Annotated in this window: 42 protein-coding genes (1 of these 42 running past the window's edge); 19 read left to right on the top strand and 23 right to left on the bottom strand. The window is 65.9% G+C overall.

All coding sequences use genetic code 11. The features are described from left to right. From VRZ08_RS20880 to rpiA, 5 genes are all read right to left on the bottom strand, one after another. A protein-coding gene (locus tag VRZ08_RS20880) for a diacylglycerol kinase (RefSeq protein WP_107346536.1) crosses the window boundary here: on the bottom strand, positions 1-219 show its 5' portion. 135 nt of this gene lie to the left of the window's left edge; the window shows 219 of its 354 coding nt (coding positions 1-219); it begins with the start codon at positions 217-219; its stop codon lies off the left edge, out of view. 125 nt (positions 220-344) lie between these two features. Next, positions 345-1733, bottom strand: a complete 1389-nt coding sequence (locus VRZ08_RS20885) for a class II 3-deoxy-7-phosphoheptulonate synthase (protein WP_414533758.1) — start codon at positions 1731-1733, stop codon at positions 345-347. 187 nt (positions 1734-1920) lie between these two features. Then, positions 1921-3306: a glutathione-disulfide reductase gene (gor, locus tag VRZ08_RS20890; protein WP_414533759.1), complete on the bottom strand. Its 1386-nt coding sequence runs from the start codon at positions 3304-3306 to the stop codon at positions 1921-1923. A 17-nt stretch (positions 3307-3323) separates the two neighbouring features. Further along, positions 3324-3833, bottom strand: a complete 510-nt coding sequence (locus VRZ08_RS20895; RefSeq protein ID WP_107343944.1) for a DUF2059 domain-containing protein — start codon at positions 3831-3833, stop codon at positions 3324-3326. Between the two features lie 26 nt (positions 3834-3859). Next, on the bottom strand, positions 3860-4558 hold the full coding sequence (gene rpiA / locus VRZ08_RS20900; protein WP_164573586.1) for a ribose-5-phosphate isomerase RpiA: 699 nt from the start codon (positions 4556-4558) through the stop codon (positions 3860-3862). Positions 4559-4705: 147 nt separating this feature from the next. Between rpiA and VRZ08_RS20905 the strand changes: the two genes are divergently transcribed. From VRZ08_RS20905 to VRZ08_RS20925, 5 genes are all read left to right on the top strand, one after another. Continuing rightward, entirely contained in the window at positions 4706-5383 is a 678-nt protein-coding gene (locus VRZ08_RS20905; RefSeq protein ID WP_107343942.1) for an HAD-IA family hydrolase, read from the top strand. 163 nt (positions 5384-5546) lie between these two features. After that, positions 5547-5999: a hypothetical protein gene (locus VRZ08_RS20910; protein WP_107355163.1), complete on the top strand. Its 453-nt coding sequence runs from the start codon at positions 5547-5549 to the stop codon at positions 5997-5999. Positions 6000-6105: 106 nt separating this feature from the next. Next, the gene (gene moaA / locus VRZ08_RS20915; RefSeq protein WP_414533760.1) at positions 6106-7140 is read left to right on the top strand and encodes a GTP 3',8-cyclase MoaA; all 1035 of its coding nucleotides are present in this window, start codon (positions 6106-6108) and stop codon (positions 7138-7140) included. Between the two features lie 173 nt (positions 7141-7313). Next, the gene (locus VRZ08_RS20920; RefSeq protein WP_107355161.1) at positions 7314-7910 is read left to right on the top strand and encodes a TRAP transporter small permease subunit; all 597 of its coding nucleotides are present in this window, start codon (positions 7314-7316) and stop codon (positions 7908-7910) included. A 37-nt stretch (positions 7911-7947) separates the two neighbouring features. After that, positions 7948-9789, top strand: coding sequence for a TRAP transporter large permease (locus VRZ08_RS20925; protein WP_414533761.1), 1842 nt, complete (start codon positions 7948-7950; stop codon positions 9787-9789). A gap of 181 nt (positions 9790-9970) precedes the next feature. Here VRZ08_RS20925 and VRZ08_RS20930 read toward each other — a convergent pair whose 3' ends face one another. Beyond that, positions 9971-11062 (bottom strand): TRAP transporter substrate-binding protein, encoded by a 1092-nt coding sequence (locus tag VRZ08_RS20930; protein ID WP_107343937.1) that lies wholly within the window; start codon positions 11060-11062, stop codon positions 9971-9973. Between the two features lie 251 nt (positions 11063-11313). Further along, entirely contained in the window at positions 11314-12426 is a 1113-nt protein-coding gene (locus VRZ08_RS20935) for an Mrp/NBP35 family ATP-binding protein (protein ID WP_414533762.1), read from the bottom strand. 282 nt (positions 12427-12708) lie between these two features. Between VRZ08_RS20935 and VRZ08_RS20940 the strand changes: the two genes are divergently transcribed. The 4 genes from VRZ08_RS20940 (at position 12709) to VRZ08_RS20955 (ending at position 16170) form a co-directional block, all read left to right on the top strand. Beyond that, positions 12709-13578, top strand: a complete 870-nt coding sequence (locus tag VRZ08_RS20940; protein WP_414533763.1) for an NAD(P)-dependent oxidoreductase — start codon at positions 12709-12711, stop codon at positions 13576-13578. A 168-nt stretch (positions 13579-13746) separates the two neighbouring features. Beyond that, on the top strand, positions 13747-15342 hold the full coding sequence (locus VRZ08_RS20945; RefSeq protein ID WP_107355157.1) for a sensor histidine kinase: 1596 nt from the start codon (positions 13747-13749) through the stop codon (positions 15340-15342). A 44-nt stretch (positions 15343-15386) separates the two neighbouring features. Continuing rightward, complete coding sequence (locus tag VRZ08_RS20950) at positions 15387-15611, top strand: DUF1289 domain-containing protein (RefSeq protein ID WP_414533764.1); 225 nt, start codon at positions 15387-15389, stop codon at positions 15609-15611. Positions 15612-15633: 22 nt separating this feature from the next. Continuing rightward, the gene (locus VRZ08_RS20955; protein ID WP_107343932.1) at positions 15634-16170 is read left to right on the top strand and encodes a TIGR02281 family clan AA aspartic protease; all 537 of its coding nucleotides are present in this window, start codon (positions 15634-15636) and stop codon (positions 16168-16170) included. An 11-nt stretch (positions 16171-16181) separates the two neighbouring features. On the opposite strand, the gene dusA is transcribed toward VRZ08_RS20955, so the two are convergent. The 3 genes from dusA to VRZ08_RS20970 all read right to left on the bottom strand — a co-directional run bounded on the left by dusA (position 16182) and on the right by VRZ08_RS20970 (position 21561). Further along, positions 16182-17177: a tRNA dihydrouridine(20/20a) synthase DusA gene (gene dusA, locus VRZ08_RS20960; RefSeq protein ID WP_414533765.1), complete on the bottom strand. Its 996-nt coding sequence runs from the start codon at positions 17175-17177 to the stop codon at positions 16182-16184. A 110-nt stretch (positions 17178-17287) separates the two neighbouring features. Then, entirely contained in the window at positions 17288-20443 is a 3156-nt protein-coding gene (locus VRZ08_RS20965) for an efflux RND transporter permease subunit (protein ID WP_414533766.1), read from the bottom strand. Then, positions 20443-21561: an efflux RND transporter periplasmic adaptor subunit gene (locus VRZ08_RS20970; RefSeq protein ID WP_414533767.1), complete on the bottom strand. Its 1119-nt coding sequence runs from the start codon at positions 21559-21561 to the stop codon at positions 20443-20445. The genes VRZ08_RS20965 and VRZ08_RS20970 overlap by 1 nt, the downstream gene beginning before the upstream one ends. A gap of 159 nt (positions 21562-21720) precedes the next feature. On the opposite strand from VRZ08_RS20970, the gene VRZ08_RS20975 reads away from it, so the two are divergent. Continuing rightward, entirely contained in the window at positions 21721-22353 is a 633-nt protein-coding gene (locus tag VRZ08_RS20975; protein WP_414533768.1) for a TetR/AcrR family transcriptional regulator, read from the top strand. A gap of 280 nt (positions 22354-22633) precedes the next feature. Further along, positions 22634-24622 (top strand): adenylate/guanylate cyclase domain-containing protein, encoded by a 1989-nt coding sequence (locus VRZ08_RS20980; protein ID WP_414533769.1) that lies wholly within the window; start codon positions 22634-22636, stop codon positions 24620-24622. 25 nt (positions 24623-24647) lie between these two features. Here the strand turns inward: VRZ08_RS20980 and VRZ08_RS20985 are convergent, their stop codons facing one another. The 6 genes from VRZ08_RS20985 to VRZ08_RS21010 are packed head-to-tail and all read right to left on the bottom strand — an operon-like array spanning position 24648 to position 31978. After that, entirely contained in the window at positions 24648-25205 is a 558-nt protein-coding gene (locus VRZ08_RS20985; RefSeq protein WP_414533770.1) for a hypothetical protein, read from the bottom strand. Between the two features lie 59 nt (positions 25206-25264). Beyond that, a complete protein-coding gene (locus tag VRZ08_RS20990; RefSeq protein WP_408017188.1) occupies positions 25265-26458 on the bottom strand; it encodes a patatin-like phospholipase family protein in 1194 nt (397 codons plus the stop codon). A 31-nt stretch (positions 26459-26489) separates the two neighbouring features. After that, positions 26490-26771 (bottom strand): hypothetical protein, encoded by a 282-nt coding sequence (locus VRZ08_RS20995; RefSeq protein ID WP_107355149.1) that lies wholly within the window; start codon positions 26769-26771, stop codon positions 26490-26492. A gap of 1 nt (position 26772) precedes the next feature. After that, on the bottom strand, positions 26773-29823 hold the full coding sequence (locus tag VRZ08_RS21000) for an efflux RND transporter permease subunit (protein ID WP_107355148.1): 3051 nt from the start codon (positions 29821-29823) through the stop codon (positions 26773-26775). Next, entirely contained in the window at positions 29820-30893 is a 1074-nt protein-coding gene (locus tag VRZ08_RS21005) for an efflux RND transporter periplasmic adaptor subunit (protein WP_414533771.1), read from the bottom strand. The genes VRZ08_RS21000 and VRZ08_RS21005 overlap by 4 nt, the downstream gene beginning before the upstream one ends. Next, positions 30890-31978 (bottom strand): efflux RND transporter periplasmic adaptor subunit, encoded by a 1089-nt coding sequence (locus VRZ08_RS21010; RefSeq protein ID WP_414533772.1) that lies wholly within the window; start codon positions 31976-31978, stop codon positions 30890-30892. Before VRZ08_RS21010 ends, VRZ08_RS21005 begins: the two co-directional genes overlap by 4 nt. A gap of 79 nt (positions 31979-32057) precedes the next feature. Here VRZ08_RS21010 and VRZ08_RS21015 point away from each other — a divergent pair, with 79 nt between their 5' ends. The 4 genes from VRZ08_RS21015 (at position 32058) to VRZ08_RS21030 (ending at position 36667) form a co-directional block, all read left to right on the top strand. Continuing rightward, a complete protein-coding gene (locus VRZ08_RS21015) occupies positions 32058-32681 on the top strand; it encodes a TetR/AcrR family transcriptional regulator (protein WP_107355145.1) in 624 nt (207 codons plus the stop codon). Between the two features lie 112 nt (positions 32682-32793). Beyond that, positions 32794-33810 carry an LLM class flavin-dependent oxidoreductase gene (locus VRZ08_RS21020; protein WP_414533773.1) on the top strand — a complete coding sequence of 339 codons (1017 nt, stop codon included), beginning with the start codon at positions 32794-32796 and terminating at the stop codon, positions 33808-33810. A gap of 125 nt (positions 33811-33935) precedes the next feature. Beyond that, positions 33936-35459: an ATP-binding protein gene (locus VRZ08_RS21025; RefSeq protein ID WP_346297134.1), complete on the top strand. Its 1524-nt coding sequence runs from the start codon at positions 33936-33938 to the stop codon at positions 35457-35459. A 98-nt stretch (positions 35460-35557) separates the two neighbouring features. Then, complete coding sequence (locus VRZ08_RS21030) at positions 35558-36667, top strand: S-(hydroxymethyl)glutathione dehydrogenase/class III alcohol dehydrogenase (protein ID WP_414533774.1); 1110 nt, start codon at positions 35558-35560, stop codon at positions 36665-36667. Positions 36668-36891: 224 nt separating this feature from the next. Here the strand turns inward: VRZ08_RS21030 and VRZ08_RS21035 are convergent, their stop codons facing one another. Continuing rightward, positions 36892-37572, bottom strand: coding sequence for a TetR/AcrR family transcriptional regulator (locus VRZ08_RS21035; RefSeq protein WP_414533775.1), 681 nt, complete (start codon positions 37570-37572; stop codon positions 36892-36894). A 161-nt stretch (positions 37573-37733) separates the two neighbouring features. On the opposite strand from VRZ08_RS21035, the gene VRZ08_RS21040 reads away from it, so the two are divergent. Genes VRZ08_RS21040 through VRZ08_RS21050 form a run of 3 tightly spaced genes read left to right on the top strand, consistent with a single transcriptional unit; the run spans position 37734 to position 40842 of the window. Continuing rightward, positions 37734-39746 (top strand): FUSC family protein, encoded by a 2013-nt coding sequence (locus tag VRZ08_RS21040; protein WP_414533776.1) that lies wholly within the window; start codon positions 37734-37736, stop codon positions 39744-39746. Beyond that, positions 39746-39955: a DUF1656 domain-containing protein gene (locus VRZ08_RS21045; RefSeq protein ID WP_011157507.1), complete on the top strand. Its 210-nt coding sequence runs from the start codon at positions 39746-39748 to the stop codon at positions 39953-39955. The genes VRZ08_RS21040 and VRZ08_RS21045 overlap by 1 nt, the downstream gene beginning before the upstream one ends. Before the next feature lie 11 nt (positions 39956-39966). Continuing rightward, a complete protein-coding gene (locus VRZ08_RS21050; RefSeq protein WP_263991348.1) occupies positions 39967-40842 on the top strand; it encodes an HlyD family secretion protein in 876 nt (291 codons plus the stop codon). A 254-nt stretch (positions 40843-41096) separates the two neighbouring features. Here the strand turns inward: VRZ08_RS21050 and pqqE are convergent, their stop codons facing one another. From pqqE to pqqA, 5 genes are all read right to left on the bottom strand, one after another. Then, a complete protein-coding gene (pqqE, locus tag VRZ08_RS21055; protein ID WP_414533777.1) occupies positions 41097-42275 on the bottom strand; it encodes a pyrroloquinoline quinone biosynthesis protein PqqE in 1179 nt (392 codons plus the stop codon). Continuing rightward, positions 42272-42580, bottom strand: coding sequence for a pyrroloquinoline quinone biosynthesis peptide chaperone PqqD (gene pqqD / locus VRZ08_RS21060; RefSeq protein ID WP_414533778.1), 309 nt, complete (start codon positions 42578-42580; stop codon positions 42272-42274). The genes pqqE and pqqD overlap by 4 nt, the downstream gene beginning before the upstream one ends. Positions 42581-42584: 4 nt before the next feature. Then, positions 42585-43349, bottom strand: a complete 765-nt coding sequence (gene pqqC, locus VRZ08_RS21065; RefSeq protein WP_414533779.1) for a pyrroloquinoline-quinone synthase PqqC — start codon at positions 43347-43349, stop codon at positions 42585-42587. Continuing rightward, positions 43346-44272: a pyrroloquinoline quinone biosynthesis protein PqqB gene (gene pqqB, locus VRZ08_RS21070; RefSeq protein WP_414533780.1), complete on the bottom strand. Its 927-nt coding sequence runs from the start codon at positions 44270-44272 to the stop codon at positions 43346-43348. Before pqqB ends, pqqC begins: the two co-directional genes overlap by 4 nt. A 112-nt stretch (positions 44273-44384) precedes the next feature. Next, positions 44385-44465, bottom strand: a complete 81-nt coding sequence (gene pqqA / locus VRZ08_RS21075) for a pyrroloquinoline quinone precursor peptide PqqA (protein ID WP_013503240.1) — start codon at positions 44463-44465, stop codon at positions 44385-44387. A gap of 330 nt (positions 44466-44795) precedes the next feature. On the opposite strand from pqqA, the gene VRZ08_RS21080 reads away from it, so the two are divergent. After that, positions 44796-45527 (top strand): GntR family transcriptional regulator, encoded by a 732-nt coding sequence (locus tag VRZ08_RS21080; protein WP_414533781.1) that lies wholly within the window; start codon positions 44796-44798, stop codon positions 45525-45527. A 35-nt stretch (positions 45528-45562) separates the two neighbouring features. On the opposite strand, the gene VRZ08_RS21085 is transcribed toward VRZ08_RS21080, so the two are convergent. Then, positions 45563-45670, bottom strand: a complete 108-nt coding sequence (locus VRZ08_RS21085) for a hypothetical protein (RefSeq protein ID WP_414531824.1) — start codon at positions 45668-45670, stop codon at positions 45563-45565. Positions 45671-45677 lie beyond the last annotated feature (7 nt).

A 45677-nucleotide genomic window follows, 5' to 3' on the forward strand; every position in this document is an offset into this window, starting at 1 on the left:
GCTCAGCTTCTCGATCGCGGTATTGAGCAGTTCGACCACGATCACCAGCGCGACCACCGCAATGAGTTCGACGCGGCGCGCCGCCGTGGTGCCGATCAGCCACGCGGCCGGAACGGCGAGCACCAGCGCGACCAGCTCTTCGCGGATCGCCTGCTCGGAGCGGGTCGCGAATTTCAGTCCGCGCCACGAATTGATCGTCGCCCGCCAGAACCTCAGCACGTGATCCACAGCCCCGGTTTGCCCGTCATGCCCGCGCGTGCCGAAGGCATCAAGGTTTAGATGCTCAGAAACGTAGATGGCCGGGACGAGCCCGGCCATGACGAAGTGGGAACGATACGCCGTCCTTACAGCCCGGCCGCCGCCTGCAGCGGGCTGGCCTTGCCGGCGCGGCCCTGCTTGAGCAGATCCGCGATCAGGAACGCCATGTCGATCGACTGCTCGGCGTTGAGCCGCGGATCGCATGCGGTGTGATAGCGGTTGTTGAGGTCTTCGTCGGTGATGGCGCGGGCGCCGCCGAGGCACTCGGTGACGTTCTGGCCGGTCATCTCCAGATGCACGCCGCCGGCATGCGTCCCCTCCGCGGCGTGGACCGCGAAGAACGAACGGACTTCCGACAGGATGCGGTCGAACGGCCGGGTCTTGTAGCCGGAGTTCGACGTGATGGTGTTGCCGTGCATCGGATCGCACGACCACACCACGGTGCGGCCCTCGCGCTGCACCGCGCGGACCATCGCCGGCAGATGCTCGCCGATCTTCTCATGGCCGAAACGGCCGATCAGCGTCAGCCGTCCCGGCTCGTTCTCGGGATTGAGGATGTCGATCAGCTTGAGCAGTTCGTCGGTCTTCAGCGACGGACCGCACTTCAGGCCGATCGGATTCTTGATGCCGCGGAAGTACTCGACATGGGCGTGATCGAGCTGACGGGTGCGGTCGCCGATCCACAGCATGTGGCCGCTGGTCGCGTACCAGTCGCCGGTGGTCGAGTCGACGCGGGTCATCGCCTGCTCGTAGCCGAGCAGCAGCGCTTCATGGCTGGTGTAGAAATCGGTGGTGCCGAGCGAGGAGTCGACCGCGAAGGTCAGGCCGCAGGCGCGCATGAAGTCGAGCGCACCGGAGACGCGGTCGGCGAGGTCCGCATAGGCCTTCGACTGCGGACTATCGCTGACCGACTGCAGCATCCAGCGATGCACGTTCTCGACGCTGGCGTAACCGCCCTTGGCGAAGGCGCGCAGCAGGTTCAGCGTCGCGGCCGACTGCCGATACGCTTCGATCTGCCGGCGCGGATCGGGCACCCGGGCTTCTTCCGTGAAGGCCACGTCGTTGATGATGTCGCCGCGATAGCTCGGCAGCTCGACGCCGTCGCGCTTCTCGACCGGCGCCGAACGCGGCTTGGCGAACTGGCCGGCGATGCGGCCGACCTTTACCACCGGCGAGGCGCCGGCGTAGGTCAGGACGATCGCCATCTGCAGGAAGACGCGGAACAGGTCGCGGATGTTGTTGGCGCCGTGCTCGGCGAAGCTCTCGGCGCAGTCGCCGCCCTGGAGCAGGAAAGCGTCGCCGGCCGCGACGGTGGCCAGCGCCTTCTTCAGGTTGCGCGCCTCGCCCGCAAACACCAGCGGCGGAAAGCTCGCGAGCTGCGCCTCGACATCCGCGAGCGCTTTCACGTCGGGATATTGCGGCATCTGCTGCACCGGCTTGGCGCGCCAGCTATCGGGTGTCCAGCGTTCGGACATAGGCCACTCCTGAAGAAACAAGCCGCCAGTTAAAAATGGGTCGCGGCGGGCGCGTTATACACAGCAGCCCTGCCAACCGCTAGTTGGAAATCAGGGGACAGAATACAACCCCTTGCGGGAAAAGCCTATTTTGTTGGCGGCCCCGGCCAGCCTGAAATTTCGGCAAGGCCCGGGACGCCGGAGCCGGCTATTCGGCGGCTTCGCGCTGGTAGCGCGCGGTCCGGGTGCGCATCGTCACCAGCTCCTCGGCGGCGGTGGGGTGCAGCGCCATGGTGCCGTCGAAGTCGGCCTTGGTGGCCTTCATCTTCATCGCGACCGCCACCACCTGGACCAGTTCGGCGGCGTCCGGCCCGACGATATGGCAGCCAAGCAACCGATCGGTGGTGCCGTCGACGATCAGCTTCATCAGCACGCGCGACTGGCTGCCCGACATCGTCCCCTTCATCGGGCGGAAATCGGTCTTGTAGATGTCGACGACGCTGTACTGCGCCCGCGCCTGGGCCTCGGTCAGCCCGACAGTGCCGACCTGCGGCTGCGAGAACACCGCGGTCGGAACGCACGAATAGTCGACCTGGACCTGCTTGCCGCCGAACACAGTGTCGGCGAAGGCATGGCCCTCGCGGATGGCCACCGGGGTCAGGTTGGTGCGATGGGTGACGTCGCCGACCGCGTAGATGTGCGGCACCGAGGTGCGGCAATGGTCATCGACGGCGATGCCGCCATTGTCCGGATTGATGGCGACGCCGGCCTTCTCGAGGCCGAGATTGGCGACCGCCGGATGCCGGCCGATCGCGAACATCACCTGGTCGGATGCGATGCTGGAGCCGCTCGACAGATGCGAGGTGTATTCCTCGCCGAGCTTCTCGACAGCCGTCACGGTGCAGCCGGTGATGATGGTGATCCCTGCCCGCTCCATCTCGGTGCGGACATGGGCGCGCACGTCCTCGTCGAAGCCGCGCAGGATGTTGTCGCCGCGGTACACCACGGTGACGTCCGAGCCGAGGCCGGCGAAGATGCAGGCGAATTCGAGGGCGATGTAGCCGCCGCCCTGGATCAGGATGCGCTTCGGCTGCTCGCTGAGGTGAAACACCTCGTTGGACGAGATCACGTGCTCGATGCCGGGAATCGCCTTGCCGTGATTGGGCGCGCCGCCGGTCGCGATCAGGATCGTCTTGGCCTGCACCTTCTCGCCGGTCGACAGCAGCAGCGTGTGCGGATCCTCGAACACCGCGCGCCCCTTGATGGTGCGGGCGCCGGCCTTCTCGACGTTGGTCGCGTAGATCTGCTCCAGCCGCGCGATCTCCTTGTCCTTGTTGGCGATCAGCGTCGACCAGTTGAATTCCGCGGTCGGGATGCTCCAGCCGAAGCCGGCCGCATCCCGGATCTCCTCGTGCACCTGGGAGGCGTAGACCATCAGCTTCTTCGGCACGCAGCCGCGGATCACGCAGGTGCCGCCGAACCGATATTCTTCGGCGACGACGACGCGGGCGCCGTAGCCGGCGGCGATTCGTGCGGCTCTCACGCCACCAGAGCCACCGCCGATAACAAACAGGTCCGCGTCGAAGTCTGCCATTTCGCCTCTCTGGTCGATCAGATGTTCTTGCCGCGCTTACGCATCTCGGCGCGGAATTCGCCGTTCACTTCCTCGGCGAACTTCTGCGCCCACTGATTCATGAACTGCATGCTTTCGGCAATCGACTTCGGCTCCTGGGTCAGCAGCTTCTGGCCGAGCGGCGACTTGTAGAAGGTGACGAGGTCCTTGAGCTCCTGCTCGGTGAAATCGGTGGCGTAGATCTTCGCCATGCCGTCGCCGATTTCCTTCTCGCGGCCCGCCATCTTCTTGGCGATCACCACCGCGACTTCCTTGAGGTCCTGCTGATAGTTCAGGTTGCTCTGCATCAGCGTGTCCATGGTGCGCTGAATGATGTTCGGCACCGCCTGGGCGTAGATGCCGCCGGCCCGCTTCAGCTCCAGGATCTCCTTGGCGGACGCGATCGCGGCCGGCGACGGCTGCTTGGTCTGCGCCTGCGCCTGATGGCCGGCCAGAGCGACGCCGAACACCAGAGCGGCGGCCAGCAATGCCTTCGACAGATATTTCATTCCAATTCTCCTGAGATGATCGGCGCTCACGCGCGTTCGATGGTTCGAATTCCGTCGGCCCCTGCCAGCACGACGGTGCTCGCCATCCCGACAAACAACCCATGCTCGACTACGCCCGGAATCACGGACAGCAAATGGGCCAGACGAGGAGCATCGGGTATGCGCCCGAGCTGGGCGTCGAGGATCCAGTGGCCACCATCGGTGACGAAAGCATGGCCGTCTTTGCCGGGCCGGAGCTTTAATTCGCCGTCACAGCCGGCGGCCGTGAAGGCATTCTGCAGCGCCCGGCGGGTGGCGCCGAGGCCGAACGGGATCACCTCGATCGGCAGCGGGAAGCGGCCGAGCGTGCCGACCAGCTTGGATTCGTCCGCGATCACGATCATGCGATCCGAGGCCGCCGCGACGATCTTCTCGCGCAGCAGCGCGCCGCCGCCGCCCTTGATCAGGTCGAGATTGTGGTCGACCTCGTCGGCGCCGTCGATGGTGATGTCGAGGCGGTCGATTTCATCCAAAGTCGTCAGCCGGATACCGCAACGTTCCGCATCGGCGCGCGTCACTTCCGACGTCGGCACGCCGATCACGTCGAGCCCGACCCGCACTCTTTCGCCAAGTAGTTCAACGAAATGCTTCGCCGTCGAACCGGTCCCGAGGCCGAGCTTCATGCCGCCCCGCACCTCTTCCAGCGCCCGCGCCGCAGCCCGCCGCTTCAACTCTTCCTTGTCCATGACCCGGCCTACCCCGTTTCCGCCCCTGATGTCCCCGGCGCGGCGCGGCATATCTAGCGGCGTTTGGGCGCGGCGAACAGCACGGATTCTGGGGTTGAGCATCGCCAGACGGTTGCAGAAAGCCGCGGAGAAGGTTAGCGGTCGAACATGACCGCATCTCCCATTGTTGTCTTCGATCTGGACGGCACGCTGGTCGATACCGCGCCCGACCTGATCAACGCCCTGAATTTCATCCTCGTTCGCGAAGGCATGCCGGCCGTTCCGATGGCCGTCGCGCGCAATATGATCGGACAAGGCGCCCGCCGCCTGCTCGAACGTGGCCTCGAACTTGACGGCCGTGTGATCGCGCAGGACGACGTCAATCGCCTCACCGTCGATTTCATCGACTATTACGCCGCCCACATCGCCGACGAGTCGCGCCCGTTCGAAGGGCTGGAAGCGACGCTCGACGAGCTGTCGGACAGCGGCTACCGCTTTGCGGTCTGCACCAACAAGCTGGAATGGCTGTCGAAGCTGCTGCTCGACCGGCTCGGGCTCAGCCCGCGCTTTGCGGCGATCTGCGGCGCCGACACCTTCGGCGTCGCCAAACCCGACCCGGCGATCCTGCGCGAGACCGTGGCCAAGGCGGGCGGCGACCTGGCTGCCACCATCATGGTCGGCGACGCCGGACCGGATGTCGGCGTCGCACGGCGGGCCGGCGTGCCGGTGATCGGGGTCGAATTCGGCTACACCGAAGTGCCGATCGCCGAGCTCGAACCGGACCTTTTGGTCGGCCATATGCGCGAGCTGCCGAACGCCGTGGGACGGCTGCTGCCGCGGCGCTGACCTGAAGGCGATACCTTTGAAATTGTGGCGAAATTCAGTTCGCTAACAGGTCGCGTTAACTAACTCTTAAGTTTGTTGGACGCGCAGTTGCCAGCGTTACAGCAGGCTCCTATGGTCCGCGCGGGACTGTGGCCGTTGGCCGCACTGAACGGATGGGAGTATCATGCGTCATCTTGTTGTCATCGCCCTGGCAGGGCTCTCGCTGGGGGGCTGCGCGTCGATGTCCGACGCCTTCAAGTCGACCCCGCCCGACGTCACTGTTCAGCTCGATTCGGTGCCGCCGGGTGCGGACGCCGTCGCCTCCACCGGGCAGAGCTGTAAGACCCCGTGCTCGATCAAGGTGCCGCCGGCCGATTTCACCGTGACCTTCTCGCTGGACAAGTTCCAGACCACGACGGTTCCGGTGCAGGTCTCGGTCGCGCAAGGCGGCTTCATGTCGGAAGGCACCACGACGGTGACGCCGAACCCGGTGACCGCCGAGTTGCAGGCCGCCAAGCCGTCGCGCAAGGCGCGTCAGGTCCGCAAGCCGCGGAAGCCGAAGCCCGCCGCTGCGGCACCGGCCGCCGAAGCTCCGGCAGAATCGTCGTCGCCGTTCCCTGCCCCGGCAGCGCGCTAACATATTGCAGCGCATCACGGCGCGTGATTGTGCGCGCCGCTGATCGTGCCTAGATAGTGCGGAGACATTTGCCGCGACTGGCGGCGACCGCGACAGGGCACGCCGTATGACCAGCGCCGCGATCACTCCGCCAACCACCGTGGATCGGCCGATGACCGATCCGTTCGGGCGGACCATCGACTACCTGCGCGTCTCCATCACCGACCGTTGTGACTTCCGCTGTGTGTACTGCATGGCCGAGGACATGACCTTCCTGCCCCGCGCCGAACTGCTGACGCTGGAAGAGCTCGACCGGCTGTGCTCGGCCTTCATCGCCAAGGGCGTGCGCAAGCTGCGCCTGACCGGCGGCGAACCGCTGGTCCGCCGCAACATGATGTCGCTGGTGCGGTCGCTGTCCCGGCATCTCAAGAGCGGCGCGCTCGACGAACTCACCCTCACCACCAACGGCTCGCAGCTCGCCCGCTTCGCCGCGGAGCTGGCCGATTGCGGCGTCCGCCGCGTCAACGTCTCGCTCGACACGCTCGACCCGGATGAGTTCCGCCGGATCACGCGCTGGGGCGATCTCGACCGGGTGCTCGCCGGCATCGACGCTGCCCGCGCCGCAGGCCTTGCGGTGAAGATCAACACGGTGGTGCTGAAGGGCTCCAACGAGGACGAGATCCCATCGTTGATGCGCTGGGCGCATGGCCTCGGCATGGGGCTGACGCTGATCGAAGTTATGCCGCTCGGCGAAATTGGCGAAGGCCGGATCGATCAGTACGTCCCGCTGTCGCTGGTCCGCGCCCGGCTCGCCACCAACTACACGCTCACCGACCTGCCCGACTCCACCGGCGGCCCGGCGCGCTACGTCCGCGTCGAGGAGACCGGCGGCCGGCTCGGCTTCATTACTCCACTCACGCACAATTTTTGCGAATCCTGCAATCGGGTACGGATTACCTGCACCGGGACCATCCACACCTGCCTCGGCCACGAGGACGCTTCCGACCTGCGGCGCCCGCTGCGCGCTTCCGCCGACGACGCCCTGCTCAGCGCCGCGATCGATCAGGCGATCGGCGCGAAACCGAAGGGCCACGACTTCATCATCGACCGCCGCCATAACCGGCCGAGCGTCAGCCGGCACATGAGTGTCACCGGCGGCTAAGCGCTCCCACCTGCGACTAATCATTCCGCTGAACAGCGCTCCTGATTGCCATTTTCCAATTGACGGAACGGTGACGCGCTGGTTTGGTGCGCACGCTTCGCGAGCCCTCGGCTACAAAAAGCCGCTTCGCGTTGTAATCGCGCAGGCCGGACGAACCGGGAGGAGACCGAGCGTTGCGAGCATTGCTTGGACTGAGCAGGACGATCGACGCCTTCAACACTGTGGTAGGCCGTTGGGTGTCCTGGCTGATCGTGGCGGCGGTGGCGATTTCGGCAGTCAACGCCGTGGTCCGCAAGATCTTCGATATGTCGTCGAACTCGTTCCTGGAATTGCAGTGGGTGCTGTTCAGCGTGGTGTTCATGCTGTGCTCGCCCTGGACCCTGCTCAGCAACGAACACATCCGCATCGACATCATCAATCACAGCCTCCCGCTCAAGCTGCGCGGCTGGATCGACATGATCGGCCACGTGTTCTTCCTGATGCCGTTCGCGATCATCCTGCTGTGGTGGTCGATCCCGTTTTTCCTGGTCTCGTATCACCAGAACGAGCAGTCGTTCAGCGCCGGCGGTCTGCCGCAATGGCCGGCCAAGGCGCTGATCATGATCATGTGCGTGCTGCTGATCATTCAGGGCATCTCGGAGATCATCAAGCGCCTCGCGATGATGGTCGGTGCGATCCCGGACAGCAACGCTTCCGCACAATCCGCGCATAGTTCCGCCGAGCTCGAAGCCGAGCGGCTGTTGCTCAACATCGGCGGCGACAAAAAGTAAGCCGCTTCGTGGTCATCGCATTGGGGGGCCGGTCCGCATGACCGCACTGTTGATCCACTACATGGCGCCGATCATGTTCGCGTCGTTGGTGGTATTTCTGCTGCTGGGCTATCCGGTGGCGTTTTCGCTCGCCGCCAACGGCCTTCTGTTCGCCTTCCTCGGCATCGAACTCGGCCTGTTCCGTCCCGACTTTCTGCAGGCGCTGCCCGATCGCGTCTACGGGGTGATGAACAACGAAACGCTGCTGGCGATTCCATTCTTCACCTTCATGGGGTTGGTGCTGGAGAGATCCGGCATGGCCGAGGATCTGCTCGAGACCATCGGCCAGTTGTTCGGCTCGATCCGCGGCGGCATCGCCTATGCGGTGGTGTTCGTCGGCGCTCTGCTCGCCGCCACCACCGGCGTGGTCGCCGCCTCGGTGATTTCGATGGGCCTGATCTCGCTGCCGATCATGCTGCGCTACGGCTACGACCGCCGCGTCGCCACCGGCATCATCGCCGCGTCCGGTACGCTGGCCCAGATCATCCCGCCGTCGCTGGTGCTGATCGTGATGGCCGACCAGCTCGGCCGTTCGGTCGGCGACATGTACGAAGGCGCCTTCATTCCCGGCATCGTGCTGTCGCTGATGTATGCGCTGTACATCTTCCTGGTGACGGTCTTCGCCCCGAAGGCGGCGCCCGGCCTGCCGCTCGAAGCTCAGACGCTGCGTGAGCCGGAGACCGCCAAGCACCCGCTGATCATGCCGCTGGCGGCGCTGTCGGCCGGCGGTGCGGCCTATCTGTTCACGGTGCATTGGGGCTCGTTCGACTGGAGCAAGCCGGCGTTCGACAAGGTCGGCCTGTCGCAGCTGGTGATGCAGGGCTTCTGGTTCGTGATCCTCACGGCCGTGCTGTTCCGCCCGTTCATCGGCATCATCCGCACCATGACGATGTCGCTGTATCTGGTGGTGGCCGCGTCGACCGCCGCCGGCATCGTGGCGATGAGCTTCACCGACGTGAAGTCCGGCGCCGACTACATCGTGCTGACGATGTCGGTCACCGTGGCGCTGTCGTTCGTGATCGCGGTGCTGAACCGTCTGCTGCGGCTGAAACTGCTCTCCAAGCTCGCCGAGCAGGTCGTGTTCGTGATGGTGCCGCCGCTCGGCCTGATCTTCCTGGTGCTCGGCACCATCTTCATCGGCGTCGCGACGCCGACCGAAGGCGGAGCGATGGGCGCAGCCGGCGCGATGCTGCTGGCGCTGATGAAGGGCCGGCTGAGCTTCGACCTCACCCGCCAGGCCACCGAGTCGACCGCCAAGCTGACCGCCTTCGTGGTCATGATCCTGGTCGGCGCCCGCGTGTTCTCGCTCACCTTCTACGGCGTCGACGGCCATCGCTGGGTCGAAGAGCTGCTGGTGTCGCTGCCCGGCGGCCAGCTCGGCTTCCTGATCTTCGTCAACGCCTTCGTGTTCGTGCTGGCGTTCTTCCTCGACTTCTTCGAGCTCGCCTTCATCGTCATCCCGCTGCTCGGGCCGGCGGCTGAGAAGCTCGGCATCGACCTGATCTGGTTCGGCGTCATGCTCGGCGTTAACATGCAGACCTCGTTCATGCATCCGCCGTTCGGCTTCGCCCTGTTCTACCTGCGCTCGGTGGCGCCGAAGCTGCCGTATATCGACCGCGTCAGCGGCAAGCAGATGGCGCCCGTCACCACCGGCCAGATCTACTGGGGCTCGGTGCCGTTCGTGATCATCCAGCTGATCATGGTCGCCCTGGTGATCGCCTTCCCCGGAATGGTGATGCACTACAAGGGCGTCGCAGGCGACATCGACCCATCCAAGGTCAAGATCGACATCCCGCAGATCGAGATGCCGCAGATCGATCTCGGCCCGCCGAAGTTCTGATCGAGGACTTCGAGGCGTCCTACGTCATTGCGAGCGAAGCGAAGCAATCCAGATCAATGCACTGAACTGGATTGCTTCGTCGCTTCGCTCCTCGCAATGACGGCAGCTTGACCAGCGCAGCAGACAACAAAAAGCCCGGCCTCCTCGCGGAGGCCGGGCCTTTTCGTTTCAGGCGTTCAGATCAGCCGCGGGTGCGCGAGCGGATCATGAAGCTGTCGAAGGTGTACTCCGCGACCTGCCACCACAGGTACTGGTCGGAGCGATACGCCTGCATCGCGTCGATCGCCTTCTTGAAGTCCGGATTCTTCGCCGAGATTTCGCCCCACAGCTCGTTGGTGGCCTTGAGGCAGGCGTCGAGGATTTCGTTCGAGAACGGACGCAGCTGCGTGCCGCCGGCCACCAGCCGCTTCAGCGCGGTCGGGTTGAGCAGGTCGTAGCGGGCGTTCATCCAGGTGTTGGTGTTCACCGCCGCGTTGGCGAGGATCGCCTGATAGTTCTTCGGCAGCTGGTTGAACTTTTCGAGGTTGGTGAAGGCATGCACGGTCGGGCCGCCTTCCCAGAAGCCCGGATAGTAGTAGTACTTCGCGACCTTCTGGAAGCCGAGCTTCTCGTCGTCGTACGGACCGACCCACTCGGCGGCGTCGATGGTGCCCTTTTCCAGCGCCGGATAGATGTCGCCGCCAGCGATCTGCTGCGGCACCACGCCGACCTTCTGCAGCACCTGACCGGCAATGCCGCCGATGCGCATCTTCAGGCCGCTCATGTCGGCAACGGTCTTGATCTCCTTACGGAACCAGCCGCCCATCTGGGTGCCGGTGTTGCCGCAGGGGAAGCCGACCAGGCCGTACTTCTTGTAGAATTCATTGGCGAGCTCGTTGCCGCCGCCCTGATACAGCCAGGAGTTCTGCTGGCGAGCGTTGAGGCCGAACGGCACCGACGCGAACACCGCGAAGGTCGGGTCCTTGCCGACATAGTAGTACGACACGGTGTGGCACATCTCGACGGTGCCGTTGGACGTGGCATCCAGCGCCTGCAGGCCGGGGACGACTTCACCCGCCGCGAACACCTGGATCTGGAACTTGTTGTCGGTCATCTCGGCGACCTGCTTCGCCAGATATTCGGCGCCGCCATAGATGGTGTCGAGCGACTTCGGGAAGCTGGAGGTCAGCCGCCACTTCACCTCGGGCGAGGACTGCGCGATCGCCGGGGAAGCCACCGCGGCCGCTGCCGCAGCGCCGGTAGCTGACACTTTCAGAAAGTCACGACGTTTCATAAGGCATCTCCTTGTTGCCGGCGTTTTCCCGGATTCCATGCGCGCCCGACCAAAAGAAGGCGAACCGCGGAGCCGTTTGTGGCGAAGCGTCTCTAACACGGATGGTGATCCGCATAAAACGCCGCGACCGAGTAGATAACTGAGATTCAACCAAAGTCGAAGACGGAAATTCCAGCGTGATCACCACGCCGCGTCGACGATCACTCCCGAGTGGTCGATCATCGACGCCGGTATGATCACTTCGCAGCGCATCAATTCGTCGCGAGGCTGTTGATCCGGTCGCGCACCTTGCCGGCGATCGCGCGATAGATCGTCGCATGCGGCCCGTTCGGCTCGCTCTCGACCACCGGCCGGCCGGCGTCCGAAGTGGCTCGAATCTCCATATGCAGCGGGATTTCGCCGAGGAACGGGACGCCGAGTCGCTCGGCCTCGTGCCGCGCTCCGCCATGCCCGAACACGTCGGACCGGGTGCCGCATTCCGGGCAGAGGAAGTAACTCATGTTCTCGACGATGCCGATCACCGGGACATTCACCTTGGTGAACATCGCAAGGCCACGGCGGGCATCGATCAGCGCCAGATCCTGCGGCGTCGACACGATCACCGCGCCCTTCAGCGGCACAGTCTGCGCCAGCGTCAGCTGCGCGTCACCGGTGCCGGGCGGCATGTCGACCACCAGCACGTCGAGCTTGCCCCAGTCGACGTCGCGCAGCATCTGCGTGATCGCCGACATCACCATCGGACCGCGCCAGATCATCGCCGCCTCTTCGTCGACCAGGAAGCCGATCGACATGATCGACAGGCCGAACCGCGCGATCGGAATCATCCGGCGGCTATCGTCGAGCTGCGGCTTCTCGTTGATGCCGGTCAGGCGCGGCACCGACGGACCATAGATGTCGGCATCGAGCAGGCCGACCTTGAGGCCGAGGTCGCGCAGGCCGAGCGCGAGATTCAGCGCAGTGGTCGATTTGCCGACGCCGCCTTTGCCGGACGCGACGGCGATGATCGCGCCGACGCCGGGAATGCCCGCCTGTTTCGGCAGACCGGCTCCGGGCGCACCGGCCGGACGATGCGCCGACACCGGCGCCACGCCGGGCCGCTGCGCCGGAGCGCTGCCCGGCTGACGCTCGGCAGTCAGCGCGACCAGCGCGCTCTTCACGCCAGACGTGCCGCGCACGGCTGCCTCAGCATCGCTGCGCACGCTCTCCCAAGCCCGCGCCTCGGCCGCATCGACGTTGATCGAGAAGTACACCTTGCCGTCGGTGATGGCGATCTCGGACAGCACGCTGGCTTTGGTCAGCGGCACGCCACGCGGCGTCGCCACCTTGGCCAGGCTGTCGAGAATCTGTTGCTGGGTCACGCTCACTGGAAGTCTCCTGCCGCTTCGCGTGCCCACCGATCACATGCCATCGCTCGGTTCAAGCCGGGAATTAGCCATCGGCCGTCGCTTCTGAAGCGGCCCGCGCGGAACCATGCTGCACCGCAAGATGATCGCTTTGCCTTACGTTCCAGCGAGACCGCAGACTTGCTCCGCGAAGCTCGTCGCCTATGCTGACGCCTCCTCCTCGCGTGCCCCGCAGCGGGCCGCCCTCACCTCCACTCGATCAGGCGCGACCGGCTCGCGCCGTCGCAACCGAAGGGTCCAGACATGGCCAAAGTCGCTTTCATCGGTCTCGGCGTCATGGGGTTTCCGATGGCCGGACATCTCGTGACGAAAGGCGGCCATGAGGTGACGGTCTACAATCGCACGGCCGCGAAGGCGCAGGCCTGGGCCGAGAAGTTCGGCGGCCGCGCCGCGCCGACCCCGGCCGAAGCTGCGGCGGGCCAGGACTTCGTGATGGCCTGCGTCGGCAACGACGACGACCTCCGCGCCGTCACCACCGGCGCTGACGGCGCGTTCGGCGCGATGAGCAATGGCGCGATCTTCGTCGACCACACCACCGCCTCCGCCGAAGTCGCGCGCGAGCTCGACGCGGCTGCAAGCAAGGCGGGCTTCCACTTCATCGATGCGCCGGTGTCGGGTGGCCAGGCCGGCGCCGAGAACGGCGTACTGACGGTGATGTGCGGTGGCCGGCCGGAGGACTTCGCCAAGGCCGAGCCGGTGATCGCCGCCTACGCACGGATGTGCAAGCTGCTGGGCCCCGCCGGCAGCGGTCAGCTCACCAAGATGGTCAATCAGATCTGCATCGCCGGGCTGGTCGAAGGCCTGTCGGAGGGCATCCACTTCGCCAAGAAGGCAGGCCTCGACGTCAACGCGGTGATCGACACCATCTCCAAGGGCGCCGCGCAGTCGTGGCAGATGGAGAACCGCCACAAGACCATGAACGACGGCAGATACGATTTCGGCTTCGCGGTCGAATGGATGCGCAAGGATCTGTCGATCTGTCTTTCCGAAGCACGCCGCAACGGGGCCAGCCTGCCGGTCACGGCGCTGGTCGACACCTTCTACGCCGAGGTCGAGAAGATGGGCGGCCGCCGCTGGGACACGTCCAGCCTGCTGGCGCGACTGGAGCGCTGAGCCAGCGCGGAACAGGGCTGCAATCGCGGTTTTCACGGCTCATTCACCGCGATTGTTAGCCAGCTGTTAACCGGAATAATTTTCCCTCTAAGGCTGCTCTTAAGGATTTGTGGCCAGATATAGGCTGGGGAAACCGCGCGCGTTCTCGCGCAGGATTTGTGTTGGTTGATGAGTGAGTCCGCCGAAAAGCCTGAAGTCTTCCAGCTTCCGGCTGAGCCTCCGGTGGCCGCGCCGGCGCGCAACCGGCGCGCGGCGGCACAGCGGGTGCGCGAGGCGCGCGACCGCCTGACCTCGACCAGCGGCACCCGCCCCGCCTTCGATCACGAACTGGTCCGGCAATATGCCGAGACCCGGCTGTCCGCCTCCTACGTCGTGATGCTGCTGGTGGTCGTCACCGGCGTACTGTTCGGGATCTGGATGGACCCGCTGCCGGCGGGCGCCTGGACGGTGGCGATGCTCAGCATCCACGCCGTGGTGATCCGCAACTGCAACCGCTTCCTCCAGGAGCCGGCCTCGGTGCCGCGCACCCGCACCTGGCGGCGGCGCTTTATCTTGCTCGACCTGCTGTACGGCCTGGCATGGACCGCAATCCTGATCCACCCGACCGAACTCAACGTCGTCTCCAGCACGCTTCTGATGTTCCTGATGCTGCTGGTGGTGGCGGTGTCGTCCATGCTGGCGGCGAGCCTGCCGATCGCCGCGCTGGCCGCGACGATGCCGGTGACCGCCGCGATCGCGGTCAACTTCGCGCTCAGCGGCTCGTTCGACAAATACGTGCTGGCGGCACTCACCGTCGCGGCGGAAGGCTACTTCGCCCTGCTCGCCCACCGGCTGCACTCGACCACGCTGGCGACGCTGCAGGCGCGCGCCGAGAAGGACGTGCTGATCGCCGAGCTCGAACAGTCCAAGGCGATCTCCGACGAGGCCCGGCATCGCGCCGAGGCCGCCAACGTCGCCAAGTCGCGCTTTCTGGCGCAGATGAGCCACGAGCTGCGCACGCCGCTCAACGCCATTCTGGGCTTTTCGGAAGTGATGAAGAGCGAGATCTTCGGCGCCCATGCGGTGCCGGCCTACAAAGACTATTCGGCCGACATCCACAATTCCGGCGTCCACCTGCTCAACCTGATCAACGAGATCCTCGATCTGTCGCGGATCGAAGCCGGCCGCTACGAGCTGAACGAGGAAGCGATCTCGCTGGTGCATGTGGTGACCGACTGTCACCACCTGCTCAAGCTGCGCGCCTCCAGCCGCGGCATCACCATCCACGAAGTGTTCGAACAGGGTATGCCGCGGATCTGGGGCGACGAGCGCGCGGTGCGTCAGGTGGTGCTCAACCTGTTGTCGAACGCGATCAAGTTCACCCCGCAGGGCGGCGAGATCTGGCTGAAGGCCGGCTGGACGGCATCCGGCGGCCAGTATCTCAGCGTCAAGGACACCGGCTCCGGCATTCCTGAGGAGGAGATCCCGATCGTGCTGGCCTCGTTCGGCCAGGGCTCGAATTCGATCAAATCCGCCGAACAGGGTGCCGGCCTCGGCCTGCCGATCGCCAAGAGCCTGATCGACATGCACGGCGGCACCTTCACGCTAAAATCCAAACTGCGGATCGGCACCGAAGTGATCGTCACCTTCCCGCCCGAGCGGGTGATGTCGGCGCTGGCGCCGCTCGCCGACGAGGCGCCGCCGCTGCAGCCGGACTCGGTCACCACCTCCGAGTCCGCCCGCGCGCGCCGGCAGCCGATCATGAACGCCGGCACCGGATTGTAAGATCGGGACTTGCGGGAGGCGACCAATGTCAGCCACCATCCGACATGAACATCGAAACGCCCTGCATCGCGGTCTGCATGATCAATCCGCAGACCAACCTCTGCTACGGCTGTGGCCGCACCATGCCGGAGATCGCGCGCTGGCCGCGAATGGCCAGTGCCGAACGGCTCGCCATCATGGCCGGCCTGCCGCAGCGGATGGCCGACGCCGGCATGGATGTGCCGCAGCCACGCCGGCGCCGCGCCTCGGCGACGGACACGCCCGCGTAGCGCGCGCTCTTTCAGGTGCGTCATGAGCCGCATTCTGCTGGTGCTCATGGTGCTGATCGGGACCGCGGGCGCGGTGGTCGCCTATGGCGACCCGAAGCGGATTTCCGCGGCCGGTGATGCGATGTCGACGATGCTGAAGAAGCGCGTCGCTGCCGCCACCGCGGCGGCCGAAGCGGCCAGTTCGCGCATGGTCGAGATCCCGCGCGGCACCGGCGGCGAGTTCGCGGTCAGCGCCAAGGTCAACGGCGTGTCGGCGCCGATGGTGATCGACACCGGTGCGACTTCGGTGGTGCTGACCTACGAGACCGCCAAGGCGGCGGGCCTGCCGCTTGAGCTGCTGAACTTCAACGTCGAACTGGAAACCGCCGGCGGCCATACCCGCGCCGCGCGGCTGTCGCTCGACAGCCTGGCGATCGGCAAACTGGTCGAGCGCTCGGTCCCGGCCCTGGTGGTGCCGCGGGGCCAGATGAAGACCAACCTGCTCGGCATGAGCTTCCTCGACCGCCTCGAAAGCTGGGAAGTCCGCGCCGATCAGCTCCGGCTGCGCGGGTATCCCTGATCGCACGGGCCTTAAGCGGCCGCGACCTCCGCCCGCTCCGTCACCGCCACCATCGCCTTCAACAGCACGCTGGCGTCGGCGTCAGGTTTGACGCCGAATTCGGACAGATAGCGACGGAACGCGCGCGCGCCGGGCACGCCCTGATACGCGCCGATGACGTGGCGGGTGATCGCGTGGAGCCGCAGGCCTTGCGCGAGCTGGCGCTCGATATACGGGATCAGCGCTTCGAGCGCTTCCTTCATCGAGGCATAAGGCGCCGGCTCGCCGAACAGCTCCGGATCGACCTCGAGCAGCCGCCACGGCTCCTGATAGGCGGCACGGCCGAGCATCACGCCGTCGACGTGGTCGAGATGCCGCTTGGCCTCCGCGATGCTGCCGATGCCGCCGTTGATGATGATCGGCACCTGCGGCATCGCGCGCTTCAGCCGATACACCCGGTCGTAATCGAGCGGCGGGATATCGCGGTTCTCTTTCGGCGACAGCCCGTTCAGCCACGCCTTGCGGGCGTGCACGATCAGCGCGTCGGCGCCGGCTGCGACCACCGCGCGCGCCAGCGCGTCGAGCGCGACCTCGGGATCCTGATCGTCGATCCCGATCCGGCACTTCACCGTCACCGGCACCGAGACGGCCCGCTTCATCGCGGCGACGCCCTCGGCGACCAGCTCCGGCTCCGCCATCAGGCAGGCGCCGAACCGGCCTTCCTTCACTCGATCGGATGGGCAGCCGACGTTGATGTTGATCTCGTCGTAGCCGAAGTCCTCGCCGATCTTCGCCGAGGTGGCGAGGTCGTTCGGATTGGAGCCGCCGAGCTGCAGCGCCAGCGGATGTTCGCTCGCATCGAAGCCGAGCAGCCGCTGCCGGTCACCGTGGATCACCGCTCCGGTGGTGACCATCTCGGTGTAGAGCAACGCACGCTTGGTCAGCAGCCGATGGAAGACCCGACAGGGGCTGTCAGTCCACTCCATCATCGGCGCGACGGAGAAGCGATGTGGCTGATGAAGCTGCATATTTGAGTATGTCGGCGGATTGGCGGGCGGCGTCAAGGCTGCTGGTAGCCCGGGAATCCGGCGATTTCCAGCCCGTTCTGGCTCCTGTCTCCCCGCGCGGCGGGCAGCAGTCAGCGTCCAGATTCCGCGCGCCGGCGCAGGATCGCCGGGACCGATGAGCTGAACCTGGCGCGGGCCGCCTCCAGGAGCCCGCCGAGGCGTTGCCGCAGCGACGATGTCGAGGCCGGATCGCGGCAGAACCACGCCGCGTACAGCGCCGGCAGGAACAGCAGCGTCAGCACGGTGGCGACCAGCAGTCCGCCCATGATCGCGACCGCCATCGGGCCCCAGAAGCTCGACCGCGTCAGCGGGATCATCGCCAGCACGGCACTGAGCGCAGTCAGGACCACCGGCCGCGCGCGGCGGACGGTGGCGCCGACGATCGCCTCCTCGCGCGGATGCCCCGCCGCGATGTCCTGCTCGATCTGGTCGACCAGGATCACCGAGTTGCGAATGATCATGCCGGCCAGCGCGATCAGTCCGAGCAGCGCCACGAAGCCGAACGGCTTGCCGAACAGCAGCAGCCCGGCGCAGGCGCCGATCAGGCCGAGCGGAGCCGTCAGCAACACCAGCGCCAGCTTGGCGAAGCTCTGCAGCTGAAGCATCAGCACGGTCAGCATCACCACCAGCATGGCCGGCACCACCGCGAACAACGCACCGTTGGCTTTCGACGAGTCCTCGATCGCACCGCCGAGTTCGATCCGGTAACCGGCCGGCAGGTGCTGGCGCAGACCGGCCAGCGCGCCCCACACCACCGACGAGACGAACGGCGCCTGCACGCCGTCGCGCACATCGCTGCGCACGGTGATCGCCATGTCGCGGTCGCGCCGCCACTGGATCGCCTCCTCGTGGCCTTCGCGGATCTCGGCGATCTGCGACAGCGGCACCGGCACGCCGTTGCGCGACAGCACGGTGAGATCGTCGATGGCGCCGAGATCGTTGCGCTGCGCCGCGATCGCCCGCGCCACCACCACGACCTTCTCGGTCCGGTCACGCACGGTGGTCACCGGCGCGCCGGTCATCAGCATCTGCAGCGTCTGCGAGATGGTCTGCGGATCGAGCCCGAGCGCCCGCGCCCGATCCTGATCGACTACCAGACGCACCGAGGGCATCTGCTCGTTCCAATCGAGCTGCGGCTCGATCACGTTCGGATTGCCGCGCATGATATCGCGGACCTGGTAGGCGATCGACCGCACTGTGTTGGGGTCCTCGCCAATTACTCGGAACTGCACCGGAAACTTGATCGGGGGACCATAGGCCAGCCGCTTCACCCGCACCCGCGCGCCGGCGATCGCGCCATCGGCGACAGCCTGCTCGATCTTGCGCTTCACCCGCTCGCGCGCGGCGCTGTCCTTGGTGACGATGACGAGTTCGCCGTACGACTCGTTCGGCAGTTCGGGATTGACGTTGAGCAGGAAGCGCGGCGGGCCTTTGCCCACATAGGTGCTCCAGGTGACGACGTCGTCATCACTTGCAACCAGCGCTTCGGCTTGCTGGGCATTGGCGAGCGTTGCCTCGATCCCGCTGCCGCCCGGCAGCCGCAATTCGACGAACAGCTCGGTGCGGTCGGAGGTCGGAAAGAACTGCCGCTGGATCTTGCCGAAGCCGACGATCGAGATCGCGAAGGCCGCGATGGTGATGCCGATCACAATCAGGCGGTGATGGATGCACCAGGTGACGACGCTGCGAAAGCGGCGATACAGGCCGTTGTCATAGACCGCGTGCGCGGTCCCGGTACTCAGCGAGTGCGGCAGCAGCACGAAGCCGAGATACGGCGTCAGGATCACCGCCACAGCCCATGACGCCAGCAGCGCAATGCCGACCACCCAGAAGATGCTGCCGGCATATTCGCCGGTGCCGCTCGCCGCCATGCCGACCGGCAGAAAGCCTGCCGCGGTAACCAGCGTGCCGGTGAGCATCGGAAACGCGGTGGATTCCCAGGCGAACGACGCGGCGCGCGCCCGATCGAAGCCCTGCTCCATCTTCACCACCATCATCTCGACCGCGATGATGGCGTCGTCGACCAGCAGGCCGAGCGCGATGATCAGCGCGCCGAGCGAAATCCGGTGCAGATCGATGCCGATCGTCAGCATCAGCGTGAACACGATGCCGAGCACCAGCGGCACCGAGGTCGCGACCACGATGCCGACGCGCCAGCCGAGCGACACGAAACTGACGAACAGCACGATCGCCAGGGCCTCGACGAAGGAACGCATGAAGTCGCCGACCGCGTCCCGGACGACCGCGGGCTGATTAGCGATCCGCTCGAAGGTGACGCCGACCGGCGTAGCGCGTTCGACCTCGGCCATCGACGCTTCGACGTCCGCGCCGAGCTCCAGGATGTTGGCGCCCTTGCGCATCACGATGCCGATCGCCAGCGCCGGAACGCCGCGCTGCCGAACCAGAAACTGCGGCGGATCGATGAAGCCGCGCGACACGGTGGCGATGTCGCCGAGCCTGATCACCGTGCCGTTGGAGGCGATCGGGGTTTCTTCCACGGCGCGAACGCCGTCGAACGCGCCGGAGACGCGCAGCGGAATCCGGGTCGACTGGGTCTGCACCATGCCGACCGGCGCGAGGTCGTTCTGCTTGGCGAGGCTGTCGAAGATCGTGCGCGGCGCGATGCCGAGATTGGCGAGCTTGACGTGGTCGAAGTCGACGAAGATGCGCTCGTCCTGGGTGCCGTAGATCGTCACCTTGGAGACGTTCGGCACTTTCAGCAGCCGCTGCCGCACCTGCTCCGCCATCCGCTTCAACACCGCGTAGTCGGCGCTGTCGGAGCGCAGCGTATAGACGATCGAGTCGACGTCGCCGTATTCGTCGTTGACCTCCGGCCCGGCCACACCGTCGGGCAGGTCCGGCTTCACGTCGGCCATCTTCTTGCGGATCAGATAGAACAGCCAAGGGATTTGCGCCGGCGGCGTGGTGTCGCGAAACTCCATCTGCGCCGCGGTGAAGCCGGGCTTGGAATAGGTCGTGATCTTGTCGAACCAGGGCAGCTCCTGCAGCTTCTTCTCGATCCGGTCCGCGACCTGAAGCTGCATCTCTTCGGCCGTCGCGCCGGGCCATGTCGCCGTCACCACCGCGACCTTGATGGTGTAGGACGGATCCTCGGCGCGGCCGAGACGCTGATACGACAGCAGTCCGGCGACGCTGATCATCAGGATCAGGAACAGCATCAAGGACGGATGTGCTACCGCCCATGCGGAGAGATTGGGCCGCTGCATCACTTGCCCGCCGAGCTGAGCGAGAGCGTGGAGATCGGCCGCACGGTCAGCGCCGGATCGAGCTTTTCGACACCGAGCGCGACGACGGTTTCGCCGTCGCTGACGCCGGAGGTCACCAGCACATCGCGATCCTCATAGCGCTCGATCGTCACCGGCCGCTCGCGCAATTCGCCGCCGTCGCCGACCACGAACACCGCGGCGCCGCGGCCGTGATTGTAGATCGCCGTCAGCGGCAGCCGTGCGAAGCGCCGCTCGTCCTGCTCGCGCAGCGTCAGCGTGGCGCTCATGCCGATCCGCACCTTGTCGTCCGCGCCGGGGATCACGAAGCGCGCCGCAAAGGTCCGTGTCGCCGGATCGGCCGCAAAGGATAGTTCGCGCAGCCGCACCTCGTAGCTCTTGCCGGGCAGCGACCACAGCGTCAGCGAGGCGGAGGCGCGACCGACCCGCTCGACGTAACTCTCCGGCAGCGCGACCACCGCCTCCAGCTCCGACAGCCGCGCCAGGCGGACCGCGGCCTGTCCGGCGCTGATCACTTGGCCCGGCTCGATCGGCGTCGCGGTGATCACGCCGTCCGCATCGGCTTCGAGGGTGGCGTAGTCGAGCGCGTGCCCGGCGAGATCGAGCGCACGCTGCGCGCGGACGAGCCGGCTGCGCGCCTCCTCGGCGGTGGCGTGAGCCTTCTGCAACGCGGCGTTCGCCATCCAGCCCTTGCTCTGCAGATCGGTCGCGCGGCCTTCGTCGGCCTCGGCCTGAATCAGGTTGGATTGCGCCGCCTTCACTTCGGCTTCGGCCTGCTCGCGCTGCAGACGGAGATCATTGGTATCGAGCGTCAGCAGCGGCTGGCCGCTGCGCACGAAATCGCCGGTCCGCACCAGCCGCCGCGCCACCTTGCCGCTGATCCGAAAGCCGAGGTCGCTCTCGATGCTGGGACGGATGGTGGCGGCGAAGGTCCGCGTCCGGGCGCCCTCCTCGAACCGCACCGGCACCACCATCACCGGCTGCGGCAGCTTGGTCGGCCCCGCGGCGCCATGATCGGGCTTCGGAGCTGCGGAGTCGCAAGCTCCGAGGATCAGCGCCATCGCGATGATGGCGGCACGAAACCCCACGATCTCTCTCATCGCCGTCTCGTCTTTCCAAGCCGGGCCGGAAGCACCGTCGGCCGGTTCATAATAAAACCAAACGTACGGTTATTATTCGCACGTGAGACTGTCAATATGACCGTACGTTCAGTATGATTGCGGAGGACGCCGGGCGAATTGGCGAGGTGACGGAGAGCGATGGTCAGGGTTCGGACGGAAGCCAAGCGGGATGCGATCCTCGACACCGCGGTCGAGGTGTTCAAAGAACGCGGCCTCGACGGCGCCTCGATGTCGGAAATCGCCAGCAGGCTCGGGGGCTCGAAGGCGACGCTGTATGGCTACTTCCCGTCCAAGGAAGAGCTGTTCGTACACGTCGCGCTGCGCGTCGCCGGCAAGCAGATCCGCGGCATGTACGAAGATCTCGAGGCGCGCGCCACCGACGATCCGCAGCGTGTGCTCACCGAGTTCGGCAAGAGACTACTGCATCGCGTGCTGGCCGAGGACGCTACCACGGCCCACCGCCTTGCGGTGGCGCACGGCCGGATCGGCAATCTCGGGCGGATTTTCTACGACGCGGGTCCTGGCAAAGCGGTCGAGGCGTTCACCCGCTATATCGACGCCGCAACCAAAGCTGGCCGCCTGCATGCTGCCAATCCGGGGGTGGCAGCGCATCACCTGTTGGCGCTGCTGGAATCCGAGATCGCTTATCGCCGCTCGCTGCAATTTGGCGAGGCCATCTCCGCCAGCGAGATCGATCAATGCGTCGACCGTGCCGTGCCGGTGTTCCTGGCTGCTTACGCGGCGCCACTGACAGGCGACAAAGCGACCTGAGTTTCAGTCGAGACCTGCGATCCCTCGCCTTCGATTCAAAGGCCGCCGACGGATTGACGGGTCACAATGCCGGCCCGCGGCGGAGTTGCTACGAGGTCAGCACCATCATGCGTGCTTGGCGCGCGACGTGGTGGCGCATCTGAGGCGATTTGACAGTGCCATCGGTCCGCATGGATAGTCCGCCGGTCGCAGCGCGCGGGCTGTTTTGCGATGTTTGCAGCGCCTCGCGCGCCTCTCCGCTGGCGGGAACACATCGCCGGCGGCAAGCACAGGTTCTTTCATGAAATTTACCACACGGTTGGTCCTGCTGGTCACGGTGCTGACGGTCGGCGCCACGCTCGTAACCGCCGCCTTGCTGACCTGGACCACACGGCGCGCGATCATCACCGAAGCCGAAGCGTCGGGTGAGAAAGTCGCGCGGCTGCTGGCGCGCAGCGCCAGTCTCGCCGCTTCGATCCCGACCGAAGTCGAGGGGATCATCGCCGAGGAGATGACCGCCGAAGGCACACTGCTCGGCCATTTCGTCGAGGCCGCCGAACGCGCCGGCATGACGCCGACCGAGATCAATCGCCGACTGAAGTCGATCACCGACGACACCGTTCTCGACGAGATCTGGATCACCGACGAGAAAGGCCACGCCTATCTGCACAGCCTGCCGGACGTGAATTTCACCTTCAGCAATTCGCCGCAGATGCAGCCGCAGGCCTACGCCTTCCACGATCTGCTCACCGGCCAGAAGAAGGTGGTCAATCAGGACGCCCGCAAGCGCGACATCGACAATCAGCATTTCAAATATGTCGGCGTCGGCGGCATCGACAAGCCGCGCATCATCCAGGTCGGGCGCAGCGCCAAATTCCTGCAGCAGCTGACGATGAAGATCGGCCTGCCGCGCACGGTCGAGAATCTGCTGGCCGACGGCGATATCGATGCGGTGTGGGTGTTCGACCGCAAGCTCGATGCGCTGGTCGGCCCCGGCGTGTACGGCGCCGATCGCCGCGACGGTCCCAACGAGAAAGAACTTGGCCCGGTGCGTCTGGTGATCGCCGACGGCCAGACCCGGCACGTCGAGAGTCGCCAGAACCTCAGCGTGATCGCGCCGGTGCGCAACGAGCAGAAGGAGATCGTTGGTGCCGCGCTGGTTCGCCTGCCGATGAACCGTGTCTGGGCGACGGTGCAGAGCCAGGCCGAGATCGCGGCCGTCACCGCGTCGGCGATCGCCGCGCTCGGCATCCTGCTGTCGATCGGGGTCGCCCGCTATCAGGCGGCCCCGCTGCGCCAGATCACCCGTGCCGCGGCCGCGCTGGAGTCGCAGAAGTTCGATCCGAATTCGCTGACGCCTGTCGCGACCCGCCACGACGAGCTCGGCCAATTGGCCCGGGTTTTCACCGGCATGGCCGGACAAGTCGCCGCGCGCGAGGAATATCTCGACTCGATGGTGAAGCAGCGCACCGAGGAGCTGGAGACGCGGAACCGTAGTCTTGAAGGGCTGTCGGCCGCGCTCTCGAAGTATCTGTCGCCGCAGGTGTACTCGTCGATTTTCAGCGGCCATCAGGATGCCGAGATCGCCTCCAAGCGCAAGAAGCTGACGATCTTCCTGTCCGACATCGCCAACTTCACGGCCACCACCGACAAGCTGGAGTCGGAAGACCTCACCGCGATGCTCAACCGCTATCTGGCCGAGATGGCGCAGATCGCGCTCAAGCATGGCGCGACGATCGACAAATATGTCGGCGATGCCGTGCTCGCGTTCTTCGGCGATCCGGAGAGCCGCGGCGTCAAGGAGGACGCGGTCGCCTGCGTGATGATGGCGATCGAGATGCAGGAGAAACTGAAGCAGCTGGAGATGGAGTGGATCGACGCCGGCGCCGAGCGCCCGTTCCGGGTCCGCATCGGCATCAACACCGGCTTCTGCACCGTCGGCAATTTCGGCAGCCCGGACCGGATGGACTACACCATCGTCGGCGGCGCCGTGAACCTCACCTCGCGCCTGGAGCAAAACTGCGAGCCCGGCTCGATCCTGATCTCGCACGTCACCTGGTCACTGGTGAACGATTTGATCGACGCCGAGGAGCGTCCTGCCCTTACGGTGAAAGGCTTCAGCGAGCCGGTGCGCGCCTATGAGGTCCGCGGCTTGAAGACCTCGGGATCGACCGACGTGATCCGCAAGGAACTGCCCGGGATGCGGCTATTCATCGACACCGTCACGGCGGATCGCACCGAGGTCAAGCAGACGCTGGTGCAGGTGGTCGAGGATCTCGACAAGAGCTGAAGCAGCCAAGCGCCGCGAGACGGCGCTACTTGTCCGGCTCCACGGTGACTTCTTTCAGCGCGCCGTCCGCCACCACCACGACCACGAACACCAGCTTGTTATCGCCGCGGTGCAGCCCGGCGCTGATCGCGCGCCCGCCACTGAGCTGCTCGGCGATCACCACCGCCTCGGACAGCTTCATCTTGATCCGCCGGAAATCGCCGAGGTCGCGCAGGGTCTCGGCGTCGAGATCGGAGGCAGGTTTCGCCTCAGATGAGCGAACGATCCGACGCGTGGCGACGTCGATCATGGTGCTCCACACCTGATCTCCCCGGTACGACTTGACCTCGAACCACGGCACCGAGCCTTCGTCGGTGAGGTTGAGATCGAACACCCGCACGCCGGGCAGCTTCTTCTCCACCATCCGGATCAGGTCGGCGCCGCTGCCGCGCGCGATCGTCACCGAACCGGTCGGCTCGTCGGTGGACGTCGCCGGCGGCGGCTGCACCGTCGGCTCGTGGCCACGATCGGACACCGCGGCCGAAGCCGGACAAAACAACAGCACCGCGGCCGTCAGGGCCGTCGTGAACCGGATTGCAGACATCTTCGCCTCACTCGTCCACCGCACGCGAAAGCGGTGGACGCCGCGCTCACAGCGCGTCGTTATTGGACACCGGCGACGTGGCGCGCCGGGGTGGTGGCCGCGACGGGCGCCGGTGCGGCATCATCCGCCGGCGGTGCGCTCGACCAGGCATGGCCGCTGCGCGCGCGATCGTAGCCGTATTGGTACAGCGAGCGCATGTAGGCGGTGTCGAAGCCGGGCGGCGACGGCGGCCGGTCGCTCTCGATATAGGACAGATTGAAACCGTATTTGTTGCGGCGGGCGAACGCGTAGGTGCTGTAGAGGATCGACCGGGTCTGCGCCTTGATCATCGACGACGAGGCCCGCGCGGCGATGTCCAGCGCACGATCGCGCACCAGCTGGAACTCCGGTTCAATGGTATTATTCATCAGGATGTAGAGCTGCAGGTTGAGCGACTTGTCCCACGAGGCACTACGCATCAGATACGCCTCCGGCAAGGTCAGCACCGGCGACATCACGCCGCCATCCACATGCATCTCCTGGAACCGGACGCCATCGGCTTCGGCATTGACCAGCATCGGCGGGAACACGGCCGGAATGCTCGCCGAAGCCGCGACGACATCCCTGAACAGATTGAGACTCTCCGGCGTCCGCAGCGCCGCGATCCGGCCCATGTCCCAAATCACCGAGCGCTGCGAATCCAGATTGGTGGTGACGACGAACAGCCTCCGCCCCTTGGCGTACTGCTCGGCCACCTCGTCCATGAAACTGGCATCGATGTACCGGGCAACCAGTTCGCGCAGGCGCTTGTTGCCGAACAGGCCGGAGCCGAAGATCGCGTTGAACGGGTTCGGATCCTCCAGCAGGCTCTCGGCCACGCCGCTGGTGTAGAGCTCCCGCAGCGTGTCGTCGTAGCGCGGGCCGATATAGGCGAATGGCGCAATCAGCGCCCCGGTGCTGACGCCGGACACGATCGAGAACGACGGCCGGCTCCCTGCGGCCGTCCATCCCGCCAGCACGCCCGCACCATAGGCTCCGTCGGCGCCACCGCCGGACAGCGCGAGGTAGGTCTGCGGTCCGGAAATCCGGCGACCATCCACAAAGGCGGACGGCGGATCGTCGGCGTAGCGCCGCAGATCGTCGCGATCGAGGATCCGTGCCTTGGCGGCTTCGGCGGCCGTGTAGGGCTGGCGCGGCAGGCTTGCACAGGCGGCGAGCAAGCAGCTCGACGCCAGCGCGACAACGACGACAAACGAGCGAGGCACGCGGGACATCAGGACACCAGCAGGAACGAGGGACGCGCGACTACGGGGTCGCCGGCGGATCGTCGCGCCAGCGGCTCCAGGGCTCGGACGTGTCGAAGCGCGGCGCCTGCCCCGGAACGCGCTCGAGATAGTCCTGATGGATCGCCTGGATGGTCTTGCGGTCGTCGAACTTCACCCGCCAACTGCTCGGCGAGCCCTGCCCGACGATGACGCCTTCACGGGTGCCGTAGCGCGGATGCCGCTCGCGGCCGAGCGGACTCATCCGAACGCGGTCGCCGCGGCACAGCGGAAGATCGGGCGGTGTTTGACTCGAACTAGCCATCCTAAGCCTCTTGTGTCGGCGCCTTGATGCGGAACCACGCAATGTACAGCGCAGGCAGGAACAACAGGGTGAGCACCGTGCCGACGATGATGCCGCCCATCATCGCGTAGGCCATCGGTCCCCAGAACACTTCACGCGCGATCGGGATCAGCGCCAGGCTCGCCGCCGCCGCGGTCAGCATGATCGGCCGCATCCGGTGCTCGGTCGCTTCCGTCACCGCATCCCAAGGTGGACGTCCCTCGCTGCGCAACTGTTCGATTTGCACGATCAGGATCACCGAGTTTCGGATCAGGATGCCGATCAGCGCCAGCACGCCGAGGATGGCGACGAAGCCGAGCGGCGCACGGCTCGGCAGCAGCGCCGCAACCACACCGATCAGCGCCAGCGGCGCCACCGCGAACACCAGGAACAGCCGCTGGAAGCTCTGCAGCTGGATCATCAGCACGGTGGCCATCACGAACAGCATGATCGGCACCACAGCGACGATCGGCGCTTGCGACTTGCCGCTCTCTTCGACCGCGCCGCCGACGGTCACCGAATAGCCGACCGGCAGCTTGGCGGTGAACTCGCCGACCGAGTGCTTCAGCTGCTCGACCACCGTCGCCGGCTGCACCTCGTCGATCACGCTGGCCTTGACCGTGACGGTCGGCAGCCGCGCGCGGCGCCAGATCGTCGGCTGCTCCAGCTCGTAGCGGAACGTCGCGACCGCCGCGAGCGGCACCGTCTGGCCGCTGCCGCCGGACAGTTGCAGGTTGCGCAGCGTCTCGATCGAGCCGCGCTCGGCGTCATTGGCGCGGCCGAGTACGTTGACGAGATAGATGTCGTCACGCACCTGGGTGATGGTGGCGCCGTCGAGGATGCCGTTGAGCGTCGAGGCGATGTCTTCCGACGTGACGCCGAGCTGACGCGCCTTGTCCTGCAGCACGTCGACCTTGATCACCCGCGCCGGCTCCATCCAGTCGAACACCACTTCGCCGAGATGCGGATTTGCGGCGACGATGCCGGCGAGCTGCTGCGCGAAGCCGCGCACCTTGGCGATGTCCGGCCCGCTGACGCGATACTGCACCGGCCGTCCCACCGGCGGACCGATGTCGAGCAGTTTCACCAGCGCGTCGGTGCCCGGGAAGGTCTTGCGCAAGTAAGCCTGCAGCTCCGGCCGCAGCCGGTCGCGGTCGGCGAGGCTCTTGGTCACGATCACCATCTGGCCGAAGGTGGCGTTCGACGGTTCGACATCGAACGACAGCACGAAGCGCGGAGCGCCCTGCCCCACATAGGTCGACCAGTGATCGATGCCCGGCCGTCCCGTCAGCGCCTCGCGCTCGAACTTGGCCATCTGCGCGTTGGTCTCGGCGATCGAGCTGTTCTGCGGCAGGTTCCAGTCGACGATCAGTTCCTTGCGGTCCGAATTCGGGAAGAACTGCTGCTGCACGAAACCCATGCCGACCAGCGACAGCGCGAAAGCCGCCAGCGTCAGTCCGATCGTCAGCCAGCGGTGCCGCATGCAGAAGCCGAGCATCCGGCTGAACATCGTCGCGAACCGGCCCTTGGTCTCGTGGTGGTTCTTCATCTTGTCGGGCAGGATGGTCACGCCGAGCAGCGGCGTGAACAGCACCGCGACGATCCACGACGTCAGCAGCGACACCGCGATCACCACGAACAGCGTGAAGGTGAATTCGCCCGCCGCGCTGTTGTTGAGGCCGATCGGAATGAAGCCCGCCACCGTCACCAGCGTGCCGGTGAGCATCGGGAACGCGGTCGACGTGTAGACATGGGTCGCGGCCTTGGCGAGCGAGTCGCCGACCTCCAGCCGCGCCACCATCATCTCGACCGCAATCATGGCGTCGTCGACCAAGAGGCCGAGCGCGATGATCAGCGCGCCGAGCGAAATCCGCTGCAGCGAGATCCCCGAATAGGACATCACCATGAAGGTGATCGCCAGCACCAGCGGGATCGAGATCGCGACCACCAAGCCGGCGCGCATGCCGAGGCTGATGAAGCTGATCACCAGCACGATCGCCACCGCCTCGAACAGCGCCCGGGTGAAACCCGACACCGCCTCGTCGACGATTTGCGGCTGGTCCGACACCAGATGCACTTCGGCGCCGACCGGCAGATCGGCGGAGATCCGCTTCATCTCCTCCTTCAGCGCCTCGCCGAACTGCAGCAGGTTGGCGCCGGCTTTCATGCCGATCGTCAGCGCAATCGCCGGCTCGCCGTTGAAGCGGAACAGCGAGGTCGGCGGATCGACGTAGCCGCGCCGGATGGTGGCGACATCGGTCAGCGGGAAAAAGCGGTCGTTGACCCGGAGATTGATCGCCTTGAGGCTCTCTTCGGACGTGAACTGACCGCTGACGCGGACGCTGATCCGCTCCGGCCCGGCCTGCAGCACGCCCGAAGGCGTGATCGCGTTCTGTGCCTGCAGCGAGCTGACGATGGTGCGCTGGTCAAGGCCGAGCGCCGCCACTTTGCGCGGCGAAAATTCGAGGAAGATCACTTCGTCCTGGGCGCCGACGATGTCGACACGGCCGACATTCGGCACCTGCAGCACCTTGGCGCGAACTTCTTCGACCTTGTCGCGAAGCTGGCGCTGGGTCAGGCCGTCGCTGGTGAACGCATAGATGTTGCCGAACACGTCGCCGAAGCGATCGTTGAAGGCGGGACCGACCACGCCCTGCGGGAAGTCGCCCTTGATGTCGTTGATCATGTTGCGCACGCGCACCCAGGTGGGCTGCACGTCGCGCGCCTTGGTGGTGTCGCGCAGATTGACGAACACCGTGGTCTCGCCGGGCGTGGTGATGCTCTTGGTGTAGTCGAGCGACTCCAGCTCCTCGAGCTTCTTCTCGATCCGGTCGGTGACCTGCCGGGTGGTCTCCTCGGCCGAGGCGCCGGGCCACTTCGCCTGGATCACCATGGTCTTGATGGTGAACGCCGGGTCTTCCTCGCGGCCGAGGTCGAGATACGAAAACAGACCGGCCGCCATGAAGGCGATCATGAAGTACCAGACGAGCGAACGGTGCTGCAGCGCCCAGTCGGAGAGATTGAACGACTTCACGGCGTGACTTCCCGTTCGAACCGGACCATTTGGCCTTCCTGCAGATGATGGACGCCGGCGGTGACGATCCGCATGCCGGCCTCGAGCCCATCGGTGACCTGAACCGTGCCGTTGTCGCTCGGCGCGACCTGCACGCTGCGCTTAGCGACCGATCCCTTGGCGGTGTCGATCACCCACACGCTGGCCTGATCGCCCTGGCGCAGGATCGCGGTCGCCGGCAGCCGGAAGCCGCGGCTCGGCTTGCCCGGGATCAGCGTGGTGATGGTGGTGCCGAGCCGGAACGTCTCGGGCGGATTTTCCAGCGTGATACGGACCCGGCGCGCGCGGGTGACCTGATCGGCCTGCGGCGCGATCTCGCGCACCTTGCCGTCGACCCGGACCCGCGGATCGAGCTGCAGCGCCACGGTCAGCGGCGTGCCGATCTTCAACACGCCGACCAGATCGTCGGCGACGTCGATCACCGCCTCACGAATGTCGGGCCGAGCGACGGTCGCAACCATTTGGCCGGGATTGACCACCTGACCGACCTGCGCGCCGACGGCAGTGACGACGCCGGCATATTGCGCCTCGATCTTGGTGTAGCTCAGCTGCTCGCGCGCCTTGGTCAGCGCCGACTGGGCGCGGACCACGGCAGCCTGCGCGGCGGCATCACCCTGCTCGGCGCTGTCGAGCGTCGCCTTGGTGGTGGCGCCGGTCTCGATCAGCGCGCGTTGCCGGTTGGCGGTGCCGCTGGCATTGACGAGCTGCGCCTGCGCGGTCGCCAGATCGGCCTGCGCCGAACGCACCGCGAGTTCAGCCGCGAACGGATCGACCGCCGCCAGCGTCTGCCCCTTCTCGACGACGTCGCCGATATTGACCGGGCGAGCGATCAGCCGGCCGAGCATGCGAAAGCCGTAGTCGGTCTTGAACTGCGGCTCGACCGTGCCGACGACGGCGAGATTAGTCGCCTGCAGCGGCGCAATCACCGTCGACATCACCGGCCGCACCGGGGGCTTGGTTTCCGATTTGTCGTTGCAGCCGGTCAGCAGCAGCGCAGTCGCGATCACCGCAACGAAACGTGGCGCGCTCATGCGGCGCCTCCCGCATCGGCAACCACCTGCCCGGGACGCAGCATCTTTCCGCCGTCGACCACGACGCGATCGCCGATCGACAGGCCGCGACTGACCACGATCGCGTCGGTCTCGTAGCGTTCGATCGCCACGCTCTTGAGGGACACCGTATGGGTCTTCGGATCGACCACCCACACTGCGGCGCCGCTCTGATCGGCGGTGAGCGCGCTCCACGGCAGCACGATCTTGTCCAGCGTCTGGCTGAAGCCCTCGCCGACCACGACGCTGCCGAGCGTCATCTCGGGCGGCGGGTTTTCGATCGATAGTTTGACGCGGACCGAACCGGTCTTCGGATCGACGGTCGGCGAGATTTCGCGCGGCTTGGCCAAGGCGGTGATCGTCGGGTTCGACACCAGCGACAGCTTGATGGTGTCGCTGCCGACCGGGATCAGGAAGATCGCCTCATAGACGTCGAACACCGCGTCGCGGGCGCCGTCTTCGGCAAGCGTGTAGGCCGACTGCGCCGACTGCGCGACCTGACCGACTTCGACGTTGCGTGCGGTGATGATCCCGGCGGCGCTGGCGCGCAGTTCGGTATAGCCGAGCGCATCCTTGGCGATGCCGAGTTGCGCCTTGGCGGTGTCGACAGAGCCCTCGGCCGCGCGCAACCCTTCCTGCGCCTGATCGTAGGCGACACGGGTGGTGAAGCCGGACCCCATCAGCGTCTTCTGGCGTTCGTAGGTCGCGGTGGCGAGGCGGAGCTGGGCTTCGGCAGCGGTCAGGGCCGCCTGGGCGCCGACCAGATCGGCGCGCTGTTCAGTCGGATCGAGCCGCGCCAGCAGATCGCCGGCATTGACGTGGGCGCCGACGTCGACCAGGCGCTCGACCACCCGGCCACTGACTCGGAACGACAATTCGGTGGAAACCCGCGCCTGAACGTCGCCGGTCACCCGAATGACCGTGCTGCGGGGCTGGGTGTGGACCACCTCGGTCTTCACCAGCGTCACCGGGCGTTCCCGCCGGGCCTCCTCGCCGCATCCCGCCAGAGAGGCGGCAACCATCAGCAGCACCACGGGTCTGAGCCAAAGCATCAGGAATTCGCCCATTCGATCAAGCGCATTGCAGTGCAATATTATTGACTGACTCGAAAGTCAATAGTAAAACTACGTGATCGGAGTTCGCCCCATGCCGCCTGCCGTCACCAAACGCGCCCGCCGCAAAGCCGAGCGCCCATCGGAAATCCTCGACGCCGCGTTCGAGGAATTCGTCGTGCATGGCTATGCAGCCACCCGTCTCGAGGACGTCGCCGCGCGCGCAGGCGTGACCAAGGGCACGATCTATTTTTACTTCGACACCAAGGAGCGGGTGTTCGAAGAGATGGTCCGGCACAAATCGCAATCGTTTCTACCGGGCTTGAAGGACTACGCTCTCACCCTCCCCGGCTCGGCCACCGAGCGGCTGCGCGGCTTGATCGCCTTCACCTATGGCCACATTGCGGAGAACCGCGAGTCACGCGAAATTCTGCGCTTCCTGATCGCCGAAGGCGGCCGCTTTCCCGATCTGGTCGACCGTCACTACGAGGAATTCGTCGCGCCGATCATCGATCAGTTCAGGGAAGTCATCGACCAGGGCGTCGCCGCCGGCGAATTCCGCAATGCGCCCGCCACAGGCTTCACCGAGATCGTGATGAGTCCCGCGGTGCTGCTGAGCCTGTGGTCGCTGCTGTTCGGCACCCGCAAGGAAGTCGATTTCGTCGCCTTCACCGAAGCCAGCGTCGACCTACTGCTGCGCGGACTGGCGAAAGATTGATGCATCACGCGCAACGCGCGTGTGATTATCAATCCAAGCCATGCTTCATCGAAGGCTTTTCTGAGGCGGCAGACGCACTATCTACAGCCTTCACATCGTCAGGGCTGTCTCCATGAAGAAGATCGGTTTTCTCTCGTTCGGCCATTGGTCGCCGCAATCACGCACGCGTTCGGCCGCCGATGCGCTGCTGGAGACCATCGATCTGGCGCAGGCCGCCGAACAGCTCGGCGCTGATGGCGCCTACGTCCGCGTGCATCATTTCGCCCGGCAACTCGCCTCGCCCTTCCCGCTGCTCGCCGCCATCGGCGCCAGAACCAAACGCATCGAGATCGGCACTGCCGTGATCGACATGCGCTACGAGAATCCGCTGTACATGGCCGAGGACGCTGGCGCCGCCGACCTAATCTCCGGCGGCCGGCTGCAGCTCGGCATCAGCCGCGGTTCGCCCGAGCAGGTGATCGATGGCTGGCGCTATTTCGGCTATCAGCCCGCCGAGGGCGAGAGCGACGCCGACATGGGCCGCCGCCACGCCGAAGTGCTGCTCGACCTCTTGCGCGGCCAGGGCTTCGCGCAGCCCAACCCGCGGCCGATGTTTCCAAACCCGCCGGGTCTATTGCGGCTCGAGCCGTATTCGGAAGGCCTGCGCGACCGCATCTGGTGGGGCGCCGGCTCCAACGCCACCGCGGTGTGGGCCGCCAAGCTCGGCATGAATTTGCAAAGCTCGACGCTGAAGAACGATGAGACCGGCGAGCCGTTTCACGTTCAGCAGGCGGCGCAGATCCGCGCCTATCGCGAAGCGTGGAAACAGGCCGGCCACACCCGCACGCCGCGCGTTTCGGTGAGCCGCAGCATTTTCCCGCTGGTCGACGATCGCGACCGCGCCTATTTCGGCCGCGAAGGCCAGCAGCAGGATCAGATCGGCTATCTCGACGAACAGACCCGCGCGATCTTCGGCCGCTCTTACGCGGCCGAGCCGGACGCGCTGATCGAGCAGCTCAAAGCGGATGCGGCGATCGCCGAAGCCGACACGCTGTTGCTGACGATCCCCAATCAGCTCGGCGTCGATTACAACGCCCATGTGATTGAGGCCGTTCTCACCCACGTCGCACCGGCGCTCGGCTGGCGCTGATTCGCGACTTGTCCCGCAACGCTGATGTGCGTGCATAACACCGGGCGGAACCGCCGCAGGTGCTCGACGCGGCGCGCCCAGGTTGTTAAGCCCCCTGCTCGCGAAAGGAGACCTCGGGCCGAGCCATGACCGTTGCGATCGAAATGGGGCAAACCAATTCAGGCGCAACCGCGGCTCTCGATCTCGAGGAACTGCTGGCGACGCGGCTGTTGGTGCAGGGCAATTCCGGCTCGGGCAAGTCGCATCTGCTGCGCCGCCTGCTGGAGCAGAGCGCGCCGTGGGTGCAGCAGGCGATCATCGATCCCGAAGGCGACTTCGTCACGCTCGCCGAGCGATTCGGCCATCTCGTGATCGACGCCGAAGACCACACCGAGCGCGGCCTGCAGGTCGCCGGTGAACGCGCACGGATTCATCGCGTCTCGGCGGTGCTCAATCTCGAAGGCCTGGACGCCGAGAACCAGATGCGCCGCGCCGCGGCGTATCTCGACGGCATGTTCAACACCGCGCGCGACCATTGGTATCCGATGTTGGTGGTGGTCGACGAAGCGCAGCTGTTTGCGCCCGCCGTCGCCGGCGAAGTCTCCGACGAAGCGCGCAAACTGTCGCTCGGCGCGATGACCAATCTGATGTGCCGCGGCCGCAAGCGCGGCCTCGCCGGCGTGATCGCCACCCAGCGCCTCGCCAAGCTCGCCAAGAACGTCGCAGCCGAAGCGTCGAACTTCCTGATGGGCCGCACTTTCCTCGATATCGACATGGCGCGTGCCGCCGATCTACTCGGCATGGAGCGGCGGCAAGCCGAAGCGTTTCGCGATCTCGAACGCGGCCAGTTCATGGCGCTCGGCCCGGCGCTGTCGCGCCGCCCGCTCGGCTTGCGGATCGGGCCGACCGAAACCCATCCGCGCAACTCGACGCCGCGCCTGATGCCGCTGCCGGAAGCGGGCCTCGAAGACGCGCGCGCCGTGATCCTCGCCGCACCGCCGCCGGAGGCCACGGCAACGCGGCCGCAGCGCCGCGCCCCCGCGCCGGATCTGCTCAGCCAGTTGATGGCGGCGAAGTCGGTCGCGATCGACACCACGCCCGAGCCGGAAGCGCCGCCGCTCAGCGACGAACAGATCGCCGAGCGCCGCGAACGGCTCGACCGCATCCTGCGCGCGATCCTCGCCGAGCCGGATGCCGGCTTCCGCGCCATCGGCGTGCTGTATCAGGAATTCGTGGTGCGCTGCCGGATCGAAGGCCTCGCCACCGCGATCCCGGACATGACCGAGTTTCGGCGGATGCTGACGCACGCGCGCGCCGGCCTCACCACCGAGATGGCGGCCGATGATGCGTGGCAGGACGTGACGCTGCGCGCCTCCACGTTGCCCGACGATATGCAGGGCGTGTTCATGATCATCGCCCGCGCCGCCAAGGAAGGCTGGCCCTGCCCCGGCGACGCCGCGATTGCGCGGGCCTATGGCACGCACTCACTGCGCCGCGCCCGGCGCCTGCTGACCTACATCGAAGAACAGGGCCTGATCGTCTGCCAGTTCGACGGTGCCGGCCGTCGCACCGTGACGCTGGTCGAACTCGCCTGGGCCACCGCGCCCGGCGATCCCAACGCGCCCGACGATCTGCCGCTCGAAGACGATTGCCGCGCCGCCTCGGCGTGAGCCCCGTCGCCTCACCAGGCTAGAAAACGGTTCAAGTCGGCGCGCCGATTTGCGATACGAGAGGCAATCGCAGTTTCGCTGATGCCAGGAGGATCGCCATGAAGACACGGGCCGCCGTCGCGTTCGAGGCCAAGAAGCCGCTCGAAATCGTCGAGCTGGATCTCGAAGGGCCGAAGGCCGGCGAGGTGCTGGTCGAGATCAAGGCCACCGGCATCTGCCACACCGACGCCTACACGCTCGACGGCTTCGATAGCGAGGGCATCTTTCCCTCGATCCTCGGCCATGAAGGCGCGGGCATCGTCCGCGAAGTCGGCGCCGGCGTCACCTCGGTGAAGCCGGGCGACCACGTCATTCCGCTGTACACGCCGGAATGCCGGCAGTGCAAAAGCTGCCTGAGCCAGAAGACCAACCTCTGCACCGCGATCCGCGCCACCCAGGGCAAGGGCCTGATGCCGGACGGCACCTCGCGCTTTTCCTACAAAGGCCAGACCATCTATCACTACATGGGGTGCTCGACGTTCTCGAACTTCACCGTGCTGCCGGAGATCGCAGTCGCGAAGATCCGTGAGGACGCGCCGTTCGACAAGAGCTGCTACATCGGCTGCGGCGTCACCACCGGCGTCGGCGCGGTGGTCAACACCGCCAAGGTCACGCCCGGCTCCAACGTCGTGGTGTTCGGCCTCGGCGGCATCGGCCTCAACGTGATTCAGGGCGCCAAGATGGTCGGGGCCGACAAGATCGTCGGCGTCGACATCAACGACGACAAGGAAGAATGGGGCCGCCGCTTCGGCATGACCCATTTCGTCAACCCGAAGAAGGTCGACGGCGACATCGTCCAGCATCTGGTCGGGCTCACCGACGGCGGTGCCGACTATACGTTCGACTGCACCGGCAACACCAATGTGATGCGCCAGGCGCTCGAAGCCTGCCATCGCGGCTGGGGCGTGTCGGTGGTGATCGGCGTCGCTGAAGTCGGCAAGGAAATCTCGACCCGCCCGTTCCAGCTCGTCACCGGCCGCGTCTGGAAGGGCAGCGCGTTCGGCGGCGCGCGCGGCCGCACCGACGTGCCGAAGATCGTCGACTGGTACATGAACGGCAAGATCGAGATCGACCCGATGATCACCCACGTGCTGAAGCTCGAAGAGATCAACAAGGGTTTTGATCTGATGCACGAAGGCAAGTCGATCCGTTCGGTGGTGGTGTTCTAGAACCGTTCATCACCTGATCGAAGCGACCCCGGATATCTAGCGAAAGGGCGAACAGCTTCCACGTCATTGCGAGCGAAGCGAAGCAATCCAGTGGCTCGATGCACTGAGCTGGATTGCTTCGTCGCTTCGCTCCTCGCAATGACGGAGCCATTGTCCTGCGGCCAGCCCGAATTCACGACGTCTGGCTCTCTTGGGACGAAAGCGGCCAAAGTCCTGTTCGTCCCTCACCGCCCTGCCTCGCCGGAAAACATCAATTCCAGCTGCGCCTCGAACAGGCCGGCGATGTCGACCGGATGCTCGCGATCGATCAGCTGGTTGTTGAGAATGCCCATCCACACCGGCGCGATCAGCAGATGCGGGTGTCGGATCAACCGATCATCGGGCAGTTCGCCGCGCCGGCGCGCCACCGGCGCCAGACGCTTGATCTGGTCGAGCACCGGATCGAACATCTCGCGGCGATAGATCTCGACCAGCGCCGGAAACCGCACGCCCTCGACGATCACCAGCCGGGCCATCGCCGCGCGTCCCTTGCGCTCGATCTCGCCGAGCGCGATCAGCAACGTCCGGCGCAGGAACGCCTGCACGCTCTCGTCGCGCCCGCGCCTCTCCCCCAGGATATCGCCGAGCGCGCCGACCAGCTCCTGCTGCACCACGCCGGCGAACAGTGCTTCCTTGGTGGCGAAGTAACGATACGGCGTGCCCTTGGCGACGCCGGCACGCTGCGCCACCCCAGCGATCGTCGCATCCGCAAAGCCCTTGTCGAGAAACTCAGCGAGTGCCGCGCGCACGATGCTCGCTTTGGTTTGCGCGGTCTTGTCCGGGCTCGGCCCGCGCGCGACCCGTTTGGAACGAACCGCCGCATTGCTGGTCAGCGTTTTTGCGGGCGTCTGTTTGGACTTAGGCATGGTCGCGTCCTGAGCGATGAAGCACGGCACAATTCTCGCGGGTCGTCATCTTGACATAAAATGACCCCATGGTCATTTATGTAAAGGTCGCGCCAGATACCAGCCTTTTCACCCGCGAAGGCGCCGCGCGCCCCTCCTTTCGGAATCTAGGATTTCCGCCGATGTCGCTGCCCGACGAGCAGCAATGGCTGTTTGCGTTCAAGACGTTCGCCGCTGCGATGCTGGCGATGGCGATCGGGCTGTGGCTCGATCTGCCGCGGCCATATTGGGCGGTGGCGACGGTCTACATCACCTCGCATCCGCTCTCCGGCACGACGCGGTCGAAAGCGGTGTTCCGCGTCCTCGGCACCCTGATCGGCGCCTGCGTCGCCGTGGCGATCGTTCCTAATCTTGCCGGCGCGCCGCCGCTGCTGGTGCTCGCCATTGCGCTGTGGTCGGCGCTGTGCATCTACGTCTCGGTACTCGACCGCTCGCCGCGCAGCTACGTGGCGATGCTAGCGGGCTACACCACCGCGCTGATCGGCTTTCCGACGGTCGATACGCCAAACCAGATCTTCGACATCGCGCTGGCGCGGACCGAGGAGATCGTGCTCGGCATCACCTGCGCGGCCGTGGTCTCCAGCGTGGTGTTTCCGCGCTCGGTCGGCCCGCTTGCGGCGCAGCGGGTCAAAGCTTGGTTCAAGCACGCCCATGCCAGCGTCCGCGACGCCGTCAGCCTGAACAAGAGCCCGGCGGCCGAAACCCATCGTCTGCAAGTCGCCGCCGACTCCGCCGACATCGAAAACCTCGTCACCTTCCTCAGCTACGACACTAATCTCGACCAGAGCGCGACGCGTTGGATTAAGCAATTGCAGCCGCGGATGCTGCTGCTGTTGCCGGTGATGTCATCGGTCGCCGATCGCCTCGACGAACTGCAGCCGCTGGGCGGCCCTTCGGCCCCGGTCGCGACGCTGGTGGAGCGCACCCGCATCTGGATGGAAGGCGACGAGCCCGGTGACCCCGCGGTCCGTGATGCCCTGTTGGCGGACGTTCAGGCCGAGATCGATCGGCACCCGCATCGCGGCACCTGGCGCGACCTCCTCGAACTCGGACTGCTGATGCGGCTTCGGGATCTGCTCAACATCCAATCCGACTGTATCGCGCTGGCTGCCGCAACCACCGGCAACGCCACGACGCTCGATGCGCCCTTGCACTATCCGATCGAACAGCATGTCGCGGTGGTGAAGCATCAGGACCACGGCATGGCGCTGCTCGCCGCCTTTGTCACGCTGTTCACCGTGATCACCTGCTGCACCTTCTGGATCGTGTGCGCCTGGCCGGCCGGCGGCACCGCCGCGATGATGGCGACGGTCGGCACCAGCCTGTTCGCCGCGCGCGACGATCCGTATCCGTCGATCGTCGGCCTGACCAAGTGGACCATCGTGGCCGCTTTTGCTGCGGCGGCCTATCTGCTGCTGATCCTGCCGGCCGTGCACAATTTCGAAAGCCTGGCGCTGGTGCTGGCGCCCGCGTTCATTCTGTACGGCGTGCTGATGGGCGCACCCGCGACCTATCCGATCGGCCTCGGCCTCGCCGTCAACACCGGCAGTCTGATCGCGCTGCAGGAGATGTACACCTTCGACACCGCGAGCTTCCTGAATTCGACCGTCGCCGTGGTCACCGGCACCGGCCTCGCCGCGCTGGTCACCGCCGTGCTGCGGCCGGTCGGCGCCGAATGGAGCGCGCTACGGCTGATCAACGCCAACCGCGCCACGCTGGCGCAGGCTGCCGATATCAGCAGCGAGAACCAGCGAGCCAGCGTCGCGGGCCTGATGATCGACCGGATGATGCTGCTGGCGCCCCGCGCCGCCGCTGCCGGCCACACCATGCCGGAAGCGCTGCGCGAGCTGCGCGCCGGCTTCAACATTCTCGACCTGCATCGGGCGCGACTTGAGCTGTCGCGCGGCGCCCGTCGCCGGCTCGAACTGCTGCTGATCCGGCTGGAGCGGCACTACGCGTCGGCTTCGATAGCGCCGCCGGCCGGACTGCTCAGAACACTCGACCGCGCCCTCGCCGCGGTGCGCGACGAGCCGAGCGGCACGGCGCGGCGCGCGGTGCTCGGCCTGGTCGGCCTGCGCCGCTGCCTGTTTCCGACCGCGAAGCCGCCACGCCTCACCCTTCAGGAGGCCGCCTGATGACTGCTGAACTCAACATCCTCGGCGTGTTCGTGCCGACCATCCTGATCTGCGCCGCCGCGGCCTTCATTCTCACCAGCCTGGTGTCGCGCCTGCTGGTGTGGCTCAACTTCTATCACCTCGTCTGGCATCACACCCTGTTCAATCTCACCATCTTCGTCGTCATCGTGTTCGTCGCTCTCGGTCTGGTTTCGGGGTGGCCGCAATGAAAGGGCCAGCCATGGGAAAAACTCCGCTTCTGCTCGTCCGCCTCAGCGTCACCACGCTCGGCGTCCTGGTCGCCGCACTGATCGGCTGGCGGCTGTGGGTGCACTACGAGATCGAGCCCTGGACCCGCGACGGCCGCGTCCGCGCCGACGTCGTCGCAGTGGCCCCCGACGTCTCCGGCCTCGTCTCCGAGGTGCTGGTCGTCGACAACCAGGTGGTGAAGAAAGGCGACATCCTGTTCCGGATCGATCGCGAGCGGTTCACGCTGGCGCTGCGCCAGGCCGAAGCCGCGGTCGAAGGCCGCGTCGCCGCGCTCGACGCCGCCAATAAGGATCTGGCACGCTATCGCAATCTCAGCAGCGACGCCGTCACCGAACAGAAGCGCGAACAGATCACCGCCACCCAGGCCGAGGCCGAAGCGGCGCTGCACCAGGCGATCGCCGATCGCGACCTCGCCAAACTGAACCTCGACCGCTCCGAGGTCCGCGCTCAAGTCGGCGGGTTGATCACCAATTTCGATCTGCGCCCCGGCGCCTATGTCAACGCCGGCAGCGGCGTCGCAGCGCTGATCGACCAGGCGACGCTGCATGTCGATGGTTACTTCGAGGAAACCAAGCTGCCGTCGATCAAGGTCGGCGACCGTGCCGAGGTGCGGCTGATGGGCGAGCGCAGTCCGCTCTATGGTCACGTTCAGAGCATCGCCGGCGGCATCGAGGACCGCGACCGCAGCGCCGGCGCCAAGCTGCTGCCGAACGTCAACCCGACCTTCAACTGGGTGCGGCTGGCACAGCGCATCCCGGTGCGCATCGCGCTCGACCAAGTGCCACCCGACGTCCGCCTCGTGGTCGGCCGCACCGCGACCGTGGTGATCGAGCGCCGCGGCGGCTGACCGCGCGCTACACGACCTATCTTCCGTCATTCCGGATTGCGCGCTCTTGCGCGCAAGTCCGGAAACCATAGTCCCTGGACTCGCGGTGACGCACTAAGGCGGCGAAGCTCTGCCAAGAAACAGAAGCTGGTGGTTATGGATTCCGGGCTCGCGCTCCGCGCGCCCCGGAATGACGACGGATGGATTGTATTTGTGGTGGAGAGCCGGGTTCGCTCACGGCGTCGAGCGCCCCGGAATGACGTGGCGAGGTTATGCTACGCGCCCTCGACCGTCCCACCCGCAAAATTGCGATACAGGAAGCGGTCACTGCCGGATGCGGCCTCCGCTTCTGCGGTCTTGAAAATGCGGTCGTGCAGCGGCGACAGCGCGCAGGCTGGGTCGGTCGCGGCGGCATCGCCGGCCAGCGCGAAGGCCTGACAGCGACAGCCGCCGAAATCGATCTCCTTGAAGGCGCAGCTGGCGCAGGGCTGCTGCATCCATCCGGTGCCGCGATAGCGATTGAACGCCTCGGCGTTCCGCCAGATCTCGGCAATCGACGCGCCTCCCCTCACCGAGGGGAAGTCGAGCCCGGTGATGGTTTCGGCCGCATGGCACGGCAGCACCTTGCCGCTCGGTGAGATGTTGAAGAACTGCCGGCCCCAGCCGCCCATGCATTTCTTCGGCCGCGCCGCGTAGTAGTCCGGGATCACATAGTCGATCGCCAGCACGCCTTTCAACCGCTCGCGCGCCGCCTCGACCATCGCGGTGCAATCCTCGATCTGCACAAGCGTCGGCATCAGGGCGGCGCGGTTCTTCAGCGCCCAGCCGTAATACTGCACATTGGCGACTTCGAGCCGGTCGGCGTCGAGCTGCACCGCCATCTCGATGATGTCGGGCAGCAGGTGCAGGTTTTGCCGGTGCATCACCGCATTGACGGTGAGCGGCAAATCGAGCTCGCGGGTCCAGCGCGCCACCTCGAGCTTCTTGGCGTGCCCGCCGGCAAAGCCGCCGACGCGGTCGGCGATCTCTGCCTCGCTGCCTTGAAAACTGATCTGCACATGCGCGAGCCCGGCATCGGCCAGGGCCACCAACCGCTCGCGGCTCAGCAGCACAGCGGAAGTGATCAGATTGGTATAGAGCCCCACCTCGGTGGCGTGACGCACCAGTTCGACCAGATCCTTGCGCACGGTCGGCTCGCCGCCGGAGAAATGCACCTGCAGCACGCCGATGCTCGCAAGCTCGCTCAGCACCCGCTTCCACTCGTCGGTCGACAGCTCCGCCCCGCCCCGCTCCAGCTCCAGCGGATTGGAGCAATACGGGCATTGCAGCGGGCAGCGATGCGTCAGCTCCAGCAGCACGGCGAGCGGAATGCCGAAGGTCTCGGCGATGCTGCCGGGCTTCTCCAGCACGGCGATGCCATCGGAACGCGCAACGCTGGTGGCGGCCTCGGTCACGGCGCCGTCTCCCGTGCCTCAGTGAGAAAGCCTTTGTCGGCGAGGTCCTGCAGCATCGCCACCACATCGTGGCCGATCTCGGCGCGGTCCGCCGTGTACTTCGCCGCCAGCGTATCGATGATCGCCGCGACGTCACGGGCACCGTCGCACAGCTGCAGGATTTCAACCGCGATTTCGTCCGGCGCCAGCACCCGCTCCGGCGCCAGGATCACCCAGCGCTGCCTTGTGTCGTCGAACTTCAGCCTGGCGTGGCGCGGCAGCACCGGACGGCTGGTCTCGCTGACGCTGATGCGGCGCGGCGCCATCGACTCAGACTCCTTCCGGCACGAAGGCGCCGGGCGGGATGTGGCCATCGACATAGGCGTGATGCAGCGCGTCGAGCTGCGCCCACAGCACGTTGGTCTTGAAGATCAGCGCGTTGCACACCGCCTCGCGCTCGACCGGGGTGGTGGCGTGCTGCTTGACATAAGCAAGCGCAAAGTCGGCATCGCGCGGCGCCTGCTCCAACCGGCGCTTGAAGTAGCTCATGATCTCGGGATTGACGAAGTCGTAATGCGCCAGCATCCCGGCGATCCGCTCCTCGTGCAGATTGGGCGCGAACAATTCGGTGAGCGACGAAGCGATCGCTTCCAGTGGCGTACGATCGCGGACGAAGTGCACATAGGCGTCCACCGCAAACCGCGTCGCCGGCAGAATGCCTTGGGTGGATTCGACATAAGCGCTGTCGAGGCCGAGCCCTTCGGTCAATTTCAGCCAGCGCTCGATGCCGCCTTCGCTCGACAGATCGCCGTCGTGATCCTCGATGCGGTGACGCCACTCGACGCGGGTGGCGCGGTCGCGAAACCGCGAGATCACCACCGCGTCCTTGATCGGGATCGAGCTCTGATAATAATAGCGGTTCAGCGCCCAGGCCTGCACTTGGCCTTTGTTGAGCTTGCCGCCGTGCAGCAGGCGATGAAACGGATGCAGATTGTGATAGCGCGCGGCACCGATCTGGCGCAGGGCCGCTTCCAGCTCATCGGCATTGGCGAGCGGCGCGGCGCCGTTCAGCGAAAACGCGGTCATCGCATTCACAGCGTCACCTCCGTGCCGTCCGCAGGGATCTGCCAGCCGGCCGCTTCGATCTGCCCGCGCTCGGCCGAGTGAGCCAGCAGGGCCGGATTGGAATTGTTGACGTGAACGAACAGCTTTTGCCCGATGCCGAGATCGGCCAGCGCCGCGATGGCGCCATTATCGCCCGCCATCGCGATGTGCCCCATCGCCTGGCCTGTCTTGGTGCCAAGGCCGGCGGCGATCAGTTCGTCGTCGCGCCACACCGTGCCGTCGAACAGCACCAGCGGTGCGCCGGCGAGCCGTGCCTTGAGATCGTCAGTGACGCGGGCGCACGCGGTCAGCACATGCACCGTCCGGCCAGTCGCTATCTCGGTGATGGTCAGCCCGAGCGTGTCGCCCTCGCCGTCTGCACCGCCGGGATGGGTCTGCCCTTCGAGATACCAAGCGCCCTTCCCCGGCACCGCAAAGGCGCTCACCTCGAGGCCGGACGGCGCGCCGTCCGGGAGCCGAAGGGCGAACGGCTGATCGACCGCTATCGGCTGCCGTGCCACCAGCTTTTCATTCAGCACGTTGAAGATGCTGTTGGTCTTCAGGATCGCCAGCACCTTGGCGTGTGCATAGATCGTGAACGGCGAGCCCTCGCGCATCGACAACAGGCCAGCGACGGCATCGACTTCGCCATTGGTCAGGATCACACCGGCGATCGGGCTATGGCGCAACACGCCGGGCCGCGGATGCAGCTGCGGCGTGGCGATGATCTGCTGGCGTAAATCCGGGGCGGCGTTGATCAGGAACCAGTGCGCGCCATCGGCGCTGATGGCCACCGACGCCTGAGTGCGGCGAAGCTCTGGATCGGCAAAGGCCGCGCGGCAGACCGGACAGCCGCAATTCCACTGCGGCACCCCGCCGCCGGCTGCGGCGCCGAGAACGATCACCCGCAGCATCGACCGCCTTCCACTGAAGTCTTCAACGACGACTCACGAACGCTCACCGCCGCGACCGACAGAAACTGCCGGCCGCGGCGTGTGCCGTCGTCACAACGAAGCTGCGATTCGATTACTTGCGCGCCGCGCAGGCGTACATGTTGATTTCCATGCCGACCGCGATCTCGACGATTTCCGGTTTCTTCCAGGCCATGAGGTCCTCCCGATTTGCTGGTCTGATGCCGCAATGGAGTGAGGATAGGTCTGCTTCCTAACCCGCGCAAGCAAACAGCGTTGCGCGGTGCAGCGATCACTCCACGGTGAGCGACACCCGACCAACACGAACGACCCTCGCCTCTGATCGTAACCGAGCCCCCGCTTCCCGCCGGGAAAGCGGACCACCGCACCTCCAAATTTTGGCATGCCAGAACGTCCCGCGAACACTCCGCGAACGCACAAACTGCCTTGAGAAGGCCTTGACCGCCTGGCATCTGGTATGCCAGAGCTGGGTCGACGGCGGCCCTCCACCCGCCTGAGGACCTCCATGATCGCCCGTGCCCGCCCCACTCCGAACGAGACGCCCGCCGAGCCCGAGCTCGGCATCATGCGGCTCGCGCCGGAGACCAGCTTCAAGACCAAGGCCTACGAGGCGCTGAAGCAGGCGATCCTGAAGATGGACATCTACACCACGCCCGAGCCGGTGATGCTCGACGAGCGCGCGCTGTCGGACAAGCTCGGCGTCAGCCGCACGCCGATCCGTGAAGCGATCGCGATGCTCGAACAGGAAGGCCTGGTGAAGGCGGTGCCGCGCCGGGGCATCATCGTGGTGCGCCGGACCAAAGCCGAGATCGTCGACATGATCCGCGCCTGGGCAGCGCTGGAGAGCATGGCGGCGCGGCTGATCACCATCGTGGCGCGCAAGCGCGACATCGCGGCGCTGCGCGACGTGTTCAAGGAGTTCGGTCCGGGCCGGCTGCCGCAGGATCACATCGACGAATATTCCCGCGCCAACATCGTGTTCCACCAGACGCTGATCTCCCTGAGCGAGTCGCCGGTGCTGGTCGACATGACCAACGACATCCTGATCCACGTCCGCGGCTATCGCCAGCTCACCATCGGCCGCAAGGAGCGCATCGCCGCCTCCCTGCCCGAGCATCTGGCGATGATCGAGGCGCTCGAAACCCGCAATACCGAACTCGCCGAAAAGCTGGCGCGCGATCACACGCTGCGGCTGGCCGCTTATGTCGAGACTCACGGCCAGGAGCTGTTCGCCTGACGCACGCCTATCCACGTCATTGCTGTGCAAGTTCACTAATTCGTTGATCGCATAGTTTTGTCAGCGGCGAAGTCCTTCGGGGTTTTGCCGCCGAGGGCCTGGTGAGGCCGGAAGTTGTTGTAATAGACCATATATTCGAACAACTCGTTG

Source organism: Rhodopseudomonas sp. G2_2311, from assembly GCF_047501505.1.
Taxonomy (GTDB): domain Bacteria; phylum Pseudomonadota; class Alphaproteobacteria; order Rhizobiales; family Xanthobacteraceae; genus Rhodopseudomonas; species Rhodopseudomonas palustris_H.

Bases quoted from the DNA above. Each gene is read 5' to 3' on its own strand.
- VRZ08_RS20885 (WP_414533758.1), bottom strand. From the start codon at position 1,733: ATGTCCGAACGCTGGACACCCGATAGCTGGCGCGCCAAGCCGGTGCAG.
- gor (WP_414533759.1), bottom strand. From the start codon at position 3,306: ATGGCAGACTTCGACGCGGACCTGTTTGTTATCGGCGGTGGCTCTGGT.
- VRZ08_RS20895 (WP_107343944.1), bottom strand. From the start codon at position 3,833: ATGAAATATCTGTCGAAGGCATTGCTGGCCGCCGCTCTGGTGTTCGGC.
- rpiA (WP_164573586.1), bottom strand. From the start codon at position 4,558: ATGGACAAGGAAGAGTTGAAGCGGCGGGCTGCGGCGCGGGCGCTGGAA.
- VRZ08_RS20905 (WP_107343942.1), top strand. From the start codon at position 4,706: ATGACCGCATCTCCCATTGTTGTCTTCGATCTGGACGGCACGCTGGTC.
- VRZ08_RS20910 (WP_107355163.1), top strand. From the start codon at position 5,547: ATGCGTCATCTTGTTGTCATCGCCCTGGCAGGGCTCTCGCTGGGGGGC.
- moaA (WP_414533760.1), top strand. From the start codon at position 6,106: ATGACCAGCGCCGCGATCACTCCGCCAACCACCGTGGATCGGCCGATG.
- VRZ08_RS20925 (WP_414533761.1), top strand. From the start codon at position 7,948: ATGACCGCACTGTTGATCCACTACATGGCGCCGATCATGTTCGCGTCG.
- VRZ08_RS20930 (WP_107343937.1), bottom strand. From the start codon at position 11,062: ATGAAACGTCGTGACTTTCTGAAAGTGTCAGCTACCGGCGCTGCGGCA.
- VRZ08_RS20940 (WP_414533763.1), top strand. From the start codon at position 12,709: ATGGCCAAAGTCGCTTTCATCGGTCTCGGCGTCATGGGGTTTCCGATG.
- VRZ08_RS20945 (WP_107355157.1), top strand. From the start codon at position 13,747: ATGAGTGAGTCCGCCGAAAAGCCTGAAGTCTTCCAGCTTCCGGCTGAG.
- VRZ08_RS20950 (WP_414533764.1), top strand. From the start codon at position 15,387: ATGAACATCGAAACGCCCTGCATCGCGGTCTGCATGATCAATCCGCAG.
- VRZ08_RS20955 (WP_107343932.1), top strand. From the start codon at position 15,634: ATGAGCCGCATTCTGCTGGTGCTCATGGTGCTGATCGGGACCGCGGGC.
- dusA (WP_414533765.1), bottom strand. From the start codon at position 17,177: ATGCAGCTTCATCAGCCACATCGCTTCTCCGTCGCGCCGATGATGGAG.
- VRZ08_RS20965 (WP_414533766.1), bottom strand. From the start codon at position 20,443: ATGCAGCGGCCCAATCTCTCCGCATGGGCGGTAGCACATCCGTCCTTG.
- VRZ08_RS20970 (WP_414533767.1), bottom strand. From the start codon at position 21,561: ATGAGAGAGATCGTGGGGTTTCGTGCCGCCATCATCGCGATGGCGCTG.
- VRZ08_RS20975 (WP_414533768.1), top strand. From the start codon at position 21,721: ATGGTCAGGGTTCGGACGGAAGCCAAGCGGGATGCGATCCTCGACACC.
- VRZ08_RS20980 (WP_414533769.1), top strand. From the start codon at position 22,634: ATGAAATTTACCACACGGTTGGTCCTGCTGGTCACGGTGCTGACGGTC.
- VRZ08_RS20985 (WP_414533770.1), bottom strand. From the start codon at position 25,205: ATGTCTGCAATCCGGTTCACGACGGCCCTGACGGCCGCGGTGCTGTTG.
- VRZ08_RS20990 (WP_408017188.1), bottom strand. From the start codon at position 26,458: ATGTCCCGCGTGCCTCGCTCGTTTGTCGTCGTTGTCGCGCTGGCGTCG.
- VRZ08_RS20995 (WP_107355149.1), bottom strand. From the start codon at position 26,771: ATGGCTAGTTCGAGTCAAACACCGCCCGATCTTCCGCTGTGCCGCGGC.
- VRZ08_RS21005 (WP_414533771.1), bottom strand. From the start codon at position 30,893: ATGAGCGCGCCACGTTTCGTTGCGGTGATCGCGACTGCGCTGCTGCTG.
- VRZ08_RS21010 (WP_414533772.1), bottom strand. From the start codon at position 31,978: ATGGGCGAATTCCTGATGCTTTGGCTCAGACCCGTGGTGCTGCTGATG.
- VRZ08_RS21015 (WP_107355145.1), top strand. From the start codon at position 32,058: ATGCCGCCTGCCGTCACCAAACGCGCCCGCCGCAAAGCCGAGCGCCCA.
- VRZ08_RS21020 (WP_414533773.1), top strand. From the start codon at position 32,794: ATGAAGAAGATCGGTTTTCTCTCGTTCGGCCATTGGTCGCCGCAATCA.
- VRZ08_RS21025 (WP_346297134.1), top strand. From the start codon at position 33,936: ATGACCGTTGCGATCGAAATGGGGCAAACCAATTCAGGCGCAACCGCG.
- VRZ08_RS21030 (WP_414533774.1), top strand. From the start codon at position 35,558: ATGAAGACACGGGCCGCCGTCGCGTTCGAGGCCAAGAAGCCGCTCGAA.
- VRZ08_RS21035 (WP_414533775.1), bottom strand. From the start codon at position 37,572: ATGCCTAAGTCCAAACAGACGCCCGCAAAAACGCTGACCAGCAATGCG.
- VRZ08_RS21040 (WP_414533776.1), top strand. From the start codon at position 37,734: ATGTCGCTGCCCGACGAGCAGCAATGGCTGTTTGCGTTCAAGACGTTC.
- VRZ08_RS21045 (WP_011157507.1), top strand. From the start codon at position 39,746: ATGACTGCTGAACTCAACATCCTCGGCGTGTTCGTGCCGACCATCCTG.
- VRZ08_RS21050 (WP_263991348.1), top strand. From the start codon at position 39,967: ATGGGAAAAACTCCGCTTCTGCTCGTCCGCCTCAGCGTCACCACGCTC.
- pqqD (WP_414533778.1), bottom strand. From the start codon at position 42,580: ATGGCGCCGCGCCGCATCAGCGTCAGCGAGACCAGCCGTCCGGTGCTG.
- pqqB (WP_414533780.1), bottom strand. From the start codon at position 44,272: ATGCTGCGGGTGATCGTTCTCGGCGCCGCAGCCGGCGGCGGGGTGCCG.
- pqqA (WP_013503240.1), bottom strand. From the start codon at position 44,465: ATGGCCTGGAAGAAACCGGAAATCGTCGAGATCGCGGTCGGCATGGAA.
- VRZ08_RS21080 (WP_414533781.1), top strand. From the start codon at position 44,796: ATGATCGCCCGTGCCCGCCCCACTCCGAACGAGACGCCCGCCGAGCCC.